This window comes from Micromonospora sp. SH-82 (genome assembly GCF_051132485.1).
In the GTDB taxonomy this organism is placed as follows: domain Bacteria; phylum Actinomycetota; class Actinomycetes; order Mycobacteriales; family Micromonosporaceae; genus Micromonospora.
Genome location: NZ_CP148049.1, coordinates 1,708,615 through 1,763,886, shown reverse-complemented (window position 1 = coordinate 1,763,886; position 55,272 = coordinate 1,708,615). Strand labels below are relative to the sequence as shown.

General features: G+C 72.4%; 59 protein-coding genes, 1 tRNA gene and 3 pseudogenes (1 of these 63 only partly in view). 25 read left to right on the top strand and 38 right to left on the bottom strand.

The features are described from left to right. Positions 1 to 418, bottom strand: partial view of a hypothetical protein gene (locus WHN02_RS08255; RefSeq protein WP_434742796.1) — the beginning only. The gene continues 689 nt to the left of window position 1, outside the view; 418 of the gene's 1,107 nt are visible here — the first part of the coding sequence; the start codon lies at positions 416 to 418; its stop codon lies beyond the left edge, outside the window. Positions 419 to 562: 144 nt separating this feature from the next. Here WHN02_RS08255 and WHN02_RS08250 point away from each other — a divergent pair, with 144 nt between their 5' ends. Continuing rightward, on the top strand, positions 563 to 1,414 hold the full coding sequence (locus WHN02_RS08250) for an alpha/beta fold hydrolase (protein ID WP_434742795.1): 852 nt from the start codon (positions 563 to 565) through the stop codon (positions 1,412 to 1,414). A gap of 102 nt (positions 1,415 to 1,516) precedes the next feature. Here WHN02_RS08250 and metG read toward each other — a convergent pair whose 3' ends face one another. After that, a complete protein-coding gene (gene metG / locus WHN02_RS08245) occupies positions 1,517 to 3,319 on the bottom strand; it encodes a methionine--tRNA ligase (RefSeq protein WP_434742794.1) in 1,803 nt (600 codons plus the stop codon). A gap of 151 nt (positions 3,320 to 3,470) precedes the next feature. Here metG and WHN02_RS08240 point away from each other — a divergent pair, with 151 nt between their 5' ends. Then, entirely contained in the window at positions 3,471 to 4,340 is an 870-nt protein-coding gene (locus WHN02_RS08240) for a hypothetical protein (RefSeq protein WP_434742793.1), read from the top strand. A gap of 79 nt (positions 4,341 to 4,419) precedes the next feature. Here WHN02_RS08240 and rsmI read toward each other — a convergent pair whose 3' ends face one another. Beyond that, positions 4,420 to 5,265: a 16S rRNA (cytidine(1402)-2'-O)-methyltransferase gene (gene rsmI, locus WHN02_RS08235; protein ID WP_434743868.1), complete on the bottom strand. Its 846-nt coding sequence runs from the start codon at positions 5,263 to 5,265 to the stop codon at positions 4,420 to 4,422. A 91-nt stretch (positions 5,266 to 5,356) separates the two neighbouring features. Here rsmI and WHN02_RS08230 point away from each other — a divergent pair, with 91 nt between their 5' ends. The 4 genes from WHN02_RS08230 (at position 5,357) to WHN02_RS08215 (ending at position 10,711) form a co-directional block, all read left to right on the top strand. Then, positions 5,357 to 7,150 carry a dolichyl-phosphate-mannose--protein mannosyltransferase gene (locus WHN02_RS08230; protein WP_434742792.1) on the top strand — a complete coding sequence of 598 codons (1,794 nt, stop codon included), beginning with the start codon at positions 5,357 to 5,359 and terminating at the stop codon, positions 7,148 to 7,150. A gap of 305 nt (positions 7,151 to 7,455) precedes the next feature. After that, entirely contained in the window at positions 7,456 to 8,112 is a 657-nt protein-coding gene (locus WHN02_RS08225) for a 4'-phosphopantetheinyl transferase family protein (protein WP_434742791.1), read from the top strand. A gap of 411 nt (positions 8,113 to 8,523) precedes the next feature. Further along, positions 8,524 to 9,588 carry a hypothetical protein gene (locus tag WHN02_RS08220; protein ID WP_434742790.1) on the top strand — a complete coding sequence of 355 codons (1,065 nt, stop codon included), beginning with the start codon at positions 8,524 to 8,526 and terminating at the stop codon, positions 9,586 to 9,588. 133 nt (positions 9,589 to 9,721) lie between these two features. Then, positions 9,722 to 10,711, top strand: coding sequence for a hypothetical protein (locus WHN02_RS08215; RefSeq protein ID WP_434742789.1), 990 nt, complete (start codon positions 9,722 to 9,724; stop codon positions 10,709 to 10,711). A gap of 85 nt (positions 10,712 to 10,796) precedes the next feature. Here WHN02_RS08215 and WHN02_RS08210 read toward each other — a convergent pair whose 3' ends face one another. The 7 genes from WHN02_RS08210 to WHN02_RS08180 all read right to left on the bottom strand — a co-directional run bounded on the left by WHN02_RS08210 (position 10,797) and on the right by WHN02_RS08180 (position 18,873). Next, on the bottom strand, positions 10,797 to 12,071 hold the full coding sequence (locus WHN02_RS08210; RefSeq protein ID WP_434742788.1) for a multidrug effflux MFS transporter: 1,275 nt from the start codon (positions 12,069 to 12,071) through the stop codon (positions 10,797 to 10,799). A gap of 275 nt (positions 12,072 to 12,346) precedes the next feature. Next, positions 12,347 to 12,420: transfer RNA gene (locus WHN02_RS08205), tRNA-Ala, on the bottom strand. Between the two features lie 182 nt (positions 12,421 to 12,602). Beyond that, a complete protein-coding gene (locus tag WHN02_RS08200) occupies positions 12,603 to 13,589 on the bottom strand; it encodes a hypothetical protein (protein ID WP_434742787.1) in 987 nt (328 codons plus the stop codon). Positions 13,590 to 13,786: 197 nt separating this feature from the next. Then, positions 13,787 to 14,395: a GNAT family N-acetyltransferase gene (locus WHN02_RS08195; RefSeq protein ID WP_434743867.1), complete on the bottom strand. Its 609-nt coding sequence runs from the start codon at positions 14,393 to 14,395 to the stop codon at positions 13,787 to 13,789. Positions 14,396 to 14,464: 69 nt separating this feature from the next. Next, the gene (locus tag WHN02_RS08190) at positions 14,465 to 15,778 is read right to left on the bottom strand and encodes a molybdopterin molybdotransferase MoeA (protein WP_350895882.1); all 1,314 of its coding nucleotides are present in this window, start codon (positions 15,776 to 15,778) and stop codon (positions 14,465 to 14,467) included. Next, the gene (locus WHN02_RS08185) at positions 15,775 to 16,737 is read right to left on the bottom strand and encodes a UTP--glucose-1-phosphate uridylyltransferase (RefSeq protein WP_434742786.1); all 963 of its coding nucleotides are present in this window, start codon (positions 16,735 to 16,737) and stop codon (positions 15,775 to 15,777) included. The genes WHN02_RS08190 and WHN02_RS08185 overlap by 4 nt, the downstream gene beginning before the upstream one ends. 9 nt (positions 16,738 to 16,746) lie before the next feature. Further along, positions 16,747 to 18,873 carry a diguanylate cyclase gene (locus WHN02_RS08180; RefSeq protein ID WP_434742785.1) on the bottom strand — a complete coding sequence of 709 codons (2,127 nt, stop codon included), beginning with the start codon at positions 18,871 to 18,873 and terminating at the stop codon, positions 16,747 to 16,749. Positions 18,874 to 18,956: 83 nt separating this feature from the next. On the opposite strand from WHN02_RS08180, the gene WHN02_RS08175 reads away from it, so the two are divergent. Then, complete coding sequence (locus tag WHN02_RS08175) at positions 18,957 to 19,613, top strand: 5-formyltetrahydrofolate cyclo-ligase (protein WP_434742784.1); 657 nt, start codon at positions 18,957 to 18,959, stop codon at positions 19,611 to 19,613. A 66-nt stretch (positions 19,614 to 19,679) separates the two neighbouring features. Next, positions 19,680 to 20,063, top strand: a complete 384-nt coding sequence (locus tag WHN02_RS08170) for an FmdB family zinc ribbon protein (protein WP_434742783.1) — start codon at positions 19,680 to 19,682, stop codon at positions 20,061 to 20,063. Positions 20,064 to 20,115: 52 nt separating this feature from the next. Here WHN02_RS08170 and WHN02_RS08165 read toward each other — a convergent pair whose 3' ends face one another. Continuing rightward, positions 20,116 to 20,295 (bottom strand): hypothetical protein, encoded by a 180-nt coding sequence (locus tag WHN02_RS08165; protein WP_434742782.1) that lies wholly within the window; start codon positions 20,293 to 20,295, stop codon positions 20,116 to 20,118. 90 nt (positions 20,296 to 20,385) lie between these two features. On the opposite strand from WHN02_RS08165, the gene WHN02_RS08160 reads away from it, so the two are divergent. Then, complete coding sequence (locus WHN02_RS08160; protein ID WP_434742781.1) at positions 20,386 to 20,718, top strand: hypothetical protein; 333 nt, start codon at positions 20,386 to 20,388, stop codon at positions 20,716 to 20,718. A gap of 65 nt (positions 20,719 to 20,783) precedes the next feature. Here the strand turns inward: WHN02_RS08160 and WHN02_RS08155 are convergent, their stop codons facing one another. Beyond that, positions 20,784 to 21,266, bottom strand: a complete 483-nt coding sequence (locus tag WHN02_RS08155) for a DUF2231 domain-containing protein (RefSeq protein ID WP_434742780.1) — start codon at positions 21,264 to 21,266, stop codon at positions 20,784 to 20,786. Positions 21,267 to 21,463: 197 nt separating this feature from the next. On the opposite strand from WHN02_RS08155, the gene WHN02_RS08150 reads away from it, so the two are divergent. Next, the gene (locus WHN02_RS08150) at positions 21,464 to 21,892 is read left to right on the top strand and encodes a Fur family transcriptional regulator (protein WP_434742779.1); all 429 of its coding nucleotides are present in this window, start codon (positions 21,464 to 21,466) and stop codon (positions 21,890 to 21,892) included. Between the two features lie 81 nt (positions 21,893 to 21,973). Further along, complete coding sequence (locus tag WHN02_RS08145; RefSeq protein ID WP_434742778.1) at positions 21,974 to 22,825, top strand: oxygenase MpaB family protein; 852 nt, start codon at positions 21,974 to 21,976, stop codon at positions 22,823 to 22,825. Between the two features lie 117 nt (positions 22,826 to 22,942). Here WHN02_RS08145 and WHN02_RS08140 read toward each other — a convergent pair. The 10 genes and pseudogenes from WHN02_RS08140 to WHN02_RS08095 form a co-directional block, all read right to left on the bottom strand. Next, a pseudogene (locus WHN02_RS08140) lies at positions 22,943 to 23,755 on the bottom strand (RecB family exonuclease); the annotation flags it as partial. 226 nt (positions 23,756 to 23,981) lie between these two features. Beyond that, positions 23,982 to 24,596: a MarC family protein gene (locus WHN02_RS08135; RefSeq protein ID WP_350895891.1), complete on the bottom strand. Its 615-nt coding sequence runs from the start codon at positions 24,594 to 24,596 to the stop codon at positions 23,982 to 23,984. A 40-nt stretch (positions 24,597 to 24,636) separates the two neighbouring features. Next, positions 24,637 to 25,500, bottom strand: coding sequence for a PHP domain-containing protein (locus WHN02_RS08130; protein WP_434743866.1), 864 nt, complete (start codon positions 25,498 to 25,500; stop codon positions 24,637 to 24,639). 86 nt (positions 25,501 to 25,586) lie between these two features. Further along, on the bottom strand, positions 25,587 to 26,849 hold the full coding sequence (locus WHN02_RS08125; RefSeq protein ID WP_434742777.1) for a hypothetical protein: 1,263 nt from the start codon (positions 26,847 to 26,849) through the stop codon (positions 25,587 to 25,589). Further along, on the bottom strand, positions 26,846 to 27,493 hold the full coding sequence (locus tag WHN02_RS08120; protein WP_434742776.1) for a SigE family RNA polymerase sigma factor: 648 nt from the start codon (positions 27,491 to 27,493) through the stop codon (positions 26,846 to 26,848). Before WHN02_RS08120 ends, WHN02_RS08125 begins: the two co-directional genes overlap by 4 nt. A 48-nt stretch (positions 27,494 to 27,541) precedes the next feature. Next, positions 27,542 to 28,408 carry a PH domain-containing protein gene (locus WHN02_RS08115; RefSeq protein ID WP_434742775.1) on the bottom strand — a complete coding sequence of 289 codons (867 nt, stop codon included), beginning with the start codon at positions 28,406 to 28,408 and terminating at the stop codon, positions 27,542 to 27,544. Positions 28,409 to 28,414: 6 nt separating this feature from the next. Then, a complete protein-coding gene (locus WHN02_RS08110; RefSeq protein WP_169807035.1) occupies positions 28,415 to 28,573 on the bottom strand; it encodes a hypothetical protein in 159 nt (52 codons plus the stop codon). Positions 28,574 to 28,741: 168 nt separating this feature from the next. Continuing rightward, the gene (locus WHN02_RS08105) at positions 28,742 to 29,383 is read right to left on the bottom strand and encodes a DUF6758 family protein (protein WP_434742774.1); all 642 of its coding nucleotides are present in this window, start codon (positions 29,381 to 29,383) and stop codon (positions 28,742 to 28,744) included. A 137-nt stretch (positions 29,384 to 29,520) separates the two neighbouring features. Further along, positions 29,521 to 30,144, bottom strand: coding sequence for a TrmH family RNA methyltransferase (locus WHN02_RS08100; RefSeq protein ID WP_434742773.1), 624 nt, complete (start codon positions 30,142 to 30,144; stop codon positions 29,521 to 29,523). 151 nt (positions 30,145 to 30,295) lie between these two features. Next, a complete protein-coding gene (locus tag WHN02_RS08095; RefSeq protein WP_434742772.1) occupies positions 30,296 to 30,826 on the bottom strand; it encodes a hypothetical protein in 531 nt (176 codons plus the stop codon). Between the two features lie 543 nt (positions 30,827 to 31,369). On the opposite strand from WHN02_RS08095, the gene trxA reads away from it, so the two are divergent. The 3 genes from trxA (at position 31,370) to WHN02_RS08080 (ending at position 33,266) form a co-directional block, all read left to right on the top strand. Further along, positions 31,370 to 31,732: a thioredoxin gene (gene trxA / locus WHN02_RS08090; RefSeq protein WP_434742771.1), complete on the top strand. Its 363-nt coding sequence runs from the start codon at positions 31,370 to 31,372 to the stop codon at positions 31,730 to 31,732. Between the two features lie 161 nt (positions 31,733 to 31,893). Beyond that, the gene (locus WHN02_RS08085) at positions 31,894 to 32,337 is read left to right on the top strand and encodes a hypothetical protein (RefSeq protein WP_434742770.1); all 444 of its coding nucleotides are present in this window, start codon (positions 31,894 to 31,896) and stop codon (positions 32,335 to 32,337) included. After that, complete coding sequence (locus tag WHN02_RS08080; RefSeq protein ID WP_434742769.1) at positions 32,316 to 33,266, top strand: MFS transporter permease; 951 nt, start codon at positions 32,316 to 32,318, stop codon at positions 33,264 to 33,266. Before WHN02_RS08085 ends, WHN02_RS08080 begins: the two co-directional genes overlap by 22 nt. Before the next feature lie 24 nt (positions 33,267 to 33,290). Here the strand turns inward: WHN02_RS08080 and WHN02_RS08075 are convergent, their stop codons facing one another. Next, the gene (locus WHN02_RS08075; RefSeq protein ID WP_434742768.1) at positions 33,291 to 33,671 is read right to left on the bottom strand and encodes a thiol-disulfide oxidoreductase DCC family protein; all 381 of its coding nucleotides are present in this window, start codon (positions 33,669 to 33,671) and stop codon (positions 33,291 to 33,293) included. A 68-nt stretch (positions 33,672 to 33,739) separates the two neighbouring features. On the opposite strand from WHN02_RS08075, the gene WHN02_RS08070 reads away from it, so the two are divergent. Both WHN02_RS08070 and WHN02_RS08065 read left to right on the top strand, forming a co-directional pair. Next, complete coding sequence (locus tag WHN02_RS08070; RefSeq protein ID WP_434742767.1) at positions 33,740 to 34,147, top strand: CoA-binding protein; 408 nt, start codon at positions 33,740 to 33,742, stop codon at positions 34,145 to 34,147. Between the two features lie 90 nt (positions 34,148 to 34,237). Then, positions 34,238 to 34,651 carry a DUF4190 domain-containing protein gene (locus tag WHN02_RS08065; protein WP_434742766.1) on the top strand — a complete coding sequence of 138 codons (414 nt, stop codon included), beginning with the start codon at positions 34,238 to 34,240 and terminating at the stop codon, positions 34,649 to 34,651. A 36-nt stretch (positions 34,652 to 34,687) separates the two neighbouring features. Here the strand turns inward: WHN02_RS08065 and WHN02_RS08060 are convergent, their stop codons facing one another. Then, on the bottom strand, positions 34,688 to 35,593 hold the full coding sequence (locus WHN02_RS08060) for an SDR family NAD(P)-dependent oxidoreductase (protein WP_434742765.1): 906 nt from the start codon (positions 35,591 to 35,593) through the stop codon (positions 34,688 to 34,690). A gap of 142 nt (positions 35,594 to 35,735) precedes the next feature. Here WHN02_RS08060 and WHN02_RS08055 point away from each other — a divergent pair, with 142 nt between their 5' ends. Beyond that, positions 35,736 to 36,410 carry a DUF4190 domain-containing protein gene (locus WHN02_RS08055; protein WP_434742764.1) on the top strand — a complete coding sequence of 225 codons (675 nt, stop codon included), beginning with the start codon at positions 35,736 to 35,738 and terminating at the stop codon, positions 36,408 to 36,410. Positions 36,411 to 36,553: 143 nt separating this feature from the next. On the opposite strand, the gene WHN02_RS08050 is transcribed toward WHN02_RS08055, so the two are convergent. Next, on the bottom strand, positions 36,554 to 36,976 hold the full coding sequence (locus tag WHN02_RS08050) for a VOC family protein (protein WP_434742763.1): 423 nt from the start codon (positions 36,974 to 36,976) through the stop codon (positions 36,554 to 36,556). Between the two features lie 154 nt (positions 36,977 to 37,130). After that, entirely contained in the window at positions 37,131 to 38,087 is a 957-nt protein-coding gene (locus tag WHN02_RS08045; RefSeq protein WP_434742762.1) for a DMT family transporter, read from the bottom strand. 1 nt (position 38,088) lies between these two features. Between WHN02_RS08045 and WHN02_RS08040 the strand changes: the two are divergent. Further along, positions 38,089 to 38,694, top strand: a pseudogene (locus WHN02_RS08040) (HAD family hydrolase); the annotation flags it as partial. Between the two features lie 207 nt (positions 38,695 to 38,901). On the opposite strand, the gene WHN02_RS08035 reads toward WHN02_RS08040, so the two are convergent. Both WHN02_RS08035 and WHN02_RS08030 read right to left on the bottom strand, forming a co-directional pair. Then, positions 38,902 to 39,423 carry a hypothetical protein gene (locus tag WHN02_RS08035; RefSeq protein WP_434742761.1) on the bottom strand — a complete coding sequence of 174 codons (522 nt, stop codon included), beginning with the start codon at positions 39,421 to 39,423 and terminating at the stop codon, positions 38,902 to 38,904. Between the two features lie 31 nt (positions 39,424 to 39,454). Continuing rightward, on the bottom strand, positions 39,455 to 40,324 hold the full coding sequence (locus WHN02_RS08030; RefSeq protein WP_434742760.1) for a PhzF family phenazine biosynthesis protein: 870 nt from the start codon (positions 40,322 to 40,324) through the stop codon (positions 39,455 to 39,457). 33 nt (positions 40,325 to 40,357) lie between these two features. Here WHN02_RS08030 and WHN02_RS08025 point away from each other — a divergent pair, with 33 nt between their 5' ends. The 3 genes from WHN02_RS08025 (at position 40,358) to WHN02_RS08015 (ending at position 43,621) form a co-directional block, all read left to right on the top strand. Continuing rightward, the gene (locus WHN02_RS08025; RefSeq protein ID WP_434742759.1) at positions 40,358 to 41,644 is read left to right on the top strand and encodes a magnesium transporter MgtE N-terminal domain-containing protein; all 1,287 of its coding nucleotides are present in this window, start codon (positions 40,358 to 40,360) and stop codon (positions 41,642 to 41,644) included. Beyond that, positions 41,637 to 42,209 (top strand): DUF1003 domain-containing protein, encoded by a 573-nt coding sequence (locus WHN02_RS08020; RefSeq protein ID WP_434742758.1) that lies wholly within the window; start codon positions 41,637 to 41,639, stop codon positions 42,207 to 42,209. Before WHN02_RS08025 ends, WHN02_RS08020 begins: the two co-directional genes overlap by 8 nt. Before the next feature lie 263 nt (positions 42,210 to 42,472). After that, on the top strand, positions 42,473 to 43,621 hold the full coding sequence (locus WHN02_RS08015; RefSeq protein ID WP_434742757.1) for an Mrp/NBP35 family ATP-binding protein: 1,149 nt from the start codon (positions 42,473 to 42,475) through the stop codon (positions 43,619 to 43,621). 39 nt (positions 43,622 to 43,660) lie between these two features. Here WHN02_RS08015 and WHN02_RS08010 read toward each other — a convergent pair whose 3' ends face one another. Together WHN02_RS08010 and WHN02_RS08005 are read right to left on the bottom strand one after the other, a co-directional pair. Beyond that, positions 43,661 to 44,098: a preprotein translocase subunit TatB gene (locus tag WHN02_RS08010; RefSeq protein WP_434742756.1), complete on the bottom strand. Its 438-nt coding sequence runs from the start codon at positions 44,096 to 44,098 to the stop codon at positions 43,661 to 43,663. 75 nt (positions 44,099 to 44,173) lie between these two features. Next, positions 44,174 to 45,571, bottom strand: coding sequence for a S1C family serine protease (locus WHN02_RS08005; RefSeq protein ID WP_434742755.1), 1,398 nt, complete (start codon positions 45,569 to 45,571; stop codon positions 44,174 to 44,176). Positions 45,572 to 46,005: 434 nt separating this feature from the next. On the opposite strand from WHN02_RS08005, the gene WHN02_RS08000 reads away from it, so the two are divergent. Then, entirely contained in the window at positions 46,006 to 46,659 is a 654-nt protein-coding gene (locus WHN02_RS08000; RefSeq protein ID WP_434742754.1) for an O-methyltransferase, read from the top strand. 16 nt (positions 46,660 to 46,675) lie between these two features. Here the strand turns inward: WHN02_RS08000 and WHN02_RS07995 are convergent, their stop codons facing one another. Together WHN02_RS07995 and WHN02_RS07990 are read right to left on the bottom strand one after the other, a co-directional pair. After that, the gene (locus WHN02_RS07995; RefSeq protein WP_434742753.1) at positions 46,676 to 48,160 is read right to left on the bottom strand and encodes a leucyl aminopeptidase family protein; all 1,485 of its coding nucleotides are present in this window, start codon (positions 48,158 to 48,160) and stop codon (positions 46,676 to 46,678) included. Between the two features lie 152 nt (positions 48,161 to 48,312). Continuing rightward, complete coding sequence (locus WHN02_RS07990; protein WP_007455245.1) at positions 48,313 to 48,480, bottom strand: DUF3117 domain-containing protein; 168 nt, start codon at positions 48,478 to 48,480, stop codon at positions 48,313 to 48,315. Between the two features lie 189 nt (positions 48,481 to 48,669). On the opposite strand from WHN02_RS07990, the gene WHN02_RS07985 reads away from it, so the two are divergent. Both WHN02_RS07985 and WHN02_RS07980 read left to right on the top strand, forming a co-directional pair. Then, positions 48,670 to 49,488, top strand: coding sequence for a PaaX family transcriptional regulator (locus tag WHN02_RS07985; RefSeq protein ID WP_434742752.1), 819 nt, complete (start codon positions 48,670 to 48,672; stop codon positions 49,486 to 49,488). 3 nt (positions 49,489 to 49,491) lie between these two features. Next, entirely contained in the window at positions 49,492 to 50,277 is a 786-nt protein-coding gene (locus WHN02_RS07980) for an enoyl-CoA hydratase/isomerase family protein (protein WP_434742751.1), read from the top strand. A 12-nt stretch (positions 50,278 to 50,289) separates the two neighbouring features. Here WHN02_RS07980 and WHN02_RS07975 read toward each other — a convergent pair whose 3' ends face one another. From WHN02_RS07975 to WHN02_RS07955, 5 genes and pseudogenes are all read right to left on the bottom strand, one after another. Further along, positions 50,290 to 51,042: an SDR family NAD(P)-dependent oxidoreductase gene (locus WHN02_RS07975; protein WP_434742750.1), complete on the bottom strand. Its 753-nt coding sequence runs from the start codon at positions 51,040 to 51,042 to the stop codon at positions 50,290 to 50,292. Positions 51,043 to 51,112: 70 nt separating this feature from the next. After that, on the bottom strand, positions 51,113 to 51,745 hold the full coding sequence (locus tag WHN02_RS07970) for a hypothetical protein (RefSeq protein ID WP_434742749.1): 633 nt from the start codon (positions 51,743 to 51,745) through the stop codon (positions 51,113 to 51,115). Then, entirely contained in the window at positions 51,742 to 52,341 is a 600-nt protein-coding gene (locus WHN02_RS07965; protein WP_434742748.1) for a DNA-3-methyladenine glycosylase I, read from the bottom strand. Before WHN02_RS07965 ends, WHN02_RS07970 begins: the two co-directional genes overlap by 4 nt. A 25-nt stretch (positions 52,342 to 52,366) precedes the next feature. After that, complete coding sequence (locus tag WHN02_RS07960) at positions 52,367 to 52,864, bottom strand: SRPBCC family protein (protein WP_434742747.1); 498 nt, start codon at positions 52,862 to 52,864, stop codon at positions 52,367 to 52,369. A 287-nt stretch (positions 52,865 to 53,151) separates the two neighbouring features. Next, positions 53,152 to 53,685, bottom strand: a pseudogene (locus tag WHN02_RS07955) (DivIVA domain-containing protein); the annotation flags it as partial. 275 nt (positions 53,686 to 53,960) lie between these two features. On the opposite strand from WHN02_RS07955, the gene folP reads away from it, so the two are divergent. Then, entirely contained in the window at positions 53,961 to 54,830 is an 870-nt protein-coding gene (gene folP, locus WHN02_RS07950) for a dihydropteroate synthase (RefSeq protein ID WP_434742746.1), read from the top strand. Positions 54,831 to 54,887: 57 nt separating this feature from the next. Here the strand turns inward: folP and WHN02_RS07945 are convergent, their stop codons facing one another. Then, positions 54,888 to 55,265, bottom strand: coding sequence for an NADH-quinone oxidoreductase subunit A (locus WHN02_RS07945; RefSeq protein WP_434742745.1), 378 nt, complete (start codon positions 55,263 to 55,265; stop codon positions 54,888 to 54,890). Between the last annotated feature and the right edge of the window lie 7 nt (positions 55,266 to 55,272).

The following is a 55,272-nucleotide window of genomic DNA, read 5'->3' as shown; positions in this document are numbered from 1 at the left end:
GGAGATCTGCCCAGTCCGCATCCGTTCGAGACCAACCCGGCTTCTCGACCGGCACTTCGGAGATCTCTTCCACGGGAACGTACGCCTCCAGGCTGGCTCGATTTTTCGATCCGCTCGGAAGATGTTTCTCCGCATACTCCGGATGGATGGCAAAGAACAGCAGTTGACCTCGCTTCAACGGAACCCTGTCCCGCTGGATGTCGTACAGGTGATTCTTGACCGACTGGATGTCTCTCTCCTGGTCCAGTTCATCCCGGGCAAACTTCCACAGGAGTTCCCCCCACTGCTGGTCCGTCCGGCGTTGAAGGCGCTTGGGCGCACTGTCCCCGCTCCCGTCCAAGGGCGCGGTCAACCTGGAATCATCAAGAAAGTCCGCATCCGACACTGCGACCTCCGGTGGTCTCGACTCGTCGGTCACCTGACGGACGCCGAGCGGGTCCGGTTCGAACCGAGGCGACCAACGGTGCCAGACCTGCGGCACGGGGACCGGGACGGGCGGCATAACGGCGGGTGGGTCGGGTAGGCGTGGGGGTCCGAGACGTCAGTTGATCAGGAGATCCGCATGCCTTTCGTCACCGTTGGCGCGGAGAACCTCGCGCCCATCGACCTGTACTACGAGGACCACGGCACCGGGCAGCCGGTGGTGCTGATCCACGGGTTCCCCTTCAACGGGGCGACCTGGGAGAAGCAGGTCGGTCCGCTGTTGCAGGCCGGATACCGGACGATCACCTACGACCGGCGCGGCTTCGGCAACTCCGCCCAGCCCAGCACGGGGTATGACTACGACACCTTCGCCGCCGACCTGGACGTCCTGCTCACCGAGCTGAACCTGACCGACGTGATCCTGGTCGGGCACTCCATGGGCACCGGCGAGGTGACCCGCTACCTCGGCACGTACGGCTCCGAGCGGATCAGCAAGGCGGTGCTGGCCGCGCCGCTGGCGCCGTACCTGTTGAAGACGGCGGACAACCCCGAGGGGGTCGAGCAGAGCCTCTTCGACGGGTTCAAGCAGGCCATCGTCGCCGACCGGTTCGCCTACCTGACGAAGTTCTGCGACAGCTTCTTCAACTACCCGGAGAACCGGGGGAAGCTGGTCAGCGAGGAGGCGTACCGGGCGCACTGGGACATCGGCTCGCGGGCCTCGGCGATCGGCACCCTGGAGTGCGTGGACGCCTGGCTCACCGACTTCCGGGGTGACCTGCCCCGGATCGACGTACCGGTGCAGATCATCCAGGGCGACCAGGACCAGGTGCTGCCCTACCCGAAGACCGGGCAGCGGTTGCAGCCGATGATCGCGGACAGCCGACTGGTCACCCTGCGCGGTGCCCCGCACGGCATCCCGTGGACCAACGCCGACGAGATGAACCGGGCGATGCTCGACTTCATCGGCCAGCCGGCGATGGCCCGCGCCTGAGACGACCGGGGACGGGGCCGGTGCGGGTCCGGCCCCGGTCGACCGACGCGGCCTCGGGTGATCCCCGGGGCCGCGTCACCGCGCCCGCCCGGCGGTGGGACGTCAGCCGCCGAGGCGGTCCAACTCCTCCTCCACGATGGACGGGTCGAGCTTGCGGAAGACCGGCTTCGGTGCGGTGAGCTGCCGACCCGCATCGAGGGGAACCGACTCCCACCGGGCCCCGACCGTGTAGTCCCCGGTCAACACCGGGTAACCGGGTCCGCCGTCGAGGTCGTCGACCTCGACGATCGACGGCATCGGAGCGTGTACGCCGGTGCCGCCGAGCAGCTCGTGGATCTTCTGGGCGGAGTGCGGGAGGAACGGCGTGAGCAGCGTGTTCGCGTCGCTGATCACCTGGAGGGCGACGTGCAGGACGGTCCCCATCCGGGGCTTGTCCTCCTCGCCCTTGAGCTTCCACGGGGCCTGCTCGGACAGGTAGCGGTTGGCCTCGGCGACGACCTTCATCGCCTCCCCGATGGCCTGCTTCTGCCGGTGCCGACCGATCAGGTCGCCGACGGTGGCGAACCCGGCCCGGGAGACCGTCAGCAACGCCTCGTCCGCCTCGGTCAGCCCGGCCGGGTCGACCGGGGGGATCGCGCCGAAGTTCTTCGCCGCCATCGACACCGACCGGTTGACCAGGTTCCCCCAACCGGCCACCAGCTCGTCGTTGTTGCGGCGGAGGAACTCGGCCCAGGTGAAGTCGGTGTCGTTGCTCTCCGGTCCGGCCACCGCGATGAAGTAGCGCAGCGCGTCGGCGTCGTACCGTTCGAGGAAGTCCCGGACGTAGATGACCACCTTGCGGGACGAGGAGAACTTGCGCCCCTCCATGGTGAGGAACTCGCTGGAGACCACCTCGGTCGGCAGGTTGAGCCGTCCGAGCCGACCGGGCTCACCGTCCCTGGCCCCCTCCCCGGAGTAGCCGGAGAGCAGCGCGGGCCAGATCACCGAGTGGAAGACGATGTTGTCCTTGCCCATGAAGTAGTAACCCTGGGCGTCCTTGCCGGCGTCGTCGGTCGACCACCACCTGCGCCACGCCTCCGGGTCGCCGGAGCGGCGGGCCCACTCGATGGAGGCGGAGAGGTAGCCGATGACGGCGTCGAACCACACGTAGATCCGCTTGTCGGACCGGTCGACCCAGCCCTCCAGCGGGATCGGCACCCCCCACTCCAGGTCCCGGGTGATGGCCCGGGGCTGGAGGTCGTCCAGGAGGTTCTTCGAGAAGCGCAGCACGTTGGGCCGCCACCCCTCCCGGGTGTCCAGCCACTGCCGGAGTACGTCGGCGAGGGCGGGCAGGTCGAGGAAGAAGTGCTCGGTCTCGACGAACTGCGGGGTCTCCCCGTTGATCTTCGATCGGGGGTCGACGAGGTCCACCGGGTCGAGCTGGTTGCCGCAGTTGTCGCACTGGTCGCCCCGGGCGCTGTCGTACCCGCAGATCGGGCAGGTGCCCTCGATGTACCGGTCGGGCAGGGTCCGGCCGGTCGACGGGGAGATCGCTCCCATCGTCACCTTCGGCACGATGTACCCGTTGCGGTGCATCCCCTCGAACAGCTCCTGCACCACCGCGTAGTGGTTGCCGGTGGTGGTCCGGGTGAACAGGTCGTACGACAGGCCGAGGCCGTGCAGGTCCTCGACGATCACCCGGTTGTACCTGTCGGCCAGCTCGCGGGGGGTGACCCCCTCGCTGTCGGCCTGCACCTGGATCGGGGTGCCGTGCTCGTCGGTGCCGGAGACCATGAGCACGTCGTGACCGGCCATCCGCATGTACCGGGCGAAGACGTCGGAGGGAACGCCGAAGCCGGAGACGTGACCGATGTGGCGGGGGCCGTTGGCGTACGGCCAGGCCACTGCCGCGAGAACGTGACTCATGACCAGCAAGCCTAGTGACCGGCCCACGCCTGTCGCGAACCTATGGGCAGACCACGCCGACGTCACACCCCGATGACTCTGAGCAATCGATCCGATTTGTCGTCGACACGCGGTCTGAGCTGCCATCCCAGCCCTCCCCTGCCGGTGTCCAATGAACATCGTGACTGGTAGAGGCACCGCCCGTGAGCACAACGACAGTCGATCGGGAGCGACCGAGGGCGACCGACCGTCCCCGCCGGGGGGTACGCCGGGCGAGGACCCCGCCGCCGTCACCCAGCCCATCGGGACGGCCGTCGAGACCGAACCCACCACCGGCGCCCCGGTGGACGCGGTCCCGAACCGGGTGCCGATCCGCCAGAACCGTCGGGGACGGCCCAAGGACCCGGCCGACGACGACGCGTTCTGGCTGCCGATCGAGGAGGTGCACTGGGACGGCACCCCGATCCGCCCCGACCCCCCGAGCCGCGCCCCCGACCCGGGCACCGGCAACCGCCGGGGTACGCAGAGCCGGGCACGTCGTGCCCCCCGCCCGCCCGACCCCCTGCCCGGCCTCTCCGCCGTGCTGGTGTTGAGCCTGCTGGCGGCCTTCTTCGCCTGGGTCACCGCCGGGCCGGTGTGGATCGCCGTCGGCCACGCGACGACGGGGACGGTGGTGATCGGCGACTGCACCGGGGGTGGGCTGACCCAACGGTGCCGGGGCACCTTCGTCGCCGACCGTTCACGGTTCGTCGCCCACGGGGTACGCGTCACCGGCGTGTCGGCCGAGCACACCGCCACCGGCACCGAGCTGACCGCCCGGATGACCGGACCGGACGGGGAGACCGCGTACGTCGGCACCGGTGCTGTCACCCACCTGAGGTGGCTGCTCGGGCTGGCCGCGGTGGGGGCGTGCGCTGTCGGGATCGCCAGGTACGGCGGGGCGACCCGGCTTCCCGACGGGCGGATGCGACGCTGGGCGATCGCCGCCTCCCTCGGCGGCCCCCTGCTGATCACGCTCGGTTTCCTGGTCACCGCCATCTGACCGGGGACACCGGCGGCCACCCCTCGGCGGGGACCGCCGCCGCCCGAGCACACCGCCGCCGCCTCGGCGGGGAGGGCGGTCAGTCGGTGGCGTGGACGATGCCGTAGACCTCGCGGCGGCGCAGCCCGTACGCGATGGCCACCTCGCTGATCGCGTCCCGGCGGGACATCCCGGCGGCCTCCTCGTCGGCCACCTCGGCGCGGAGCGTCGCGTCGTCGGGCCGCTGCGCGGCTGCCGGCGGCGCCCCGGCCACCACCAGGGTGATCTCTCCCCGGGGCGGGTTCTCGGCGGCCCAGGCGGCCAGTTCGCCGAGCGGGCGACGGACGACCTCCTCGTAGGTCTTCGTCAGTTCCCGGCAGAGGGCGGCCGGACGGTCCGGGCCGAAGACGGCGGCCAGGTCGGCCAGGGCCCCGGCGATCCGGTGCGGCGCCTCGAACAGCACCAGGGTCCGCTCCTCGGCGGCCAGCCCCCGCAGCCTGGACCGGCGACCGGCGGGGGTCCGGGGCAGGAAACCCTCGAAGCAGAACCTGTCGCAGGGCAGCCCGGACAGGGCCAGGGCGGTGGTGACGGCGCTGGGGCCGGGGGCGGCGGTGACCGGGACGCCCGCATCCAGCGCCGCCCGCACCAGCCGGTACCCGGGGTCGGAGACGCTGGGCATCCCCCCGTCGGTGACCAGCGCGACGAGATGTCCGGCGCGGAGGACGTCGACCAGTTCCGGGGTACGCCGCTCCTCGTTGCCCTCGAAGTAGGAGACGATCCGCCCGCCGACCGTGACGTCGAGGTCCCGGGCGAGCCGGGACAGTCGACGGGTGTCCTCGGCGGCGACCACGTCGGCGGTGGCCAGGACCTCGCGCAGGCGGGTGGAGGCGTCAGCGGGGTTTCCGAGCGGCGCGCCGAGCAGCACCAGCCGACCGCACTCCGACATGTCACCCAAAAGAGGCACTCCTTCATCGACGTTCGTACCGGTATCGGGACGACAGGCGCCACCGGGCACCTTCGCAGCCTACGATCGCCGGGTGACGAGTGCGTCGACAGCGCAGAGCGCGAACGCCGACCGGGCCGATGCGGCGACCGGCGACACCGGACCGGCGACACCGGATCCGGCCGCGAAGGCTTTCCCGTCCGGCGGGGGCGGCGGAGGCGTCGGCATCGTCCGACGCCGACTGGCCACGATCGACGCCCGGCTGGACGTCAACTCCTGGCTCGCCACCGCAGTGGTGGTGGCGATAGCCGCGATCCTGCGGCTGGTCGGGCTCAGCCACCCCAAGGGCAAGATCTTCGACGAGGTCTACTACGCCCGCGAGGGGTGGCAGCTCGTCGACAAGGGCGTCGAGTGGAACTACAAGGACGACGTCGCGGCGTACGTGGTCCACCCGCCGCTGGGCAAGTGGCTCATCGGGCTCGGCGAGTGGGCGTTCGGGTACTCCGACACCGAGCAGGGCATCGACGTGCCCGGGGCGCTGATGACCACGGCCCCCGAGTTCGGCTGGCGGATCTCGGCGGCCGTCGCCGGGATCGTGTCGGTCCTGCTGCTGGTCCGGATCGGACGACGGATGTTCCGGTCCACCCTGCTGGGTTGCACGGCGGGCCTCCTGCTCGCCCTGGACGGCTTCCACCTGGTGCTCTCGCGCACCGCCCTGCTCGACATCTTCCTGCTGCTGTTCGTCCTGGCCGCGTTCGGCGCCCTGGTCCTCGACCGGGACGCCCGGCGACGCCGGTGGGCGCGTGCCATCGACGCCGGGCTCGACCCGTCCCGGCCCGGCCGGTCCGGGCGCCCGGCCGGCGGGTGGCGGAACTGGCCCTGGTGGCGGCTGGCCGCCGGGGCGCTGCTCGGCCTGGCCGTCGCTGTCAAGTGGAGCGCCCTGTACTTCCTGCCGGCCTTCGGCCTCCTGGCACTGTTCTGGGAGGTCAACCTGCGCCGCTCGGCCGGCGTCCGGAAACCGTGGCGGGACGCCCTCCTCGACGAATTGCCCTGGATGGTCCTGGCCGGGGTGGTCATGGTCCTGGCCTACCTCGCCACCTGGTCGGGCTGGTTCCTCACCGACCACGGCTACTACCGCGACCCCGCGCAGTACGCGCACGTCACCGCCCTCAGTGACATCCCGGTCATCGGGCCCCTGAAGAACCTGTGGGAATACCATCTCGCCGCGTACGGCTTCCACAGCGGCCTCACCGAACCGCACAAGTACCAGTCGTGGCCGTGGCAGTGGCTGCTGTTGGGCCGTCCGGTCGCCTTCTACTGGAACGGTGACGGCCCCTGCGGGGCGGCGGCCTGCGCGGCCGAGGTGCTGCTGCTGGGCACCCCGCTGCTGTGGTGGTCGTTCCTTCCGGCGCTGGCCGGGATCGCCTGGTTGGGGCTGGCCCGGCGGGACTGGCGGGCCGGGGCGATCCTGCTCTGCACCGCGTTCGGTCTGCTGCCCTGGTTCTGGTTCGCCCTCGACGGGCGGACGATGTTCTCCTTCTACACCGCGCCCGTCCTGCCGTTCCTGGTACTGGCGGTGACGTACGTGTTGGGAGCGATCGCCACCCCGGGCTCGGCGTCGCCGACCCTGGCGACGACGGGATCCGGCGGCACGTCGGCCCGGTCGGACTCGGCGTCGGGGGGTCCGACCGTGGTGGCGACAGCTGCGGCGCAGACCGAGGCCGAACAGGAACGGGCCGATCGACGGCTGGTCGGTGGCCTGATCGTGGGCGCATACGTGCTGCTGGTGGCGCTCTGCTTCGCGTACTTCTATCCGGTCTTCGTCGGAAAGGTGATCACGTCCGCCGAGTGGTCGGCCCGGATGTGGTTGGACGGCCGCTGGATCTGAGACCCCGCGCGGGCCGGAAACGAAGATGCGCGCCCCAATCGCCTGCCACGGGGGAAGCGGGCGATTGGGGCGCGCATGAGCAGCTTAGCCACCAGGGGCGAACCGCACAATGGGGCAGCTGATGCAGATTTCCGACGGATGTGATGCCAACCGAATGGTTTACATCCTGCATCTAACGTACCGTCATCCGTCGATTGCGCCTCGCGCAATTCCCACCCCGTTCTCCCGGCGTCGGTCGCCCACCCGCGGGACCACGCGAGCCGCCGGGTTGGAGTACGGTCGTCGCATGCTGCTCGGGGGGCGTGATGCGTGACCTGCTGCCACCGCAGGTGGCGGTGGCGGTGGCGGAGCCGCCGGACTTCACCGCACCACTGTTCCCCGCCGAACAGGCCGCGTTGACCGAGTCCGCAGTGACGAGTCGCCGACACGACTTCACCGCCGGTCGGGTCTGCGCCCGGCGGGCGATGACGACCCTCGGCCTGCCACCGACACCGGTGCCCTCGGCCCCGGACCGGTCCCCGGTCTGGCCGACCGAAGTGGTCGGTGCCATCACCCACACCCGCGGCTACTGCGCCGCCGCTGCGGCCAGGGCCACCGACCTCCGGTCCGTCGGGATGGACGCCGAGCACCACCGCACCCTCGAAGCAGGGGTACGCCGACTGATCTGCCTCCCCGAGGAGGAGGACCGGATGTCCCGGCTCCCGACCGGGGTCTCCTGGCCGGTGGTGCTCTTCAGTGCCAAGGAGACCGTCTACAAGGTCTGGCACCCGGTGGTCCGCCAGTGGCTCGACTTCCACGACGCCCTGGTCGACCTCGACCCGGACTCCGGCACCTTCACCGCACGGATCGCCCCGGCCCGGGTCGACGCGGCAGAGGTGCCCGCACCGCCCACGACGATCAGTGGCCGGTTCGTCGTCGAGGGGGATCTGGTGCGTACCGCAGCGGTGCTGCACCTGCCCTGAGCCTCGTGATCGGCGCCCCGCCACCGGGCAACATGTTCTCGGCCGGATGTTCCCGGCCGAACAGAGGACGACCGGAGAGCAGCCCGCCCACCAGGATCGGAGGGTTGCCGGGGCACGGTAGCGTCCAGGCTGTTCGAGTTTCTCCAGGTCCCTAGGAGTACGGTGAGCCACCCCCAGCCCCCATACGGGCCGCAGGACCCCAGCCAACCGGCTCAGGAGCCGTCGAACCAGCCGCTCCCTCCCGTCGACCCGACGGCTCCGCCGCCGCCCAACGATCCATGGGCGCGCCCGGCCGACGGGCCACCCCAGGACGACCCGTGGGGCGCGGCTGACGCGTGGAGTTCACCGAGTCCCGCGTACCCACCGACCCCGGCGTACCCGCCGACCGCCCCGTACCCGTCGTCTGCGGGGATGGGACAGCCCCCCGCCGAGCAGCAGCACCCCGTCTCCGGCCAGCCCCACGGTCAACAGCCCCCCGTCTCCGGGCAGCCGTACGGCCAACAGCCCCCGGTCTCCGGGCAGCCCTACGGTCAGCAGCCCCCCGTCTCCGGGCAGCCGTACGCGCAACACCAGCAACCCCCGGTCTCCGGGCAGCCCTACGGTCAGCAACCCCCGGTCTCCGGGCAGCCGTACGGTCAGCAGCCTCCCGTGTCCGGGCAGCCGTACCCACCGCCGGTCTCCGGGCAGCCGTATGGGGCGCCCACCTCCGGTCAGCCGTACCCGCCGCCGTCCGGAGCGCCGTACTCCCCTCAGGGCGGGGCGGCCTACCCGCCGGCCAAGATGGCCTCCGGCGGGCACTACCTGGGCGCTCCCCACGCGCCACCGTCCGGTTCGGGCAGCAGGACGGCACTGATCATCATCGCCGTCGTGACGGCGTTCCTCCTGCTCTGCTGCGCCGGTGGCGCCATCGCGATCATCCTCGGTGGCGGGGACGGATCCGAGGAGAACTCCGCCGGTCCCAGGCCGTCGGCGACAGGTCCGGCCCCGTCGCCGTCGCCCACCACCGCCGAGCCGACCACCCCGGCCCCCACCACCGCCGCGCCGACCACTCCCCCGGCCTCCCCGGCCCCGCAGGGCGAGACGTACAACATGAAGATCGGTTCGACCCTCGTCCTCAGCGACAACGACGGTGACCTGGAGATCACCGTCAAGAAGGTCACCACCAGCACCAAGGGTTGCCGCTCCTTCTCCCCCGACCCGAGCAAGGGCATGTACCTGATCGCCGAGGTCGACGCGGAGATCACCAAGGGGACCTCGTCGCTCAACCCGATCTACTTCGAGTGGGTCGCCGCGGACGGCACCACCACCAACGGCCTGGCCGGCATCCTGGCCGGTTGCGGGGACTCCCTCGCCTCCGGCAACAACCTGCCGGTGGGCACGAAGCGCAGCGGGAACGTGGTGTTCAACGTGGCCGACACCAACGGTGTCCTCCAGTACAACCACAAGTTCCAGTCCGCCGGTTCCTGGAAGCCGTAACACCTCCCCGACCCGTACGCAGCGGGGCCGGTCCCATCCCAGGGACCGGCCCCGCCGTCGTCTTCTGCCGGGGTGAACCGGACGCGGCCTCCGTCCGTCAAGAACAGCGAACCCAAGACTGCAGGAGGAACCAGTGCAGACCGACTACACAGAAGACGAACTGAGATCCCTCAACGAGATGTTGGCCCGGTTCGGCAACCCGAACGGACATCCCCAGACGACCTATCCTGATGCTGGCACCCCTGGCTACCAGGTCAGCACGGCCGACTACACCATCCCCGCTGCCCCCTACAACACCGGCATGGCCGACCATCCCACCCCCACAAACCTCGATATCAGTGGCGCGGCCGCCATGGACCCCTTCGAGTTGGACCTCGACGATCCGAGCAGACTCCACGTCGGATACGGACCCGCCGAGAGGGACCTCGCGTCATCGCCAAGCCATGGCACGGAACTCCCGAGCTACGACCCAGAACCCCTGAAGTCCCCCAACAAAGAATCCAAAACCGACGCAGGTTGGGCAAGACGGATACGCGATCATTTCGAGGGAAAGAACGATAAAGACGAGAGACTTAGAGTCGAAGGCCGCCTGGCATACATCAAGAACAAGGATGTCGATCTCGGCGAGGAGCAGTTGAGATTTTTCGCCCAGAACCCGTCTCTCGCCCAGCGCTGCATCCCACCCGGATCTCCGAATTACGACAAGCTCACGACGTACCAGAAAACGAAAACGGTAATCCGGAAGAGGGACGGACGAGCAAGGCAGCCAAGAAAAACAGAGGCCCGGCGCAGCAAGGATGATTGGCTGAGGCTCCTGAAGGAATGGGGGGAAAACACGCTGGACCCCACCCTCCACACCAAGGTCAGACGCCACCTGTACGCCATCTCCGCTAGAGAAATAAAGGCAGATCAGAAAGTATTGGCAGTAATGGAGGGTTTCGACAACCTTCGGAAATTCCTGCCACGTGAGTCGACGCCGAGCGGTTCTGCAAGTGTGCAGCAGGCCGCCTGGCAGACAGCTCCTGGGGCGCGGCCCGCAGGGCCGTCCAGCTCTGCACCGCCCGCCGGAGATTTCCAGCACCCCGGCGCCCCGTCGACCTCCCACGGCCGAGGGCGACACTGACGGTTCCGGTGCCCCGGGACCGTTCGGCACCAGGGCGGTTCCGTCGGGTCGGAACCCGCCGGGCGGTCCCCTCGGGCGGGGCTCTTCAGTGGGCGACGACCACCACCGCGTCCGGGTCGACGTCGGCGAGCCGGCCCGGCCGGACCACGACGTACAGGACCACTGTCGCGGCCACCATCCCGCCGGCCACCACCACCGCCATCGCCGTCGCCCCGGTCCCGAAGACCCCGACCAGGGGGGCCGCCACCGCGCCCACGCCGAACTGCACCGCCCCGAGCAGGGCCGACGCCGTACCGGCCGCCTCACCGTGGCGGGACAACGCCAACGCCGGAGCGTTCGGCATCGCCAGCCCGGCCGCCGCGAGGACCACCCAGAGGGAGGCCAGCAGCAGGGGCAGCCCGCCCAGTCCGGTCGCCGCCACAGCGAGCAGGACCAACCCGGCCACCGTCCCGCCGAGCAGGGACACGGTGAGGATCCGCTGCGGCTGGAAACGACGCAACAGCCGGACGTTGAGCTGGGTCGCCCCGATCAGTCCTACCGCACCCGCGCCGAAGGCGATGCCGAACTCCTGCTCGTTGAGGCCGTACTGCCCCTGGAGCACGAACGACGACCCGGCGACGTACGCGAACAGCGCCGCCATCGCCAGCCCCGCGACCAGGACCAACCCCACGAACGGACGGTCACGCAGCAGCGAGCCGTACAGCTTCACCGTGGCGGCCACCCCGCCACGCCGCCGCCGCTGCACGGGAAGCGTCTCGGGCAGGCCGAGCGCCGCCACCACGACGAGGATCACCCCGAAGACGGCGAGCGCCACGAACACCCCCCGCCAGTCGGTCCACCGCAGCAACCCGCTGCCCAGCGTCGGGGCGAGCACCGGGGCCGCCCCCATGACCAGCAACAACCGGGACAGGAGGGTGGCGAACGCCTTCCCGTCGAACAGGTCCCGGACCACCGCCATCGCGACCACCGACGACGCCGCCACCCCGAGGCCCTGGACCACCCGGAGGGTGCCGAGCACCGCGATGTTCGGGGCGAGGACGCAGAGCAGCGACGCCACGATGTGCAGGGCGATCCCGGCGATCAGTGGCTTCCGTCGACCGACGGCGTCGGAGAGCGGACCGACGAGCAGTTGGCCGAGGGCGAGGCCGACCAGGGTCCCGGTGAGGGTCAACTGGACCTGGGACGTGGTGGTCCCGTAGTAGTCGACGATGGCCGGGAACGCCGGTAGGTACATGTCGATGGTCAGCGGGCCGATCGCGATCAGCGACCCGAGGACCAGCACCAACCGCACCCGCTGCCGGGTGCTCATCAGGTCGCCGGGGGTCGACGTGGTGACCTTCAGTTCGGCGGTCGCGGTCATCGGGCCACCACCGAGAGGTCGGTACGCGTACGGCGGGCGGGGTTCGGCACAGCAGTCACACCTGGCTCCAAATCCTGATCCGGCACGGTGATTCCCGCTCACCAGTTAGGTAACCGAGGTCACAGCGCTCCGGCGGGCGAATCGCACACAGGCGTGACAGATCCTGCCCTCATGTTGTCTGTCGACCGGTTCCGCCACGCCACCCGACGGTCGGGACGCGCGACATGATCGAAAAAGGCCGTCTCCGGCTCCCGGAAACGGCCTGTGAAGATGGGTGGAGCTGAGGGGATTTGAACCCCTGACCCCCTCGATGCGAACGAGGTGCGCTACCAGTCTGCGCCACAGCCCCTCCGTCGGCGTACCGACGTAGGTCCCACCCAGCTGCACCGGGTGGGCCGTCGACAAGGCTATCAGTCGGCTCACCTCCGCAGCCAATCCACCCCGCCCCACCGCCTCCGACCAGCGAAATCTCGGAAGGAACCGGCCCCCGGGAGGGGCCAGATCCCACCAAGATCCGGGACGAAACTCGGGTCAGGCGGAGTGGGGGTTGTTGCGGCCGGAGGAGTAGGGGCGGCCCCGCAGCCCTCCGGCCCGCCGGTACGACACCGAGCCGCCCCCGTTGGCCACGGCGGGCAGGTCGGCGGGGCGGTCCAGGCCCATCGCCGCACGGCGTACCCCTTCGCGTTGGGCGGCGAGACGGCGCTGCGCCTCCCGACGGGCGGCGGCCCGGCGGGCCTGTTCCCGGCGGACCTCGGCCTGCCGGGCGGCCAGCCAGGCGTTCTCCCGGGCCTGCTGCCGTCGTCGTCGCCGCTCGGCGACTGCCCGTCCGCGCAGGTGCACCACGTATGCGAGCAGGAGGGTGCCGGTGACCGAGAAGCTGATCCAGAAGCCGGGGCCGACCACCACCACGCCGATCAGTTCGACGAAGTTGAGCAGCAGCAGGGCGGCGAGGACCCGGCGTCGCCGGTAGACAGCCGGGGTGTGTCGACCAGGTGGCGGGCGGCGGGGGGCGCGCCTGCCCGACGGCGGTACGGACCGGAGCCGCTTGGCCCGGCGGGCCGACCCGCGTCGCCGGGTGGAGCCCGAGGCGGGGGAGACCGGTGCGGCGGCACCGACGCCGCCACCCGAGACCGGCTCTGCGGCGGGGCCGGGGCGGCCGGTCGGACCCGGGTCACCCCGCCCGTCGGCGGCCGGGTCGCCGTCACCCGCGCTGTCCGGATCGCCGTCACCGGTGTCGGCCGGGCCACCGTGGGCGGTGGTGGTCGGGCGGGCCCCGGAGACGGCGAGCCCGCCGGTGACCGGATCCTCGGTGAGGGTGACGACGAGGGCGCGGGAGGCGTTGACGGGTCGGCGGCCCGGGACAGTACGACGCCGTCGGCGGCGCTGGAGTACCCGCGCCGTCGACTGCGCCCGCTCCGCCACCAGCCGCTCGGTGGCGTCGTACCGGCGGACCAGCGCCGGGGCGAGGGCGAGCAGGCCGGCGGCGGCGAGGACGGCGAGGAGCACCGAGGTCGGCACCCTCACCCCTCCCGTCACCAGATTCGGGGCAACCGCCTACCCACCGCACGATCTTCCGCCGACCACGGATGGACGCTGAAGATCCTGCGGGCGGTCAGCGCTTGCCACAGCTTTCAGTCACCTGAGGTTACGGGGTGTCCGACCTGGAAGTTTGTCCGCCGCGCCGGGCGGACAGGCCCGGCGACGGGACCCACAGGTCAGTCTCCGCCGGCGCGGAGCCGATGCCAGCGGGCCAGGAGTCCGCCTTCGAGGGCGACCTCCTCACTGGTCATGGCGTATCCGATGTGGTCGCGCCACGCACCGGCGATGTGCATGTACCGCACGTGGTACGACTCCTCGCGGAACCCCAGCTTTTCCACCACCCGGCGGGAAGGCTTGTTCTCGGGGCGGATGTTGACCTCCACCCGGTGCAGGCCACCCGGGCCGAAAGCATGATCGACAGCGAGCGCCAGTGCGGTAGGGATCACTCCCCGACCGGCCACTCGGGAGTCCACCCAGTAGCCGACGTACCCGGAGCAGAACGCCCGCCGGACGATGCTGCCCACGTTGAGGTGACCGACCAACCGTTCCTCGCCGCCGTCGCGGAGACAGACGGCGAAGGGCATGCCCTCACCGGAGTTCGCCGACCGGCGCTGGTCGCGGTACACCCAGCGGAATGCGGCCGGGGAGTTCAGGTCGTGCCACGTGCCGGGCATCGCCGACTCCCAGGGGGCCAACCATGCCTGGTTCTCCCGGCGCACCTGCGACCAGACCACCGCGTCGGAGCGTCGGTACGGCCGCAACACCACCGGTCCGTCCGCCAGCACCACCGGCCACCCCGGGGCCTGCCTGAACCAGCTCACTCGGCTGACCCTTCCGTCGAGACTACGACCCGCTCACCGACGACGGTCCAACAGGAGAACGTCCACCGTGGAACCGGCGGCCGCGCTGGTCACCCGTTCGCCGAGCACCAGCAGACCGTTCGCCTCGGCCAGTCCGGACAGTGTGTACGGGCCGCCGCTGAGCGGTTGCACAGTGTACCCACCGCCCCGACGCTCGGCGACGTGGGCCGGTCGGAACTCGCGTAGTCCGCCGGGGGAGGTGACGGTCTCCAACAGGTGCGCCCGGACCCCGGGTCGGAACACCGGTTCCGCCCCGGCCAGCAGGTTGATCGCCGGACGGGCCAGCACCTCGAAGCCGATCATCGCGGCGCCGGGCTCGCCGGGCAGGCAGACGACGGGCACCTCCTCGGCACCGACGGTGCCGAAGCCGAGGGCCGCGCCCGGGTAGAGCGCCACGTCGGTGAAGGTGACCGGCCCGGCCCGGCCCCCCTCCCGGCGGGACAGGATCCGCCGCACCATGTCACCGGGGCCGGTCCCGGTCCCCCCGGTGGTGATGATCAGGTCGGCCCGCAGGGTCTGGTCCTCCAGCAGACCACGCAGCCCCTCCGGGTCGTCGTCGCAGATCCCCACCCGGTACGCCAACGCACCCGCCTCGGCCGCGGCTGCGGTCAACGCGTGCGAGTTGGCGTCCACCACCTGACCGGGTTGGCTGGCCCGACCCACGTCGACCAGTTCGTCGCCGGTGGCCACCACCACCACGCGGGGACTGGGTCGGACGACGACGTGCCCGATGCCGGTGGCGGCCAGCACCGCGACCAGGGCCGGTGAGACGTACGCCCCGGCCCGGGCCAGCAGGGTGCCGACAGGCAGCTCCTCCCCCGCCCGCCGCAGCCCGTAGCCACGCTTGGGCACCCGGTAGATCTCCACGGCGGCCATGCCCTGGTCGGTCCACTCCACAGGCACCACCACGTCGGCGGCGATCGGCAGCGGGGCACCGGCCGCCACCGAGAAACAGGCCCCCGGCGTCAACCGGACCGGCCGCCAGCTGGCCGCGCCGAGGTCACCGACCACGTTCAGCCGGACCGTGCGGCCCCCCGGATTGCGGGAACCGGCCGGGGCGTACGCACCGCCCCGGCCGGTTCCGGCGAGATCCTCCCAGCGCGCCGCGTACCCGTCCACCGCCGCCTGGTCGAAGGCGGGGAAGGCGTGGGGGGCGACGACGTCCTCGGCGAGGACGTTGCCGTACGCCTGGGTGAGGTCGAGGTCGAGTGGAGGCAGCGCACGTAACCTGCGCAGCACACTGCCCAGGTAGTCGGCGAGCGGCGTCAACTCGTTCGCGGCCGCCTCGGCGTCGGCCGTCGCGGTCATGTACTAGGCCCGCCCGACGCGTCGGCGTTGACGAACCCGGCCAGCCACGTACGGAACTCGGCCCCGAGGTCGTCGCGCTCGGCGGCGATCTGCACCACCGTCTGGAGGTAACCCAGCGGCATCCCGGTGTCGTAGCGGGTGCCCCGGTAGACGATCGCGTGGACCGGTGTCCCCTCGCTGCGCAGCAGCTCCATCGCGTCGGTGAGCTGGATCTCCCCGCCGCTGCCGGGCTCGGTCCGCCGGATCGCGTCGAAGATCCGGGCCGGCAGGACGTACCGGCCGAGGACGGCGAGGTTGCTCGGGGCCTCCTCCGGGGTCGGCTTCTCCACCATGCCGGTGACCCTGACGACCTCCCCGATGTCGGTCAGCTCCGCCTCGGCCGGCTCCACCGAGGCGATGCCGTACCGCTTCGTCTCGGCCGGGTCGACCTCGAAGAAGGCCAACACCACCCCGCCCGTACGGGCCTGGAGCTCCAACATGGCCGGCAGCAGCGGCTCGGAGGGCTTGACGAACTCGTCACCGAGCAGGACCGCGAAGGGGGCGTCCCCGACGTGCGACTCGGCGTACCCGACGGCGTGACCGAGGCCCAGTTGTTCGGGCTGCCGGCAGGTGTAGATCTCCGCGAGTTCGCTCGGGCGTCTCACAGCGGCCAGGCGCTCGGCGTCTCCTTTGGCCTCCAGCCGGGCCTCCAGGTCGGGGCGGCGGTCGAAGTGGTCCACCATCGATGTCTTGCCGCGTCCGGTGATCAACAGCACGTCGGTGATGTCGGCCTGGGCGGCCTCCTCGACGATGTACTGCAACACCGGCCGGTCGATCACCGGCAACAGTTCCTTCGGCACGGCCTTGGTGGCGGGCAGGAACCGGGTGGCCAGGCCAGCGGCCGGAATGACGGCCTTGACCGCGCGTCGAGGGCCGGTTGGAGGGGTGGCCGATGAGGGGTTCGCTGAGTGCTCCGACATGTCGCGAGACTATCGGCCACAGGGCTGTCGCGGCGGTTGTGGCCCGGAAGACGCGCCGCCCGGGGCCCCGGCACGGGGTAGTCCGTCGACGGGGGTGACCGCGCGTACCCGGACCACCATCTCCTCGGGATTCGGCCCGGCCGGCGGCTCCGCCACCCGGAAGGTGTCCCGACCTGCAGCCTTGGCGGCGTAGAGGGCTCCATCGGCGGCGTCAAGGACCTGCTGCCCGACGGTGGCGTGGTCCGGGTAGACGGCGATCCCGGCCGAGACGGTGACGTGCACCTCGACGGCGTTCCCGGTGTTCGTCGCGACCACCGTCGGGTGGTCCCGGACCGCCGCGCCGAGCCGTTCGGCGACGATCGCGGCCCCCCGCGCGTCGGTCTCCGGCAGCAGCACCACGAACTCCTCCCCACCCTGGCGGAAGGCCAGGTCCACCTCCCGGATCTCGCCGCGCAGCCGGTGGGCGAACTCGGCCAGCACCGCGTCCCCGGCCGGGTGCCCGTACGTGTCGTTGACCGCCTTGAACCGGTCCAGGTCGAGGGCGAGGACGCTGAGCATCCGTCCGAACCGGTGGGCGCGCTCCACCTCCCGTCGCAGGGACTCCCGCAGGTAGCGGTAGTTCCACAACCCGGTCAGCGGATCGGTGAGGGAGAGCCGTTGGACCTCCTCGTGGACCCGGACGTTGTGCACCGCCACCGCTGCCTGACCGGCGAAGGTGCGCAGGGTCACCAGGTCCTCGTCGTCGAACTCGTCCCCGCCGTGCCTGTCGTAGAGCACCAGGACACCGAGGGCACCGACGGCGGCCCCGTACGCCGGGTCACCCGCGTCGGCCGGGCCGGGGACGGCGAGGGGCACCGCCACGTACGTCGTGCAGCCCGGCTCACCCACCGGCGGCGCGCTCGGGTCGGACCGGCCCCGACACGGTTCCCCGGTGGCCGCGACCGCGCCGAGGATCCCCCGGCCGACCGGCACCCGCAGCACTGGCGGGTTCGACCCGGTCCCGTCGGGCCATCTGTCGGCGAGTCCTTCGTCGCACTGCCCGACCAGGGCACCGGCCCCGTCGAGCAGCAGGACCGCGCCCGCCCGGGCTCCGGTGGTCACGATCGCGCTGTGCAGGATCACCGGCAGGATGCGGTGCAGGTCGTGGGTGCTCGACAGGGTGTCGCCGAGCACCGACAGGTGACTGCGCAGCTGGTCCCGGCTGGTGGTGAGGGCCTGCACGTAGCAGTCGGTCTCCCGGGTCATCCGGTTGAAGGCGGCGGCCAGCCGGCCGATCTCGTCGGTGCTGCGGATCGGCACCCGGGTGGTCAGGTCCCCCTGGGCGACCCGGTCGACCGCCCCGGCCAGCTCGGCCAGGGGCCGGGTGGTGACCCGGGCCAGTCGCCACGCGGCCAGCACCGCCAGCGCGGCGGCGAACAGCACCACGGCGGAGAGGATCGCGTACCTGCCTGTCGACTGTTCGCTGCGGACCGACAGGACCAGCGACAGCGGTTGGCCCGGCGTCGGAGTGACCCGCCGCAGGTAGCGTCCGTCGCCACTGGTGGTGACCCGGTCGGCGGCGGTGGCGGCCCAGGCCGCCCCGGGTGGCCCGGCCCCGTCGGTGCTGTGCGCCACCCCGGCGGAGTCGAGGAGGGTGACAGCGACCCCGGTCACCGCGGCCAGCCCGGTGACGAACGCCGGGTCGACCCGCCACGCGGCGGCGACCGAGCCGAGCGCCTCCCCGGCGGGGTCGCGCAGGTCGACCCGGGCGGCCAGGGCCCGGACCGGTCCGCCGGTCGCCGTCGCGGTGGTGCAGTCCTCCCAGGGCAGGGTGGGTGCCCCGGGGGTGGTGTAGGTGATCCGGCCGGTGGCGTCGGTGACCTGGACGGCGGCGGCCAGGCCCCGGCTGACCACCTGACCGGCGGTGGCAGACCGGGCGGAGGTGGCGGCCAGGGCCACCGAGTCGGCCGCCGCCCGCAGTTGCCGACAGAGGGCGTCCACCGAGGTACGCACCGAGGCGGTCGCCACCCGCAGCCGCTCGGTGGAGCGGCTGCGGTCGACGGCTGCCATGGTGGTACCGGCGAACACCGCGCCCAGCAGGACCGGGCCGAGCACCACAGCGAGGAAGGCGGCGCTCAGTCGCCCGCGTAGCGTCACGCTTCCCCCCGGAAGTTCCGCCCCCGATCCTGCGATGCTGACACAGAGCCACCGATAGACCAACGTTGCGTCAGGAGTGTTGCGTGGCCGATTTTTCCGAGGACGTACCGACTCCCGTCGAGGCGAAGCGACGGACCCGCCACGACCTGCTGCTGCGCCGCCGGACCCAGACCGCGCAGCAGCGGGCCGTCGCCGCCGAGCGGGTCGGGGCCGAGCTGACCGACCTGGTACGCCGGATCCGCCCCGCCCGGGTGGCCGCGTACGTGCCAGTGGGTTCCGAGCCGGGCGGACCCGACCTGCCCGACCGGCTGCGCGCCGCCCTCCCGCCCGGCGGTGAGCTGCTGCTGCCGGTATTGCGTACCGACCTGGACCTGGACTGGGCCGGGTACGACGGTTCGCTGGTGGCGGCGGGACGGGGGATGCGGGAGCCGACGGGGCCCCGGCTCGGGGTGAAGGCGATCGCCGGGGCGGATCTGGTGTTCGTGCCGGCGTTGGCGGTGGACCGTCGGGGGGCACGGCTGGGTCGCGGCGGCGGCTCGTACGACCGGGCCCTGGCCCGGGTGTCGGCGCAGACCCTGACCGTGGCGCTGCTGCACGACGGTGAGCTGGTCGACACGTTGCCCGCCGAGCCGCACGACCGGCCGGTCCGCGCGGTGGTCACCCCCGGCGGTGGACTCGTCACCCTGGTCGACGGCGCGGGTGTCGCTCCCCACACTTCCGCTGGACGAACCCGGGGGTGATGACGCAACATTGGCACTCGAATACGTCGAGTGCCAATCGGCCGTTCCAGAACCCCGGAGGAGACCGTGCCCACGTACCAGTACGCCTGCACCGCGTGCGGTGACCAGCTCGAGGCGGTGCAGTCCTTCTCCGACGCCCCGCTGACCGAGTGCCCCGCGTGCCAGGGCCGGCTGCGCAAGGTGTTCAACTCCGTCGGGGTGGTGTTCAAGGGGTCGGGGTTCTACCGCACCGACTCCCGCTCATCCGGCTCCGAGGGCAGGAGCGGCGGGGGCAACGGAGGCGGTGGGGGCGACAAGCCCGCCTCCACCTCGTCGAGCAGCTCCTCGTCCGACTCCGGCAGCTCGTCCGGGACCTCCGGCAGCGGATCGTCGAACAGCTCGTCGGGCGGGTCCTCCGGCGGGTCCGCGAAGGCCCCGGCCGCCAGCGGTTCCGGAACCTCCTCGTCCTGACGTCGACCACCCGGGACCGGTCCGCCTACGGGCAGCCCGGTCCCGGCGGGGGTCAGTCCCAGTGCGGGGGCCGTTCGGCGAGCAGCCGGTCGTCGTTGCCGACACCCCGCTCGCCCCAGCCCCGGTCGGTGTCGTCGGACGTCTGCTCGGGCAGCACGACGAAGTCCTCGCTCAGGTCGACCACCCGGTCGTCGTCGCCGCGTACCCCCGGATCCACGCTCACGAGGGGCAAGGATAGCGCCCGGCCGCCCCGGAACCCTGCTCCCCGACCCGCCGTCGAGGGCGTACCACGGCACCCGGCGGGTTGGTAGCGTCGGTCGACGTGACCACGCCCAGCGGTGCCAGCTCCGCCGACGACTACTGGCGACGCCCCGCGGACCACCCGGCGGACCCCTCCGGGCCGGACGCGTCCCCGCCGCCCGGACCCACCACCGGCGGGTACGCCGGGCCTCCGCCCACCGTCGCCCCACCGGCCGGTTGGCGGCCGCCGCTGCACCTGCAACCGGCGGCTCCCCGCCGACTTCCCGCCCAGGACATGGTCGAGCTGGACACCGACGAGCAGCGCGCCCAACGGATCACCTACATGGTCGGCTCGGTCGCCGGGGCGGTGCTGCTGATCCTGCTCTGCCTCTTCTGCACCCGGCTGCTGTTCTGAGCCACCCGAGGGTCGGATGTCCCTGAGCGGCCCGAGGGTCGGATGTCCCGGACCCCGCCCGAGGGTCAGAAGGTGTTCTGCCAGAGCGTCTCGGCCCCGCTGTGCCCGGCCCGGAAGGTGTAGATCAGCACCGGGACGGCCAGCACCACGACCAGCACCGACAACACCCGCCCGACCCACGACGGCGAGTTCGGGGCCTTCGGGTGGTCGCTGGTGACCACCAGCAGCGCCAGGGTCACCACCGACAGGGCGATGGTGAACCGGAACAGCCAGTCACCCTGCTGGGAGTGGTAGTAGATCTCGTCGAGGGCCTCCTGCGGGTAGCCCTTGGCCACCAGGGCGTCCGTCAACGCCTCACCGGACTGGGTCGCGGCGAACGCCGCCACCGGTGCGCCCACCGCCAGCAGCCCCACCGCCCAGTCCATCTTCGGACGCCACCGCGCCCGCAGGGCGTAGACCGGCCCCAGCAGCGCCAGCAGCGGAATGAGCGTCACCGCCGCGTGCACCACGAGGGGATGCAGCGGCAGACCGAGAAACTCCTTGAACACCGGATCCTCCGACGTCGGGTAACGGTCGCGGGTCGCCAGCGTACGGCCTCCGGCCGACGGTCCGCCCTCTCACAGCCGTACACGCAGCCCGTTCCGGTCCGGTTCACCCACGTTTCACCCGACGATCGGTTGTGGTCGGGGCCACCCGGCGGACCCGTTCGCGTGTCCGCCGAACTCCTGCGTGTTGTCATTGCCGCATGTCCACCGGTGAGGAACTGCTCCGGTCGAGGGGACTTCGGGTCACCCGGCCGCGCCTCGCCGTACTCGACGTGCTCGGCGGCGGCGGCCACCTGGAGGTCGACGAGATCACCCGCCGGGTACGGATGCGGCTCGACTCGGTCTCCACCCAGGCCGTCTACGACATCCTCGGGGCGCTGTCCCGGGCCGGACTGTCCCGGCGGATCGAACCGGCCGGCAGCCCCGCCCGGTACGAGGCCCGTGCCGGGGACAACCACCACCACGTGGTCTGCCGGGGCTGCGGCGAGATCGCCGACGTCGACTGCGCCACCGGCAGCGCCCCCTGCCTCGACCCGAACCTCGCCCACGGGTACGAGGTCGACGAGGCCGAGGTGACCTTCTGGGGGCTCTGCCCCGCCTGCCGGATCCGGCGCGACACCGACCACTGACCCGGCTCCCGAGTCACGGGTCAGCGGTCCCGGCTCGGCGACGGTTGCCGACCGGCGGGCTCGACGTGGCACTCTTGGTCGGTGAACTCCGATGATCTCGGCCTCTTCGGTCCGGATTCGATCACCTGGAAGGTGCACGCGGAGCCGGTCCTGATGGTGGCTGGCCTGCGTGCGCTCTACCTCCAGTCGCTGCACCCGAGGGCGATGGCCGGGGTGGCGCAGAACAGCAACTACCGTACGGACGCGTGGGGCCGCCTGGTCCGCACCTCCGAGTACGTCGCCACCACGATCTTCGGGACCACTGCCGAAGCCGAACGGGCCGGACGCCGGATCCGGGCCGTGCACGCCCGGATGAGTGCGAAGGACCCCCTCACCGGTACGCCGTTCCGCGTCGACGAACCCGACCTGCTCCGATGGGTGCACGTGACCGAGGTGGAGTCCTTCGTCGGCACCGCCCGCCGGGCCGGAGTGGCCCTGACCGGCGACGAGGTCGACAGGTACTACACCGAGCAGCGTCGGGCCGCCGCCCTGGTCGGGCTGGACCCCGACAGCGTCCCCGGGAGCGCCGCCGAGGTCGAGGCGTACTACCGGGAGGTCCGTCCGCAGCTACGGATGACCCGGGAGGCCGCCGAGACGGCGCTCTTCCTCACCGTGCCGCCGATCCCGTGGAAGGTCAGCCTCCCGGTCCGGCTCGGCCTGACCCTCGGACCGCCCCGCTGGGCGTACCTGGGTCTCGCCACCACCGCGCTCGGTCTGCTACCCGCCTGGGCCCGTCGGCTCTACGGCGGTCTCGGACTGCCCACCACCGCCCTCTCGGCGGATCTGGGCGTCCGCACCCTCAGACTGGCGTTGACCGCCGTCCCGAGGCACCTACTGATCGGCCCGATCCAGGTCGCCGCCCGGGAGCGGGCCGCCCGACACGCCGCCGGGTGAGCCCGACGGTCCGCCGGTCGCCGCCGACACACCGCCGGTCGGAACCGGCCCGCCGCCGGTCGCCGTCGACAGGCCGCCGGTGGAGACGGGCCCGCCGCCGGTCGGGTCGGTAAGGGTCCGCTCGACCGACGCCCACGGCTCCTTCCCGTCGACCTGCGACCCGTCCGGGCAGGTGCGCCGGTAGTCGCACCAGCCGCAGAGGGTGCCCGGGGTGGTGGGGAACGCCTCGTCGGGGTCGCCTCCGTCGGCGACCGCCCGTTCGGCGGCCATGATGTCCCGGGCCGCCGCCTCTGCCCGGGACACCTGCCGGGCCAGCGACTCTGCGGTGTGGTCGTGTGCGGCGACGGTCCCGGTGGGCAGGTGGTGCAGCTCCACCCGGCGACACGGGCGGCGGAACACCCGCTCGGCGGCGTACGCGTAGAGGGCCAGGGCCTGTGATCCCCGGGCGTCGTCGGCGTCCAGCCCCGACCGGCCCGTCTTGTAGTCGACGATCGCCAGCTCCGGCCCGTCCGGGCCGGTCCGGGAGTCGATCCGGTCGGCCCGCCCGTTGAAGGCCAGGACCGAGGTCTTCACCGCCACCACCCGCTCCACCCCGAGCGGCTCCACGCCCGGCTCCAGGGCGCCGACGTAGGACTCCAGCCAGTCCGAGGCCCGCCGGAAGGCGGCCCGTTCCTGCTCGTCGTCGCGGTACCCGTCACGGACCCAGACGCCTTTGAGCAGCGCCGCCATCGCCTCCGGTCGACGCCGGTCGGTCGGGAGGGCATACCAGTTCTTCAGGGCGGTGTGCACGCTCGCGCCGAGGGAGTTGTGCGCCCACGGCGGCCCCTTCTGCGGGGCGGGCCGGTCGACGTAGGAGTAGCGGTACCGGCGGGGACAGTCGGCATACGTCCCGAGTCGACTCGGTGTGCAGACGAACAACCGCTCCGGCATCCCCTCGAAGCCGAGCTGCTCGGACTGGTCGGCCCGGGGACGGGGGGTCCGTCGACCCGTCGAGGAGGGACGGCTGTTCGAGGTGGGTCGTCGCACCCCTACGATCCTGCCATCCCGGTACGACACGGGCATCCGGTGACCCGCCGGGGTCGGACCCACCCGCCGGGCGTACCGGGGTCGGACCGGACCCGCCGGTACCGGGGTCCGGTGACCCGCTCGGACCGGATCAGACCTGCTGGGCGTACTGGGTGACGAAGGCGAAGACCGCGTCGGCGATGAGCTGTACGGCGATCGCCGCCAGGAGCAGACCGGCGATCCGGGTCAGCACCTCGATCCCGCCCGGCCGCAGCACCTTGACGATCCCACCGGAGAAGCGCAGCACCACCCAGACGGTCACCATCACCGCGACGATCGCCGCGCCGATCGAGGCGTAGTCACCGGGGCCGTCGCCCTGCTGTACGAAGAGCATCGTCGCCACGATCGCCCCCGGCCCGGCCAGGAGCGGGGTGCCCAGCGGCACCAGGGCGATGTTGGAGGTGGCCTGTTTCGTCGGGTCGTCGGTCTTGCCGGTGAGCAGTTCCAGGGCGACCAGGATCAGCAGGAGCCCACCGGCGGCCTGTAACGCGGGCAGGTCCACGTGCAGGTAGGCCAGGATGGTCTGCCCGGCGACCGCGAAGATCACGATGACGCCGAGCGCCAACGCCACCGCCTGCCAGGCGGCCCGGTTCCGGTCCCGGGCCGACAGCGGACCGGTCAGGGCGAGAAAGATCGGCATCATGCCCGGTGGGTCGACGATCACCAACAGGGTCACGAACACCGCGCCGAACAGCTGCACATCCACCCGGACACGGTATCGGCGCCCTGGGCAGGGAAAATTCAGGTCAACCGGTTGCGACCGGGGTCACCCCACCGGCCTCGTCGAGGATCCGCTCGTACGCCTGCGGCGCGGTGGTGAACGCGCCGAGCCGGACCGTCTTGTGGGTGCCGTGGAAGTCCGACGACCCGGTCACCAGCAGGCCCAACTCGGCGGCGAGGCCCCGCGCGTGGGCCTGCTCGGCCGGTGACTGGTCCTCGTGGTCGGCCTCCAACCCGGCCAACCCGGCGGCGGCGAGGTCGGCGATCAACTCGTCGGGCACGATCGGCCCCCGACGGCTGGCCCGGGGGTGGGCGAAGACCGGCACCCCACCGGCCGCCCGGACCGACTCCACCGCCCGGAACACGTCGATGTCGTCCTTGGGCAGCCGGTACCGCTCGCCCAGCCACTGCGGGGCGAAGGCCTCGGCGGTGTCGGCGACCAGACCGGCCCGGATCAGCGCCGCCGCGATGTGCGGTCGACCGACGGTCCCCCCGGCGGCCCCGGCCAGCACCTGCGGCCAGCTCACCTCGACGCCGTCGGCGCGCAGCAGCGCCACCATCCGCTCGGCCCGGGTCTCCCGGGCGATCCGTACCCGCGCGAGCTCCGCCACCAGCTCCGGGGACTCCGGATCGAACAGGTACGCCAACAGGTGCAGCGACAGCGCCGGTTCGACGCCGTGCCAACAGCAGGACAGCTCCGCCCCCCGGACCAGGCTCAGCCCGGTCGGCAGGGCGGCCACGGCCGGCGCCCACCCGGCGGTGGTGTCGTGATCGGTGATCGCCACCACGTCGAGGCCGGCGTCGGCAGCGGCCCGGACCAGCTCCGCCGGGGTCAGCGTGCCGTCACTCGCCGTCGAGTGGGTGTGCAGGTCGATGCGGGGACTGGTGATCACGATCCGACCGTACCGGGCTCGCCCGACGGCTTCCTCGACCACCGCCGGTCACGGGTGGCTCGGAGTGACCACCAGCCGCCCGGTCACGGGTGGCTCGGGGTGACCACCACCGGCGGGTGTTCCGGCCCCGCCCCGGCCAGGCTGGTCGAGGTGCCCCGGTCACCGGCGAGCACCCGGTCGACCCGCAGCCGGACCAGGTTGCCCGCCCGGTCGGCGTAGAGGGCGGTCCCCGGCGGGGCCCAGGCCACCGCTCCGGTCAACGGCGGACCGGCCGGGTGCACTCCCGGTGCCTTACCGAGGGTGTCGAGATCCACCAGGACCGCCCCCGCCTCCCCGTCCGGACCGTTGACGAGCAGCCAGCGCCCGTCGGCGGAGACCGCCCCGTGCCCGTCCGGACCGAGCGGCACACAGCCGGGTCGACCCTCGACCCCTCCGGTGGGACCGAGCAACGCCAGGCAGGACCGGCCGTCACCGCCGACGACCTGACCGACCAGCCGCCCGTCCGGACGACCGCCGTAGACGTACCGGACGGACCCGTCGAGGTCGCGCGGCGGCCCCTCGGCCGGTCGCCAGCCGGCCACGCCCGGCCGTTGCGGGTCCCGACGGACCAGGACCGTGTCGCCGACGACGCCGACCGGTTCGACACCGTCGGCCACCGGGGTCCCCGCGGTCGCCACCAGCTGCCCGGCGACCACCCCGGCGGTGTGGAGCTGCCCGCCGTCGCGCCACGCCACCCGTCGACCGTCCGGGGCCGCCACGATCGTCGCGGCTCCGGCCAGGAGCACACCGACGGTCCCGTCCGAGCCGACCGACCAGAGGGTACGACCGGCAGCGGTCGCCCCGCCCAGGAGCAGCCACCCGGTGTCGTCGGCCATCCGCTGGGCCCGCTCGACCGGGCCGACCCCGTCCAGTTCGATCTGGCGGCCCTCGGTGGTGCCCAGCGAGGTGCCGACGATCAGGTCCGCCTCGGCGCGTACCGCCCCGACCGCCGGGGGTTGCGGACCGACGGAGACGGCAGTCGAGGGGCCGAGGGGATCACCGATGAGCACCGGCGAGTCCGGCCCGGTCGACCCGCCCCCGATCTGCGCCACCCCGGTACTGACCACGACGGTGGCGACGGCCGCCAGGGCCACCCCGGTCAGGGTGCGCCGCCGCAGGGTCCGGTTGGCCCGGCGGATCGCCCGGTCCGCCGGGTCGACGGGCAGCGGTCGGGGCAGCTCGGCCTGTCGCCGCAACGACTCCCGTACCGCCCGTTCCAGCTCGTCGGGCTGGTCGGGTTGGTCGGGGACCAGTTGGTCGTCGGGGGGTACCGGCCGGTCGGGGGTCCGGCCCGTCACCCCGCTCACCGGGTCTCCACCCCGGTCGGTACGACGGGACCGGCGAGCGCCGGGGCCACCTGTTGTACGGGGGTCCGCAGCCGTTGACCCACAGTCGGGACCGGTTCACTCCGGCGGACGGGCGTGGCGGATGCCGGGTGGGCCGGGAAGTCGGGGACCAGTTGGTCGCCCAGGCGGCGGCGCAGGGTCGCCAGTGCCCGGGCCGTCTGACTCTTCACGGTGCCGGTGGAGATCCCGAGCAGGGTCGCCGTCTGCGACTCCGACAGGTCCTCGTAGTAGCGCAGGACCAACACCGCCCGTTGACGGTTGGGCAGCATCCGCAGGTGCTGCCAGAGCAGGTCACGGTCGAGTCGGCGCTCCATCTCGTCGACGGCTGCCGACTCGGGCAGCACGTCGGTGGGGCGCTCCCCGTGCCACCGACGTCGCCACCAGCTCGTCGAGGTGTTCACCATGACCCGTCGGGCGTACGGCTCGACGGCGTCGATCCCGCCGAGCCGCCGCCACGCCAGGTACGTCTTGGTCAACGCGGTCTGCAACAGGTCCTCTGCGGTGGCCCAGTCCCCGGCGAGCAGGTACGCCGTCCGCAACAGCGCGGCGGATCGGGCCGCGACGAACTCCCGGAACTCCTCCTCCAAGGGGTCCCTGGTCGTCACCGCACACCTCCGTGCCCCGCCGCCGCGCCGAAGCCGTCTCCCGGACCGTCAGGCGCCGTCGTCGGCCTTCGCCTCGTCGGCTTCCTTGCCCAGCCGCGCCTCGACCGCCTGCGGCTCGTACATCTCCTCGACGACGCGCAGGTAGAGCTCGTTGGGGTTGGGCAGGTTCTTGATCTCGCGGAGGGCCTGGTCCTGACCGGCGGACTCCAGGACGAAGGTGCCGTAGTTGAGGGCCCGGCCGGTGGGGGACTGTTCGTACTTCATGTCGGTGACCCGGGCCAGCGGCATCATCGCGACCTTGCGGGTGATGATGCCGTTGACCACCATCACCCGTTTGTTGGTCAGGATGAACCTGTCGTACCACCAGTCGGCGACCCGCCAGGCCACCCACCCCATCACGGCGAACCAGACCAGTACGGCGACCGTGGTGAGGGCGCCGACGTCCTGCCCGGCGAGGAAACCGGAGAGGTAACCGAGGACGAAGGTGGCGGCGACGCCGACCAGGACCGGGGTGGTGAGGTGGATCCAGTGCCGCTTCCACTCCCCCCGGTACCGCTCGGTGGGGAACAGGTAGCGGGCGACGAGCGAGCTGGGCTCGTCCTCCAGGGGCAGCACCCGGCGGGGGCCGAGCGGCATCCCGGAGGCGTCGACCCGAAGGCCCGCCAACTCCTCTTCGGAGATGCTGGGGGGCTGGTAGTCGGGCTCGGGATCACGGACCCACGTCTGGCCGGGCCGCTCCTCGCCGGAGTAGCCCGCGCGGTCGCCGTACCCGATGTCGTCGGAGAAGACGGGGCGGTCGCCGAAGCCCGACTCCGGACCGTCCTCACGGTAGCGAGGGATCGGCTCGGTGTCGTGTTCCCGGCGGGCCCGATCCGGGTCGTCAGGGTCGAAGGGTGGACCCGAGGGGCTACCCATCGGTGGCTAGGCGACGATGCTGGTGAAGAAGTCGCCGAAGCCCTCAGCGATGTCCACGATGCCGCCACCGAGCGACTTGAAGACGTCCGCTGCCGAGTTCGGTCGGTAGGCGACGAAGAAAACCAGGAATGCGATACCGGCCCAGGTGAGAACCTTCTTGACCATGGCGGTCCCATCCTCTCGCGCGGCGCCGGGTTCGATTACCGCAGCGGCACCCACAGTATCAGCAAGGTGTCGTACAGTGAATATCTGCGTCCTTTCTCCGACACCTGAGGCAGGTTGTCAAGCCCTGTCCTAGATCGAGGCCACTCTGCCTCGATCGACACGACTCGGTCAGGCCCTGCCCTGCAGGTACGGAGACGGTGCGCCGTACACGAGTTCGGGGGGTGTCCACTCGGTAAGGTCGTGCAACACGACGTCCTCCGCGAGCAGATGTCCCGCACTCGCCGGCCAGGCTATCGCATGAAGCCACATTCCCCGAGCTTCTCCGGCGTACGCGCTTCGATCGTCACGGGACTCCACGACCCACAGTGGAGTGGGGTGACCGGCCACTTTGATCTTTGCGGTGCTGCGGTGTCCCGGATGGCGGGGACCCGGATCACGGAGTGCTTCGACCAGCTCAGGGCCGGGGTCGGGGCCGGTCGTCCCGGCGAACCTGGTGCCCAGTCCGACGCCCGGTTCCTCGGCGACGAAGAGCAGATCGGCGGGGCCACCGCCGAGGGGGGCGGGGCCGGCACAGGCCACCGCTGTGGCCCGGATCCCACCCCTGTCGTCACCGGCGTACGCGACACCGGTGAGCGTCCAGCCCGCCGGCAGCGGCCAGGGACACCACAGCGGCACCCCGGGACGCGACGGCGGGTCGACGTCGGCGGCGAGGCGGTCGACGACACTCGCCACGATCTCCGCACCGATGTTCCGGGGCACGTGAAACGGCGGGACCGGCCCGCAGGCCAGACAGCGCGACTCGGAGTGCATCAGGTCCGCCGGCCGTACCGGCCCGCCACATCTTGGACAACTCACCGCGACGCTCACATCTCCACCGTTCTCCTGTCCAGCCGCCCCGTCAAGCCTGGCGGCGGATCCGGTTCACCGACGGGTGACGTCGGAGCAGGTCAGGACGGTGGAGGACCGGCGTGTGCGCGTACCCAGGCATGCATGGCGATCCCACTGGCCACCCCGGCGTTGATCGATCGGGTCGAGCCGTACTGGGCGATGGAGAAGAGGTGGTCGCAGGCGGCCCGGGCCGGCTCGGACAGGCCCGGCCCCTCCTGACCGAAGACGAGCACGCAGCGGCGCGGCAGGACGGCGGTCTCCAGCGGGCGGCAACCGGGCAGGTTGTCGATCCCCACCACCGGGAGCCCCTGCCCCGCCGCCCAGTCGACGAACTCCTCGATCGTGTCGTGGTGTCGGACGTGCTGGTAGCGATCGGTCACCATCGCGCCACGCCGGTTCCACCTGCGCCGTCCGACGATGTGCACCTCGGCGGCGAGGAAGGCGTTGGCGTTGCGGACCACGGTGCCGATGTTGAAGTCGTGCTGCCAGTTCTCGATGGCGACGTGGAACCCGTGGCGGTGCCGGTCCAGGTCGGCGACGATCGACTCCCGGCTCCAGTAGCGGTACCTGTCGACCACGTTGCGCCGGTCGCCCTCGGCGAGCAGCTCGGGGTCGTAGCGGGGGTCCTCCGGCGGGTCGCCCGTCCACGGGCCGACACCGACTTCAAGCTGCTCATCGGTCACGGGGACAACAGGTTACGGCACGGCGGTCACCCGGGTGCCGTCCGTGCTCGCTGGCGACGGGCACCGTCCGTGCCCGCAGGCATTCGGGCGGCCGTCCGTGCTCGCGGGCAGCCGGAGCCGGTGGACGACGACGCCGGGGCCGGTGCGGTGTTCAGCGCAGCCGCAGTGCCCGGCCCAGCCGGTCCAGGAAGAGTCGGTCGTCCGCGCCGGGCGGCTCCTGCGCGGCGACGACGGGGGGCACCACCCGGCGGACCCGGGCCGCCACCGACTGCACCCACTGCCGGTAGGCGGCCGAGTCGGCCGGATCGGCGCGGCGGTGCAGCACCCGGGTGGCGACCCGGGCGGCGGCCAGCAGGTCGCCCGGAGCGGCCGAGGGCACCCGCTGCGGGGTTCCGGCGTCGTGCCGGGCGTAGATGGCGGCGGCCACGGCACGGACCAGCTCGCTGTCGAAGGACCGACCCGCGGCCACCGCCTCCAGACCGGCGAGACCGGCCGCGACGCCGGGGTCGGCCCGACCGGGACCGGGTACGGCGGCGACCACCACGGCCCGCCCCGGCAGTTCGGTGAGCAGATCCCACTCGGCGGGGGTGTACGCGGCGACGGCGAGCGGTGCGACGGGCCGGTCGGCCGAGGGCGGCTCGGCGGGGACGGAGTGGCTCATGCGGACCTCCGGCGTCAGCATATGTGCCGATTCCGACGGAGGCGGGATGCGGAGGCAAACACGTCGGGGGGCTGATCCGAGTCGCCGGGTTCGTCACCCGGCGGGGGTCGTGGTCACCGCACGAACCGGGTGCAGACGCAATGAGCGGCGGGGCCCTCCCCGGCACCCGCCGCCCACGCTCTGATGGGGAAGATTCTGCCCCAGCCCGACGCCGCACCAACAGAGACCGGGGTCACATTTATCTTTTCGTAACAATACGAAGAGTCACGGAGATCGATTCTCACCGCGATCTCCGCAGGTCACATCCACCCTCGTCAGCAGCGAAGTTACCGGTCCGCACCCCCTTGACAGGCCAGGGGACCTGGAAACGCTCCCATCACCCGTGGTCACGCAATTGCGTACTGCACTTGCCAACCGCCAACCACCGGCCACACCGACGTACGTCGATGATTTCGGTGGCTTCCGGAGCGCTCCGGGCGTTTCACCACCGCCGGTCCGGGAATTCTCGGACACCCCCCTGTCGTTTGAGGGGGCGTAAACGAATCTGCGGTGATCGGAGAGGCAATGGCAACCGTTGAGCTGACCACGGCGAACTTCGACGAGGTGACCGGCAAGGACGGCATCGTGCTCGTCGACTTCTGGGCCGAGTGGTGTGGCCCGTGCAAGCGGTTCGCTCCGCTCTACGAGCGCTCCTCGGAGAAGCACCCGAACATCGTCTTCGGCAAGGTGGACACCGAGACCCAGCAGGAACTCGGGGCCAAGTTCGACATCCGCTCCATCCCGACCGTGATGGCGATCCGGGACGGAGTGATCGTCTTCTCCCAGCCGGGTGCGCTGCCGGAGTCGGCGTTGGAGAACCTGATCGAGCAGGTCGAGGCGCTGGACATGGACGACGTCCGCAAGAAGCTGTCCGAGCACCAGCACTGATCGTCGACCGGTGACGGCCGGGTCGGTCCCGCCCCGCGCGGGAACCGGCCCGGCCGTTCGTCGTTCCGGTGGCGATCGGCGTGAATTCCCGGACCGGAGCGGACAAACCGACCGAACGGACGTACCCGTCACCACCGGGTTACGCGTAGCGTCAGCGCCCCATGGAGACACTGACCACTCGGGGCCGGGCCCTGCGGCTGGGTGCCACCGCGCTCGGCCTCGCCCTCCTGCTCGCCGGCACCGTCTGGGGCAGTGACGACCACTTCCCCTTCGGGCCGTTCCGGATGTACGCCACCTCCAACCCCCCGAACGAGCCCGCCCCGGACACCAGGGTCGAGGGCGTCGACAGCGACGGGGCCCTCGTCGACCTCGGCCAGGACGCCACCGGCATCCGTCGGGCCGAGATCGAGGGACAGCAGAGCTGGTACGTCGCCGAGCCCGAACGGCTCCGCGAGGTGGCCGACGCGTACGCCGACCGGCACCCCGACGCGCCGGCCCTGGCAGAGGTGCGGATCGTCGTCAGGTGGCACGGCATCGCCGACGGCCGCCCGACCGGGACGTACCACGACGAGACCGTCGTCCGGTGGCAGGCGGGCACCCCGTGACCCGGTGGTTGACCGAGCCGGTCCCCCGAGGCCGGGTGGCGGCCTTCCGTACCCTGGTCTATCTCTTCGTCGCCGCGGACCTGGTCTTCTTCACCCCGTGGATCCGGACCCGGGTCAGCGTGCCCGGGAGTCTCTACGAGCCGCTCTTCGTCGGCCGGATCCTCCCGCTGCCCACCCCCACCCCCGCCCTGGTCTCGGTGGTCTTCTGGCTGCTGCTCGGGGTGGCCCTGCTCGCCGCCTCCGGGCGACTTCCCCGGCTCCTCGGCTGGTCGGTCTTCCTGCTCTACTTCGAGTGGATGATCATCGCGATGAGCTACGGCAAGGTCGACCACGACCGGTTCGCCCTGCTCGTCGCCCTGGCCGTGCTGCCCACCGCCGGCCGTGCCCGGCACGGTGACGCCACCCGCACCGAAGCGGGGGGGTGGGCCCTGCGGGTCACCCAGATCGCGGTGATCTGCACGTACTTCCTGGCCGCCTGGGCCAAGCTGCGCTTCGGCGGGCTGGACTGGCTGACCGGGTCGGTGCTGGCCCGCGCGATCATCAGGCGCGGCACCGAACTGGCCGACCTGATCGCCGCCGTGCCGTACCTGCTGATCGTCGCCCAGATCGGGATCGTCGCCTTCGAGCTGCTCAGTCCGGTGGTCCTGGTGCTCCGGGAACGCTGGCGCCTGGCGATGGTCGGGTTCTTCTACTCGTTCCACGCGGTGACCATGGCGACGATCACCATCTCGTTCGCCCCGCACCTGGTGGCCATGGCCGCCTTCCTGCCGCTGGAACGGGTCCGACCGGTGCACCTGCTCCGGCGACTGATCGGCGCGGACCGCCGAGGACCGGGGGCGGACGACAGGTCGCCCGCCCCGGTGGACGAACCGTCCCTCGCGGGGGCGGGCGACGACAGGGGCACCGCGCCGTCGGTCCGCCCCGGCTAGCCGGGCCGTCGGCTCGGCGGCGGGTCAGTCCCGGTGGGCGGAGGGGACCGCGCAGGCAGCCGTACCGCCGGGCATCCGGTGCCGGTTGCGGGCCACCCACCGGTACACCGGCCAGGCCAGCGCGCGTACCGGTGGGAGACGCAGCACCGCCCCGGCCGCCCGCCAGTGCGCGGAACTGGCCCCGAGGAGCCGGGCGATGGCGTCCGGCCCTGCGGCCCGGGTGCCGTCCACCCCGACCCACCACACCGACTCCCCGCACTCGGCCGCACTCAACCCCAGCTCGGTGAGGTCGGCGAACTGCCACGCGACGACGGTGAACGGACCGGGGATGTGCCGCCCGACGAACTCCGCGCAACGCGTACAGAACGCGCAGTCGCCGTCGTAGACGAACGTGGACGTCTCCATGCCCCCATTGTCGCACCGTGGCGGTACGAGGTCCGGCGGCGAGCGCCCGGGCGGGCTACAGTCGCCAGGTGCGTACCGCCCAGCAACTCCTCGCCGACTCCGCGGTGATCGCCGTCGTGGGCGCGTCCCGGAACCCCGGCAAGGCCGCACACCGGGTGCCCGCCGAGATGCAGCGGTACGGCTGGCGGATCATCCCGGTGAACCCGACCGTCGACGCGCTCCTCGGGGAACCGGCGTACCCGACCCTGGCTGACATCCCGCACCCGGTCGACCTGGTGAACGTGTTCCGACCGGCGGCCGACGCCGTCGAGGTGGTCCGGGAGGCGGTGGCGATCGGCGCACCGGCGGTCTGGTTGCAGCTCGGGATCGTCTCGGCGCAGGCCCGACAGATCGCCGAGGAGGCCGGAATCGACTACGTCGAGGATCGCTGCCTGATCGTCGAACGGGCCGCCGCCGGCCTGACCCGACTGTCCTGACGACCTCTCCCGGGGCGGGCGAATCCGCCCTCGGCGGCCCGCCGCGGCGGTAGCGTCGACCGGGGAGCCGTAGGCGTCGAGGGGGCAGGCGTGAGCCAACCACCAGGATCCGACCGGCCCGACCGGCGTCCGACGGACGGGGAGCAGCCGCCGTCACCGTACGAGCCGTCGGCGGGGCACGGGTCACACCAGCACTGGGGAGAGCAGCCCCCCTACGCCCCACAGGTCCCCTACGGACAGTACGGTCCCCCGTCGGTGGGCGGCACCAACGTCATGGCCGTCCTGTCACTGATCTTCGCCTTCGTGTTCGCCCCGGCCGGGATCGTTCTCGGTCACCTGGCCAGACGACAGATCCGGCGCAGCGGCGAACAGGGCGACGGACTGGCCACCTGGGGGCTGATCCTCGGCTACGTCTTCACCGCGCTGTACGTCCTCGGCTGCATCGGGTGGGTCGCAGTGGTGTTCTGGGCCGGATCCGACGGGGGCACCGGGTCGTACCGGTGAGGGGCGGCACCGCCACGGACGCCGCCCGTCGGACGGTCAGCGGAACTCCGCCTCCCGGACGCTGTTCCCACCGTCCACCACGAGCATCTGACCGGTGATGTACGAGGCCGCCGGAGAGCACAGGAAGGTGATCGCCGCAGCCACCTCGTCGGGGGTGCCGGAGCGGCCGACCGGGGTGCCGAGCCCCTGCTTGATCTCGGCCATCGTGGACGCGGCGGTGTGGATGGTCCCCGGAGCCACGGCGTTCACCGTCACCCCGTCGGCGATCATCTCCATCGCCAGGGCCCGGGTCAGCCCGACCACCCCCGCCTTCGCCGCCGCGTAGGCCGCCTCGGTGGGCAGGGCGTTGACCGCCCCCGCCGTCGCCGCCAGGTTGACGATCCGACCCCACCCCCGCTCGGCCATCCCCCCGATGAAGGCCCGGCTGCACAGGAAGGCGGTGGTCAGGTTCCGGTCGATCTCGCCCCGCCACTCGTCGTAGCTCAGCTGAGCCACCGGGCGGAGGATCTCCGGGCTGGCCCGGCTCGCCAACCCGGCGTTGTTGACCAGCACCTCGACGTCGCCGAGCTGCTCGGTCACCGCGTCGGCGAGGGCACCGACCTCCGACTCGTCGGTCAGGTCGGCGACGAAACCGGTGACCCCCAGCTCACCTGCGCGCTCGTGGATCCGCCGGGTGGTGGAGACGATCGCCACCCGCGCCCCGAGGTCGGCCAGTCGACGCGCGGTGGCGTACCCGATGCCGTCCGGACTGCCCGCGCCGGTCACCAACGCGACCTTGCCGTCCAGGCGCAGGGTCACCGGCTCCGGCAACGCCAGCGGCTCGTCCGGTCCCGCCCCGGCCGAGGTGTTGAGGCCCCGGGTCCGTCGGGCGAACCCGGGACGGCTGGCGTCCCGTCTGGGTCGGCTGCCGGAACGGTCCGCAGCTCGCGCGTCAATCGCCATGACCGCGATCCTGCCCGGTCACGGCGGCCCGGGCAACGCGGCACCCGGTGGCGCGCTGACCGAGCTTCGAGGAGCGTCGCAGACGGATTGAGCGGTGCTGGCTACCCTGACGGCGCTACCCCGCATCCGACGGAGACCCCATATGACGAACCCCTCGCCCGACAACTGGTCCGACCCGACGGCGGTCACCCCACAGTCGTCGGCACCGCAGCCGCAGTCCGCCCCGCCGCTCGACCCGACCCTCATCGCGCCCCAGCACTCCTACACCCCCGGGCAGGCGTCCATCCCCGCGCCGCCCGCCGACCCGGAGCCCTCCTCGCCGGCCCCCGCCGACCAGGCCGCGTATTCGCCGGCCGGACCGGAGGCGTACGCCCCGGTGAGCAAGGAGGCCCACGCACCGGCCGACCCGTACAGCGGCGCGCCCGCCCCGGCCAACCCGTACAGCGCGGCACCCGCCCCGGGCTTCGACCCGTACCAGGCCGCCGGGTACCCGCCCGGTGCACCCGGATACCCGCCCGGCGGCTACGGGTACGGCTACCCCCCGGCGCCCCGGACCAACAGCCTGGCCATCGCCTCGCTGATCCTCTCGCTGGTCGGCATCGCGTCCTGCATCACCGCGCCGATCGGCGCGATCCTCGGGCACATCGCCCAGAAGCAGATCCGGGAGACCGGTGAGGGCGGCGAGGGGTTCGCCAAGGCCGGCATCATCGTCGGCTGGATCATCACCGCCTTCATGGTCCTCGTGATCCTCCTCTACGTGGTGCTCATCATCTTCGCGATCGTCGGCAGCACCACCGCCGTCGGCACCGCCCCCTGACAGCCGACCACCCCTCGCGTACCGTCGGAGGGTCGCCCGTCGACAGGTGGGTGACCCTCCACCTCGACGCCGGCGGCCCACCCCCGCGGCGGGCCCGGTCCGGGCCTGCCGGGTCCGGGAACGTGCGCTGTCGGACCGTCGGCTCAGGCCAGGCAGAACTCGTTGCCCTCGGGGTCGGCGAGGGTCACCCACGAGTACGGCCCCTGCTCGCCCCGGTGCAGGAAGGTCGCACCCCGCTCGGTGAGCCGGGTCAGCTCCTCCTCGATCCGGTCGGCACCCACCCGGACGTCGAGGTGGACCCGGTTCTTCACGGTCTTGCCCTCGGGCACCACCTGGAAGAGGACCCGTCGACCGTCGTCGGGGTGGACGATCGCGGCACCGGACCGCCAGACCAGTTGCCCACGGTGGACGGTCGTCTCCTCCTCGGTGACCGCCCCCTGGTCGACCAGGCCCCTGATGAACGCCTCGTCGGTGGGCTCGACCCGCCAGCCGAGCGTCTCCGCCCACCATTCGGCCAGCTCGTGGGGGCCTGACGAGTCCACCGTCACCTGGAAGTCGTATGCCATGACGTACGGTAACCGACGCCACCGACATCGGTCCCCGTGTCGAGCCCTGCCGGTCGACGCTCCAGCGGGTCGGGGTACGTCCGACGGTCAGCGGTCGATCCGGGTCGGTCCGCCCGGCGGTCGACGTTCCAGCGGGTCGGGGTACGCCCGGCGGTCAGCGGTCCAACGGGGTGGGGTCCGTGGGAACCGGGGCCGGGGTGACCCGACGGCCGGCGCGCGCCCCGCCGAGCACCACCACCGCCACCCCCACCGTCAGCAAGGCCAGGCCGGGCAGGGCGGTGATCCGGGGCAGCTGCCCCAGCCAGGCCCACGCGATCAACGCCGCACCCGGCACCTCCAGCAGGATCAGCACGCTGACCGTGGTCGCCGAGACCCGCCGCAGGGCGAAACTGAACATCGAGTGCCCGAGCAGTTGGGCACCGGCCACCAGGGCGAGTACGGCGGCCCAGGTGCCCACGTCGTACCCGCTCAGGGGCACCCCACCGACCAGGCAGACCAGCAGCAGGACCAGGGCGCACACGCCGTAGCAGATGGTGGTGTAGGTGGTGGTGCTGATGCTGACCCGGGCCCGTTCGCCGAGTGCCGTGTAGACCGCCGCGAACAACCCGCCGACCACGGCGAGCAGGTCACCGGCGAAGGCGCTGGCCGAGACGACGAAGTCGGCTCCGGAGGCGACCACCGCCCCGCAGACCGCCACCCCGATACCCACCCAGACCAGCCCCGGGAGCCGACGTCCCTGGGCGCGGGCGATGAGCCCCTGCCAGACCGGCTGGGTGGCGACCATGGCGGTGGCGGTGGCCACCGAGGTGAGCTGCACCGCCGGCATCCAGGTGGCGAAGTGGGCGGCCAGGGCCACCCCGGACAGGACGCAGAGCAGGCCCTCGCGACGCCCGGCCCCCCGGACCAGGTCCCGGAACTCGACCCGCCGACGGGCCAGGGAGTAGGGGCCGAGCACGGCCAGCGCGAGCGTGTTCCGCCAGAAGGCGACAGCGAGCGCCGGAGCGGCGGCGTACGCGACGAGGGGCCCCGAGGACGAGACCGCGACGACGGCGAGGGCGAGGGCCCCGGCGGTCACCGGATCCAGCGAGGGGCGGGAGACGACAGACAGCACGATGGGAAATCCTCACACGAGACGGAGAGCTACCGCTCGGTTACGATCTTTCCGACCCGCCGGCGGCCCTCCCCCTCGACGCCCGGAGCGATCTCCCGTGCCCAGATTCAAGGCTGTTCTCTTCGACTTCTTCGGCACCCTCACCCACGCCGTCCAACGCGGCCGAGCCCACCGGGGCACCGCGGCCCTGCTCGGATGCACCACCGACCGGCTGGCCGAGGTGCTGGACCGGACCTTCTACGAACGGGCCACCGGACAGCTGGGCAACGCGGAGGCGACACTGCGCTGGGTCTGCACCCAGGCCGGCGTCGACCCCTCGGCGGGCGCACTGCGGGCGGCGCTCGCCTCCCGGCACCTGGCGATCCGGGCGGACACCCGACTACGCGCCGAGGCGGTGCCCACCCTGGCCGCGCTGCGTCACCGGGGCATCCGAACCGGGGTGGTCAGCGACTGCACCCACGAGCTACCGGCGTTCCTTCCGCAGCTGGCGGTCGGGCCGCTGCTGGACGTACGGATCTTCTCCGTCCAGGTGGGGCGCTGCAAGCCCGACGCGGCGCTGTACCTGGCCGCCTGTCGGCACCTCGGCCTGGCCCCGGAGCAGTGCCTGTACGTCGGTGACGGCGGCAGTCAGGAGCTGTCCGGGGCGCAGCGGGCCGGACTGACCGCCCTCCGGTTGGCCGCCCCCGACCTGGCCGGGCACCTGGTGTTCAATCCGGAGATCGCCTGGCCCGGCCCGGTGCTGCAGTCGCTCAGCGAGGTCGTCGACGTCGTCGACGGGATCGACGGCTCCCCGCCCGGGCGCAGGCGGCGCCGGTCAGCGGCGGCGGACCCGGTGCAGCCGGAACGGCTTGCGGGTCGCCCGGAGCACCGGGGCGTCCCGCGGCGGCTCGGCCAGGGAGCCGTCCGGGAGGTCCTTCCCCGCCGACGGTTCCCCGGCCGGTGACAGCCGGCTCAACGCACACCCCTCGGCGGCCCACCGGGCCACCAGGTCGGCGCTGCTGCCGGAGGCGTTCAGCCGCTTCGCCGCCACCACCGGGGCGGTCTGGTCCCAGTCCTCGGTGCCCGGCAGGATCCGGGTCACCCGGGCGGGCCAGGTCACGATCCGGCCGCCGTGGTCGCCACGCAGGCTGACCTCGGCCCGTTCGGCGTCGGCGAGCCCGGGGGCCTGCTGCTCCCCCGGCCCGCTCACCACGACCAGCGCCCCCTCCGACGCCACGCACCACAGCGCGTACGCCGGGCAGCCGGGGACCTTCACCCAGGCCACCGCCGCCTTCTTCATCGCCTCGTCGACGAGGGGGTCAGCCCCGGTGGGGGACCCGGCCGTCCGGTCAGTCATCGCCTGCCTCCTGTCGTACCCGACTCGGCGCTCAACCCACGAAAGGTGGGACGACGATCTCGCCCCGGGCGATCGGGACCACGTTCCCGGTCACTGTGGCACCCAGGGCCACCCCGCCACCGGCGGTCACCGTACAGGCCAGCACGGAGGGGCGGTTCAGTTCGGCGCCCTGGAACACCGTGTAGTTCGAACGGCCGTCACCGGGCAGCAGACCACTGGCGACCAGCCACACCCCCAGCCCGAGGGCCGCCGAACCGGTGGCCGGGTCCTCCGGCACACCCAGCCCGGGAACGAAGACCCGGGCGTGGGCGGTTTGCGATTCGGCGTTCCAGGAGAAGACGCTCACGTGCTCCACTCCGTACCGTCGTGCCGCCGCCGAGTTGACCCGCGCCCGCGCCACCGCGTCCGGGCGGACCGGAAGGTAGGGGAACTCCAGACCGCAACCGGCCACCCGGGCCGCCGGACCCACGTGGTCGTCGCTGGTGAGCCCGGCCATCTCCAGCAACGGTTCCGGCCCCAGTTCGGGGCCGAGGGTGGGGATCCCGCCGGTGAGGGTGGCGCCGTCCTGGCCCACCTCGATCTGCATGACCCCGGCCCCGCACTCCTGCGCGACCTGACCGGCGGCGAAGAGCCCCCGGCGGGTGGCGGTGACCGCCGCACCGATGCTCGGGTGCCCGGCGAAGGGCAGCTCGGCGGCGGGGGTGAAGATCCGGGCCCGGTAGGTGACCCCGACCTGGGTCGGTGGGAGCACGAACACCGTCTCGGAGAGGTTGAACTCCATCGCGAGCGCCTGCATCTGTTCGGTGGCGAGCCCGTCTGCGCCGAAGACCACCGCCAGGGGGTTTCCGGCGAAGGGGCGGTCGGTGAAGACGTCCACGATCTCGTAGGCCAGGGTCGACATGCTGACAGACACTAGGCCCTTAGGCTGGTGCCCGTGAGCGCGCCGAACCGGGTCTACCTCGCCCGCCTCGCCGGCGTCACCGTCTTCGACCCGAACGGTGACCAGGTGGGCCGGGTCCGTGACGCGGTGGCCCGGATCCGCCCCGCCCAGCAGCAGCCCGAGGTGGTCGGCCTGGTGGCCGAGATGCCGATGCGGCGACGCATCTTCCTGTCCATCAACCGGATCACCACGATCGAGGCCGACGCGGTCGTGTTGGGCAGCGGAACCCTCAACCTGCGCCGGTTCGAGAAGCGCCCCAGCGAACTGCTGGTGTTGGAGGAGATGTTGGACCGGCGGGTGCAGCTCGAACCGAACGGCCAGGCCGCGACCGTGGTCGACGTGGCGATGGAGCGCGCCCGGGACGGGGAGTGGTCGCTGACCCGGGTCGCGGTCCGGGAACAGACCGGCCGGTTGTCCCGCCGGGGCAACCTGCACCAGGTCGAGTGGGACCGGGTCCCGGGGCTGACCGGGGTCGCCGACGCCCGGGGTACGGCCAACCTGCTGGCCGTACTGGAGGAGATGCGTCCGGCGGACCTGGCCAACGCCCTCCAGGACCTCCCCGACACCCGCCGTAACGAGATGGCGGCGGCACTGGACGACGAACGCCTCGCCAACGTGCTCAGCGAGTTGCCCGAGCGGGACCAGGTGGAGATCCTCGCCGCGCTGGACCGGGAACGCGCCGCCGACGTCCTGGAGGAGATGGACCCGGACGACGCGGCGGACCTGCTCAACGAGCTGCCCCAGCCCGAGCAGGACATGCTGCTGGACCTGATGCGTCCGGGCGAGGCGGACCCGGTACGCCAACTGTTGAAGTACAACCCCGGCACGGCCGGGAGCGTGATGACCTCCGAACCGGTGATCATGCCCCCGGACGCGACAGTCGCCGAGGCCCTCGCCCGGATCCGGGAACCGCAGCTCTCGCCAGCCGTGGCCGCCCAGGTCTTCGTCGCCCGGCCGCCACTGACCACCCCGACCGGGCGGTACCTGGGCATGGTGCACTTCCAGGCGCTGCTGCGGGAACCCCCGGCCGACCTGCTCGGCGGGGTGGTGGTCAACGACATCGACCCGCTGCGCCCGGACACCCCGCTGCCGGAGGTCACCCGCCGGATGGCCACGTACGACCTGGTCGGCATGCCGGTGATCGACCAGAACAACCGCCTGGTGGGCGCGGTCACCGTCGACGACGTCCTGGACCAGTCCCTGCCGCCGGACTGGCGGGACCGGGACAACCCGACCGAACCGACCCTGACCGGACCGGCCCTGGACGGCGGACATGGCTGAGCAGCACCGGCCGCAGCGACTGGACCAGCCGCGCGAGCCACGCGGGTTCCGCCTGCCCCGGATCGACCCCGAGGCGTTCGGCCACTGGTCGGAGGGGATCGCCCGGGGCATGGGTACGGCGATGTTCATCGTCTACATGACGGTGGTCATCGGCATCTGGCTGGGCTGGAACACCCTGGCCCCACCGGACTGGCGCTTCGACCCGTACACCTTCACGTTCCTGACCCTGGTCCTGTCGTTGCAGGCGTCGTACGCGGCACCGCTGATCCTGTTGGCCCAGAACCGTCAGACGGACCGGGACCGGGTGGCGTTGGAGGAGGACCGACGGCGGGCCACCATGCAGAAGGCGGACACGGAGTACCTGGCCCGGGAGGTCGCCGCCCTGCGGATCGCGATGGGCGAGGTGGCCACCCGGGACTTCCTCCGCTCGGAGTTGACACGACTGGCCGAGGAGCTGGACGAGGCGAACGAGCGACGGCAGCGCCTGGAGCGCCGCCAGCAGGACCGGGTGCCGCAGCGGGGCCGTTCGGGCGACCCGCTCGACGAGCCCCGCGACGACGGGTGACCGACCCGGGGCAGCCGCACGGTGCCGCCGGCGGTGGACGGGCACGAAGACGCCGCCTGCCTCAAGGGGCGTAGGCGGGCGGCGTCTGTGGGGATCGTCCCACCGGTGGGGCCACCCCGTCCACCCCCGGACGGCTGTCGGTTCGCGGGGTGCGGGCGTCGATCGACCGGGTGGGCACCGATTCACGGGGCGGGGACGTCGATTGGCGCACACCGCCCCCGCTGGTCGTGGCCCCTGACGACGGCCGACGTAGCATTGCGGGCATGTCAGCACCTGTCAGCACCCTCGCGGATGCCATCCAGGCCGCCCTGGCCACCGTCGACGACCCGGAGATCCGGCGGCCGATCACCGACCTGGGCATGGTCCGTTCCGCCGAGGTGGGCGACGACGGGGTGGTCCGGGTCGAGCTGCTCCTCACCGTGGCGGGTTGCCCGCTCAAGGACAAGCTGCGCGGCGACATCACCGCCGCCGTCGGTGCGGTCCCCGGGGTGACCGGTGTCGAGATCGAGTTCGGGGTGATGAGTCAGGAGCAGCGCCAGCAGCTCCAGGCGAAGCTGCGCGGTGGCAGTGCCACCGAGGAGCCGGTGATCCCGTTCGCCCAGCCCGGCTCCCGCACCCGGGTGTACGCGGTCGCCAGCGGCAAGGGTGGGGTCGGCAAGTCCAGCGTGACAGTGAACCTGGCCGCCTCGCTGGCCGCCCGGGGGCTCTCCGTCGGGGTGGTCGACGCGGACATCTACGGACACTCGGTACCTCGGATGCTCGGCGCGGACGGCCGACCCACCCGGGTCGAGGACATGATCATGCCGCCCGAGGCGAACGGCGTGAAGGTGATCTCCATCGGGATGTTCACCGCCGGCAACGCCGCGGTGGTGTGGCGGGGTCCGATGCTGCACCGGGCCCTTCAGCAGTTCCTCGCCGACGTCTTCTGGGGCGACCTCGACGTCCTCCTGCTCGACCTCCCCCCGGGCACCGGCGACGTCGCGATCTCCCTGGCCCAGCTGCTGCCGACCTCGGAGATCCTGGTGGTGACCACCCCGCAGGCCGCCGCCGCCGAGGTGGCCGAGCGGGCCGGGGCCATCGCCCTGCAGACGCACCAGCGGGTGGTCGGGGTCATCGAGAACATGTCCTGGCTGGAACTGCCGGACGGTTCCCGGATGGAGATCTTCGGCGCGGGTGGCGGACAGACCGTCGCCGACTCGCTGAGCCAGACCATCGGGTCGCAGGTTCCGCTGCTCGGGCAGATCCCGCTGGACACCCGGGTCCGGGAGGCCGGCGACGCGGGCGCCCCGATCGTGCTGGCCGAGCCGGAGTCCCCGGCCGCGAAGGCCCTGTCCCAGATCGCCGACCGGCTCGCCGTCCGCCGGGAGTCGCTGGCCGGGCGGCCGCTCGGACTCACCCCCTCCAGCCGCTGACCCACACCCCCGCACCGGTGACGGTGCGGGGGTCCCTCGTCAGGTGACGTCGTCGAAGTTCTCCCGACGCGGAGCGGGAACCGGCGTCACCGGCGGGGCGGGGGTGGTCTCCCGTGCCTGCGTGGCGACCGGCGACCGGGGGTCGACGTTCGCCGCCACCTGCTTCAGCTCGTCCTGCACGCCGGTGACGTCCTTGCGCAGGTCCTCGTAGAGACTCTGCACCGGCTTGCGGATCGCCTGCTCCTCCTCCTCGGAGAGCAGGTGCTTGCGGATGAAGGCCTTCGGGTGCAGGTCCTCCAGCTTGATGTCGGTGCCCAGTTCCCGGCTCAGGTCCGTGGTCGCGTTGGTGGCCATGTTGCGCAGGTTGCGCACCATCCGCAGGCCGTCGCTGATCACGTTGGGCAGCCGGTCCCCGAAGATCAGCAGCGCCAGTAGCAGTAGCGCCCCGATCTCCCACCAGTTCAGGTTCTCGAACACTGCCTGAGCCTCCTCGTCGGCGTCCTGGCAAGGGTACGCACGTCACAGGGGGGTCGGGGAGGGGGTGAAAGGTCGCTACTTGACATCCGCGGCCAGCGTCACCGAGGCGTCCTGCCGATCCGATCCGCGCCGGTACTCCACCGTCACCACCGAACCCGGCGCGAACTTGCGGACCAACGCGATCAGGTCACTCGGCTCGTTGGTCGGCCGTCCGGCGACCTTCAGGACCACGTCACCCGTGCGCAGGCCCGCCCCGGCCGCCGGTCCAGAGGGCTCCACGGCGGTCAGGCGTACGCCGTTGCCGTTGGTCCCGCCGGGTCCACCGACCTGCGCGCCGATCACCGTACGCCGGGCCTTGCCGGTGCCGATGATGTCCTGGGTGATCCGTTTGGCCTGGTTGATCGGGATGGCGAAGGCGAGGCCGATGTTGCCCGCCTCCTGCCCCTCGGAGACCAGCGACTTGATCGTCGAGTTCACCCCGATGACCCGACCGGCCCCGTCGACGAGCGGTCCACCGGAGTTGCCGTGGTTGACCGCCGCGTCGGTCTGGATCGCCGCGTAGTAGCGGACCGGCCCGCCCGGCTCCCCGGCCTGCATGGTCCGGTCCAACGCGCTGACGATCCCGGCGGTCACCGTGTTGGCGAGCGACAACGGCGAACCCATGGCGAGCACCGGATCACCGACGGCGAGCGAGTCGGAGTCGCCGAACTCCACCGGCCGCAACCCGGTCCGGGCCACCTTGATCACCGCGATGTCCGACTCCGGGTCCTGGCCGACCACCGTCGCCGAGGCGGTGCTGCCGTCGTGGAAGATCACCGACGCCCGGCCCGACCCGCCGGTCACCACGTGGTCGTTGGTGATCACGTGTCCGTCCCCGCTGACCACGAAGCCTGATCCCTCGCTGGTCCCGCCGACCCCGGTCACCCGTACGGTCACCACGCTGGGCAGGACCCGTTCGGCGACCCCGGCCAGCGACTCCGGGCGACGCTGGGCCAGCGAGGGCGGCTCACTGGACCCGGCGCCCAGGACCGTGGGGGCACCGGCCCCGCCGCGTACCGCGAAGGCGTAGCCCAGGGCACCGCCCAGGCTCCCGGCGAGCAGTGCGGTGATCAGGGGGATCACCAGGAGGTGCCGCAGCGTGGTGCGGCCCGGAGCGTCCGGGTCGGTGACCGGCTCCGGCTCGCTGCCCCGCGTCGACGGGGCGCTGAGCACCACCGCCGTCGGCGCTGACGGATCCCGCCACGGGTCGGCCAGGGCGTCGGACCACCAGGGCGACGCCCCACCGGGGGCACCCGCGCCACCGTAGGGGGCCGTCGGGGCGCCCGGAGCCGACGGCCCACCGGAGAATCCGGAGACCCGGTAGGGAGCCCCTGGGGCCGCTCCCGACCCGTACGGATGGACCGGCGCGCCCGGATAGGCAGTCTGCTGCCCCACCGGCATGCCCGGGTGGGCGGCGGGCTGCCCCACCGGCATGCCCGGGTGGGCAGTCTGCTGCGTCGTCGGTACGCCCGGCGTCGGGCCGGGCGGCGGAGCGGTCGGATGATCGGAACGCCCCGTCGGAGGCGCTCCGGCCTCGGACGGTGGTCCCGTCGGCGGCCCTGCCGGTGGAGAACCGGGTGCCGGCTGTCCCGCCGGTGCCCCAGTTGTCCCGGGCTGGCGCCAGTCCCAGCCGTCGGTCACGTCGGTGCCTCCCACTTGTGTCCCCTGGTGCCCCACGCCGCGGGTCTCGGCGTCGAACCGGGCCGTCGCGACCGATGGGGTACCGCCTCCAGGATTGCACGGATGCGCCGGGTGGGGTCAGTGGTTGTCCCGGTGACCGCCCCGGCTGCACCCGTTTGCGTACGCCTCTAGGCTCATAGCGCCAACCCGCCCCGCACCAATTCGCCGCCCGGAGGTGCCCCGTCGCCATGGTCGCCAGTCCCGGCAGTTCCGGTGGTCCGTCGACGCAGGCCGGACAGTTCGCCGAGTCGTACGTCACCGAGGATCTCGTCCTGCGTACCGCCCGTGGTCTCGCCCAGGAGGTGGGGGTCGAGGCGGTGACGCCGGGGGCCGGGGCCGCCCTGCGTCTGCTGGCCGCTGCGGGCAGTGCCCGTGCGGTGGTGGAGATCGGCACCGGCACCGGAGTCAGCGGGGTCTGGTTGCTGCGCGGCATGCGCGCCGACGGCGTACTGACCACGATCGACGTGGAGGTGGAGCACCAGCGGATCGCCCGCCGGATCTTCACCGGGGCCGGGTTCCCACCCGGGCGTACCCGGATCATCGCCGGTCGGGCGCTCGACGTGCTGCCCCGGCTCGCCGACGGGGCGTACGACCTGGTGTTCGTGGACGCCGAGGCGATGGGGTTCAGTGCCTGCGTGGACGCCGCGCTGCGGCTCCTGCGGCCGGGCGGCGTCCTCGTCCTCAACGGAGCATTCGCCGACGGCCGGATCGGCGACCCGTCGGCCCGGGACGTCGAGACGGTGACCGTACGCGAGACGATCAAGGCGATCCGGGAGTCGGAGCACTGGATCCCGGCGCTCCTTCCGATCGGTCACGGGCTGCTCGCCGCCGTCCACTGCTGACCGGGTCGCCTCCGGCTCAGTCGAGGGTGGCCAGCCAGCGCAGCAGACCGCGTACGCCCCAACCGGTGGCGCCCTTGGTCAGCTCGGCGTCGGCGGCAGCCGCCCAGGAGGGCGCGGACATGTCGACGTGCACCCAGCGGTCCCGCAGGTCCCCGGTGAACTCGCGGAGGAACAGGGCGGCGGTCACCGACCCGCCCCCCTGCGCCGGGGCGCTGTACAGGTCGGCCAGGTCGCTGCCGAGGTACTCGACGTAGTCGGCGGGCAGCGGCATCCGCCAGGCCGATTCACCGGCCTCCGAGACGGCCGTCAGCAGCGCCCCGGCCAGGTCGTCGTTCTCGCTGTAGAGGGCGGCCGTCCGGTTGCCCAGTGCGACGGAGTTGGCACCCGTCAGGGTGGCCAGGTCGACGAGCAGGTCGGGGGCGAGTTCGGCGACCGCGTACGCGAGGGCGTCGGCGAGCACCAGCCGCCCCTCGGCGTCGGAGTTGGTGGTCTCACTGGTCAGGCCCCCGTAGTGGCGGACGACGTCGCCGGGGCGGAAGGCCCCTCCGCTGAGCATGTTCTCGGCCAGCGGGATCAACGTGGTGATCCGGACCGGCAGGTCCAGCGCCGCGGCACCGAGGGTGGCGGCGGCCACCGCCGCCCCGCCGGCCATGTCCTTGCGCATCAGCTTCATCGCCGGCACCGGCTTGATCGAGATGCCGCCGGTGTCGAAGGTGATGCCCTTGCCGACCAGGACCACGTGGGTGGTCGCCTGGGCCGGCTGCCAGCTCAGTTCGACCAGGCGGGGGCCGCTCGCCGAGCCACCGCCCACAGCGAGCAGCCCGCCGAACCCTTCGGCGGCCAGTTCCTCGGGCTCCCGGACCCGCACCGTCAACCCGGGTCGGTCGGCCACCTCGGCGGCGACCTGCTCGGCGAACCACTGCGGGTTCTTCGTCGAGGACGGGGTGTTCGTCAGGTCCCGGGCGAACCGGGTCGACTCTGCTGTGATCCGTGCCACGTCGAGGCTGCGGGAGTGGGCCGCCGGGTCGGCGACCACGACGTCCACCCCGGAGAGCGCGGGCGAGTCGCCCGCCTCGGTGAGCCGGAACCGGTACGACGCCAGCAGCAGCCCCTCGACCAGGCCACGGACCGCCAGGTCGGTGGCGTCGGCAGGCATCACCACTGTGACGTGCTCCTCGGCGGAGGCCGCGCGGGCCAGTGCGGCCCCGGCGGTCCGCCAGGCCGCCTCGTCGCCGTCCCCGGTGCCGATCAGCAGCAGACGCCCCGGGGAACCCAGCGGACGGAGGTGCATCCGCGCCTCGCCGGCCCGCCCGTGGAGTCGGGCCACTGGCAGCAGTGCCCGCGCCTCGGCGCCGACCTCCTCGGCCGGTTCCCAGCCGAGGGTCGCCAGCAGGGCGGCGGGGGCGTCGGCGTCCCCGTCGTCGGTGCGGTCGTCGGGTCGGGTGGGCAGGACGAGGGTGTCGAGCCGCTCCGGCTCGGCCACCAGGCGGAAGGCAAGCACGCTGGTCCGTACCTCCAGGAGTCGGTGCGGGTACGCACGGAACGCGCCCCACGTCGGGGTTGATGAAGAACCCTGAGTCACCGGCGACGCCGGTGACTCAGGGTCGACGAACCGTCCGCACGACGAATGCCGCCGGACCGGGCACGCCTCGGTCAGCCGGCGGCTGCCTTCAGCGCGTCACCGAGCGCGTTGGCCTCGTCGGGAGTCATCTCGACGACGAGCCTGCCACCACCCTCCAGCGGGACCCGCATGACGATGCCCCGGCCCTCCTTGGTGACCTCCAGCGGACCGTCGCCCGTCCGCGGCTTCATCGCCGCCATGTTGTCTCCCCTCAGACCTACACCAGGGTCGGTGGGTTGCCCCACAGCCTCCATCGCAATGACCACCGCAGCCTTCGCGGGGTGTCGACCAACGATTTTCCCTGATGAACACCGCCGGACCCAAACTGAAGCAGCAGGGATGTAACAGCACCTAGCATATCTTGGGAACGCCTGTCACAATGTGCGGTCATGCAGGCACGGTCGGCGCTCTTCGACCTCTACGGCGACCACCTCCGCAACAGAGGTGGTCGCGCTCCGGTCGCTTCCCTGGTCAAATTGCTGTCACCGCTGGGAATCGCACCGCCGGCGGTTCGCACCGCAGTCTCCCGTATGGTCCGTCAAGGGTGGTTGAACCCCCTGCGACTCGCCACCGGACCGGGGTATTCGATCACGTCGAAAGCGGCACGCCGACTGGACGAATCGGCGGCCCGGATCTACCGCACCGGTCGAATCAACTGGGACGGACGGTTCGATCTGCTCGTCCTGGAGCCACCGACCGGCCGCCGCGACCGGCAACGCCTCGCCGCGAACCTGGTCTTCCTCGGCTACGGCACCCTCGACGAGCAGTTCTGGGTGGCGACCCGCACCTCCACCGAGGTCGACCTGCTCCTCGACGAGGCAGGGGTCCGCTACGAGCGGTTCACCGCCGTCCACGCCGCCGGCACCCCGGGCGCGATGGGACTGGTCAGCCGCGCCTGGGACCTCGCCGAGATCGGCCGCGCCTACGACCGGTTCATCACCGAACAGCGGCCCCTGCTGGCCGCCGTGACGGTCCGCAGCTCCGACGAGGAGGCGTACGCGGCCCGGTTCCGGCTGGTGCACGCGTGGCGTACGTTCCTGTTCCGGGACCCCCAGCTGCCCCCGGCGCTGCTGCCCGAGAGCTGGCCCGGCTCGAAGGCCGCCGGCTTCTTCGACCGGCACGCCACCCGGCTGCGCCCCGCCGCCGACCGTTACGTCGAGCAGTGCCTCGACTCCGGCGTCCGCCTGCCCCGACAGAAGGGTCGTTGACAAGTGACCGAGCCCCTCCTCGTTGACCGTACCGACGCCGTGGTGACCCTCACCCTGAACCGTCCGGACGCCCTGAACTCGCTCGACGTGGCACTCAAGGAGGCGCTCCGGGACACCCTCACCGAACTCCAGCAGGACCGGGCCTGTCGGGCGGTGGTCCTGACCGGGGCGGGCGGCTCGTTCAGCGCCGGGCAGGACCTGCGCGAACACGTACACGCGCTGGACGGCCCCGACCCGCTGGCCACCGTACGGTCGCACTACAACCCGATCGCCGCGCGCCTGGCCGACCTGCCCAAGCCGGTGGTGGCGGCGGTCCGGGGCATGGCCGCCGGGGCGGGCGCCTCCCTGGCCCTGCTGGCCGACTTCCGGGTCGGCGGACCGAAGACCCGCTTCCTGATGGCCTTCGCCGGGGTGGGGCTGGCCGCCGACACCGGTGCCTCCTGGACGCTGCCCCGCCTCGTCGGCCACGCCAAAGCCGTCGAACTGCTGATGCTGGCCGAACCGGTCGGTGCGGCCGAGGCGCACCGGCTGGGGCTGCTCACCCGGCTGGTCGACGAGGACGAACAGGTCCTCCCCGCCGCGCAGGAACTGGCCGCCCGGCTCGCCGCCGGCCCGACGGTGGCCTACGGGGCGATCAAACGGCAGCTCTCCATCGCCGACGCCGGGACCCTCACCGAGGCGTTGGCCGCCGAGGCGCAGGCCCAGGCGATCTGCGGGGCCACCGAGGACCACCGGGCCGCCACGCAGGCCTTCGTCGAGAAGCGCAGGCCCGTCTTCGACGGCCGCTGACCCCAGGCCCCGTCACCGGGCCACGTACCCGCCGTCGATCGGGACGGTGTGCCCGGTGATCCAGGCGGCGTCGTCGGAGGCGAGGAAGAGCACCACCCCGGCGACGTCGTCAGGGGTCGGGATGCCCGGCTTCGGGTTGAACGACTCCATCCGGGTCCGCATCGCCTCCGGGTCCGGGGCGCTGGCGATGAAGTTCTCCACCAGCGGGGTCATCACCACCGTCGGGGCGACGGCGTTCACCCTGATGTCGTGCGCCGCGTACTCCACCGCCGCCGACCGGGTCAGCCCCACCACCCCGGCCTTGGTGAAGGTGTACGGGGAGATGTTGTCCTGGGCGGTCAGACCCGCAGTCGACGAGGTGTTGACGATCGCGCCCCCGCCCCCGCGCAGCATCGCCTCGATGCCGTACTTCAGGACGTGGAAGACACCGTCGCCGTTGATCCTGCGTACCTTCTCCCAGTTCGCCAGGTCCATCTCGTGCAGCGGCTGCTGTCTCCCGTCGATCCCGGCGTTGTTGAACACGACGTCGAGGCGGCCGTACCGCTGCACGGTGTCGGCGATGCCCTGCTCCACCGAGGCGGCGTCGCCGGTGTCCACGGTGACGGCGAGGGCGTCGGGCAGCGAGTCGACCACCCGACCGGCCCGCTCGGTGGCCACGTCGGCGATGACCACCTTCGCGCCCTCGGCGGCGAACCGTCGTGCGGTGGCCTCACCCAGACCCGAGGCACCACCGGTGACGAAGACGACCCTGTCCTGGAACCGCATCGCATCCCCCTGCCGCAGGTCGGTCGGCCCCGGGACTACCCCACCACGGTCTGTGGAAACCCCGCGACAGTCAGTCGTCGTCCTCCTCCGGGTCCTGGTTGGCCTCGACGCCGAGGACGAAGGCCTGCATCGCCAGTTCGTCCCCGGAGGGCGAGACGAACGCGGGCAGTTCCCGGGGACCCAGCTCCTGCACGTAGGACCAGAAGATGCGGACCGCCTCGGCGGGCGTCTCCGCCTCGATCGGCAGGTCCAGGCTGACCAGCCAGGACCGCCGGTCCCGGGGCGGACCGAGCCGGTCGGCCAGCGACCGCCAGGCCGCGACGTCGAGGGCGGTGACCGGCCCGTCGAGGGTCAGCGCGTCGGCCGGGACCGGCTCGTCGAAGGCCCGCCGGGTGTACGTCACCACCAGCGCCGCCGCCTCGGTCTCCGACTGCGGATCGTCCGGATCCTCACGCCGTCGACCGGTCGGCGCACCCACCCGCCCGAGCGCCACCAGCCGGAGCGGCTCGTCGGTCAGGACCGCCACCGGGTCACCGAAGCGAGGCGGGGCCGGGTCGTCCAGCCCGGTCAACTCCAACGTCTCGTGGTGCACCAGACGTTCGGCGTCGTACCTGTCGCTCGGGAGGAGCACCGCCCAGGCCCGTCCGTCGACCTCGTCGGTCGCCCGGTGCCCGCCGCCACGGTGCTCGGTGTCGGTCGTCATGACGTCAATCCCACCACGGGCCCGGCCGCAGCGGCGACGTGGCAGCCCGCGAGGTGATCGTCGACCATTCCGGTGGCCTGCATCAGGGCGTACCCCGTGGTCGGACCGACGAACCGGAAGCCCTGCCTCTTCAGTGCCTTCGCCATCGCCGTGGACGCCTCGGTCAGCGCCGGGACCTCGGCGAACGACCCCGGCCGGGTCGGTCGGGGCGGCGGCGCGAAGGACCAGAGCAGGGCGGAGAGCCCACCCGGCACCGCCTGCGCGGCCCTGGCGTTGCCGATCGCCGCCTCGATCTTGGCCCGGTTCCGGACGATCCCGGCGTCGGTGAGCAACCGGTCCACGTCGGCCTCGCCGTACCCGGCGACCGCCTCGATCCGGAACTCGTCGAAGGCCAACCGGAACGCCGGACGCTTCCGCAGGATGGTCAGCCAGGACAACCCGGACTGGAATGCCTCCAGGGTCATCCGCTCGAACAGGGCGTCGTCGCCGTGCAGGACCCGGCCCCACTCCTCGTCGTGGTAGCGCGCGTAGTCCGGGGTGCCGGCCCCCCACCCACAGCGGGCCAGCCCGTCGGCCCCGATCACCAGGTCGTCCACCCGGTCCACGGTAGTGGCTCGACGGTCAGGGCAGTCGCCCCTGCTCCACCAGGCGACCGAACTTGCGCAGAGCCTGCGTCAGGCTGACCTTCGAGCCGGGCCAGAGGACCGGCCAGGCGACCCGGCCCGCGGCCCCACCCGGCAGGTGGAACCACTCGTGCCAGACCACCTGGGTACGGTCCCGGGCGAGCGGGGTGCAGCGCAGCACCCCGGGCCCCTGCAACAGCTTGCCGCAGTGCACCACACCCACCTCGTACGGCGCGTCGACCCGGACCACCCGCATCTCGTCGCGCAGCACGGCCGGGCCGAGCGCGGTGACCGCCTCGATCAGACTGCCCTCGCCCCCGTCGCCCTCCACCACCCGTACCTTGGTGAAGGGGATCCAGTCCGACTGCCGCTCCCAGGCGGTGAAGGCCGCGAAGACGCGTTCCGCCGGGGCGTCGACGATCACCGTCGCGGTGACCTCACCCGCACCCGGACGGGCTGCCGCACGGAACTCCTCGCCCTCCGCACTCGACGTCACAGCGACTCCGAACGGCCGGCCGGGTCGGGGCGACCGGTTCCGGCCTGTACCGGCCCGTCGTCGGCAGACCCGGGACCGGACCGCTCGCCGGGATCCGCCGTCGCCGGGGCGGGCTCCACGTCGTCCGCCGCCGTCGGCCGCCCGTCGTTCGTCCCGACCGCCGCCGGGGCGACGGTCCCCGCGTCGTCCACGGTCGACGCCGGGCCGTCCACACCCGGGGCCTTCACGTCGTCCGCCGCCGCTGCCGTCGCCGGGACCGGCTGTGCCGCATCCGCATCCGCGTCCGCCGCCGCTGCCGTCGCCGTCGTCGTCGGGACCGGCTGTGCGGCATCCGGCGCTACCGGCGAGGCGGGCTGTGCCGCATCCGCCGCCGTCGTGGGGACCGGCTGCGGGGCATCCGGCGCTGCCGTCTGGCCGGGCTGCGCGGCGTCCGTCGTCGTGACGGGCTGCACTGCGGGCTGCTCGATCGCCCGGTCCCGGGTACGACGCAGCGCGTCGGCCTCCTCGGTCCGCCCGTCCCGCAGGGCCGCGACCTCGGCCTCCAACACCTCGATCAGCTCCGTCTTGTAGCCGATGTCGTACGCCGCCCGGCTGAGCGCCTGGTCGACCTGGTCCATCCGGTATCCACGCAGGGCGGTGTCGAAGCGGACCTCCCCCACGTCGGCCTCACGCAACGGGCGACCACCGGGCAGCGGAGCGGAGCTTCCGTCCGGCTCGACCGGCACCAGGCCGGGATCCCGGCCGGTGACCAGGACCGTCACCCCGAACACCACGGCGCCGACGGTCAATGCCACGACCAACAGCAGGAGAACCTGACCCATGGACAGATCGTGGCATGCCGGCCCGTTCGGAGCGAGCCCTGCCACCCGATGGATCCGGATCAGTGCGTCGTACCGTCCGTCCGGCGTGGTCCGGTGGGGGCCGGACCGGTGCCGGTGCACCGCCGACCGACCGGCTAGCGTCGGACCGGCCGGACGAGGTGACCGGCCGACGCCGGGAGCCGGGCACCCCTCGCGACCAGCGTCGGCGACCCCGACACCGGCCCGACACGCACCCCTTCGCACCCCGGTGCGGTGACAGGAACCGAGGAGGCACCATGGCCGAGGCGCTCCGGCTGGGCGGACGGAGCTTCGCCCCCGGCGAGCTGGTGGTGATGGCGATCGTGAACCGTACCCCCGACTCGTTCTTCGACCGGGGCGCGACCTACGCCGCCGACAGCGCGCTGCGGGCCGTGGAGAAGGCGGTGACCGAGGGCGCGGAGATCATCGACATCGGCGGGGTGAAGGGTGACCCGGGGGCGGAGGTCGACGTCGCGGAGGAGATCCGGCGCACCGTCGACACCATCGCCGCCGTCCGGGCCGCCTTCCCGGAGGTGGTGATCTCGATCGACACCTGGCGGGCGGAGGTGGCCACGGAGGCCGTCGCGGCCGGGGCGGACCTGCTCAACGACACCTGGTCCGGGGCCGACCCGGCGCTCGCCCGGGTCGCCGCCGCCACCGGCGCCGGGCTGGTCTGCTCGCACGCCGGCGGGCTCGCCCCCCGGACCCGTCCGCACCGGGCCGCCTTCGACGACGTGGTGGCCGACGTCGTGACCACTGTCACCGGGCTCGCCGAACGCGCCGTCGACCTGGGGGTACGCCGGGACGGCATCCTGATCGACCCGGCCCACGACTTCGGCAAGAACACCCGCCACTCCCTGGAGGTCACCCGCCGACTGGGTGAGCTGACGGACACCGGCTGGCCCCTGCTGGTGGCCCTGTCGAACAAGGCCTTCATCGGCGAGACCCTCGACCTGCCGATCCCGGACCGGCTGGAGGGCACCCTCGCCGCCACCGCCGTCTCGGCCTGGTTGGGGGCCAGGGTCTTCCGGGCGCACCAGGTCCGGCCCACCCGACGGGTCCTGGACATGGTCGCCTCGATCCGGGGCGACCGCCCACCCGCGCTCACCCGTCGCGGCCTGGCCTGAGCGGCGCGGCGGACCCGCCCCGGCCCGGCCCGGTGGGTGCGGCGGGCTGGGCGGGGGTCAGTTCCAGCGCAGCACGTTCTTGCGCCAGGCGTAGAGGACGCCGAGCGCCAGGACCCCGACGAAGACGGCCATCTCGACCACTGTGACCAGGCCGAACCCGGGCCGGGCGAAGACCACCGCCCAGGGGAAGAGGAACACCGCCTCGACCGCGAACAGCACGTACAGGTACGCGTACACGTAGTAGCGGATCTGCATCTGCGCCCAGTCGGACCCCACCGGATCGAGCCCGCACTCGTAGTTGGTCCGCTTGCCGCGCGGCTCGGCCGGCCGGGCCGGTCGTAGCACCCGGTTCGCCCCGAAGGCCACCAGGAGGAAGAGCACGCTCGCGATCAGGAGCAGCCCCAGAGTGGCGTACGAGCCGAGGTAGCCGGTCACGATGGGT

Bases quoted from the DNA above. Each gene is read 5' to 3' on its own strand.
- WHN02_RS08050 (WP_434742763.1), bottom strand. From the start codon at position 36,976: ATGGCATACGACTTCCAGGTGACGGTGGACTCGTCAGGCCCCCACGAG.
- WHN02_RS08060 (WP_434742765.1), bottom strand. From the start codon at position 35,593: ATGGCGATTGACGCGCGAGCTGCGGACCGTTCCGGCAGCCGACCCAGA.
- WHN02_RS07975 (WP_434742750.1), bottom strand. From the start codon at position 51,042: ATGCGGTTCCAGGACAGGGTCGTCTTCGTCACCGGTGGTGCCTCGGGT.
- WHN02_RS08240 (WP_434742793.1), top strand. From the start codon at position 3,471: ATGAACATCGTGACTGGTAGAGGCACCGCCCGTGAGCACAACGACAGT.
- WHN02_RS07990 (WP_007455245.1), bottom strand. From the start codon at position 48,480: ATGGCGGCGATGAAGCCGCGGACGGGCGACGGTCCGCTGGAGGTCACC.
- WHN02_RS08150 (WP_434742779.1), top strand. From the start codon at position 21,464: ATGTCCACCGGTGAGGAACTGCTCCGGTCGAGGGGACTTCGGGTCACC.
- WHN02_RS08250 (WP_434742795.1), top strand. From the start codon at position 563: ATGCCTTTCGTCACCGTTGGCGCGGAGAACCTCGCGCCCATCGACCTG.
- WHN02_RS08075 (WP_434742768.1), bottom strand. From the start codon at position 33,671: ATGGAGACGTCCACGTTCGTCTACGACGGCGACTGCGCGTTCTGTACG.
- WHN02_RS08000 (WP_434742754.1), top strand. From the start codon at position 46,006: ATGGTCGCCAGTCCCGGCAGTTCCGGTGGTCCGTCGACGCAGGCCGGA.
- rsmI (WP_434743868.1), bottom strand. From the start codon at position 5,265: ATGTCGGAGTGCGGTCGGCTGGTGCTGCTCGGCGCGCCGCTCGGAAAC.
- WHN02_RS08115 (WP_434742775.1), bottom strand. From the start codon at position 28,408: ATGGGTAGCCCCTCGGGTCCACCCTTCGACCCTGACGACCCGGATCGG.
- WHN02_RS08225 (WP_434742791.1), top strand. From the start codon at position 7,456: ATGCGTGACCTGCTGCCACCGCAGGTGGCGGTGGCGGTGGCGGAGCCG.
- WHN02_RS08210 (WP_434742788.1), bottom strand. From the start codon at position 12,071: ATGACCGCGACCGCCGAACTGAAGGTCACCACGTCGACCCCCGGCGAC.
- WHN02_RS08185 (WP_434742786.1), bottom strand. From the start codon at position 16,737: ATGTCGGAGCACTCAGCGAACCCCTCATCGGCCACCCCTCCAACCGGC.
- trxA (WP_434742771.1), top strand. From the start codon at position 31,370: ATGGCAACCGTTGAGCTGACCACGGCGAACTTCGACGAGGTGACCGGC.
- WHN02_RS08035 (WP_434742761.1), bottom strand. From the start codon at position 39,423: ATGACTGACCGGACGGCCGGGTCCCCCACCGGGGCTGACCCCCTCGTC.
- WHN02_RS08005 (WP_434742755.1), bottom strand. From the start codon at position 45,571: ATGCCGGTGGGGCAGCCCGCCGCCCACCCGGGCATGCCGGTGGGGCAG.
- WHN02_RS07985 (WP_434742752.1), top strand. From the start codon at position 48,670: ATGCAGGCACGGTCGGCGCTCTTCGACCTCTACGGCGACCACCTCCGC.
- WHN02_RS08095 (WP_434742772.1), bottom strand. From the start codon at position 30,826: ATGCTGACGCCGGAGGTCCGCATGAGCCACTCCGTCCCCGCCGAGCCG.
- folP (WP_434742746.1), top strand. From the start codon at position 53,961: ATGGCCGAGGCGCTCCGGCTGGGCGGACGGAGCTTCGCCCCCGGCGAG.
- WHN02_RS08020 (WP_434742758.1), top strand. From the start codon at position 41,637: ATGGCTGAGCAGCACCGGCCGCAGCGACTGGACCAGCCGCGCGAGCCA.
- WHN02_RS08030 (WP_434742760.1), bottom strand. From the start codon at position 40,324: ATGTCGACCCTGGCCTACGAGATCGTGGACGTCTTCACCGACCGCCCC.
- WHN02_RS08085 (WP_434742770.1), top strand. From the start codon at position 31,894: ATGGAGACACTGACCACTCGGGGCCGGGCCCTGCGGCTGGGTGCCACC.
- WHN02_RS08110 (WP_169807035.1), bottom strand. From the start codon at position 28,573: ATGGTCAAGAAGGTTCTCACCTGGGCCGGTATCGCATTCCTGGTTTTC.
- WHN02_RS08190 (WP_350895882.1), bottom strand. From the start codon at position 15,778: ATGACCGCGACGGCCGACGCCGAGGCGGCCGCGAACGAGTTGACGCCG.
- WHN02_RS07970 (WP_434742749.1), bottom strand. From the start codon at position 51,745: ATGACGACCGACACCGAGCACCGTGGCGGCGGGCACCGGGCGACCGAC.
- WHN02_RS08015 (WP_434742757.1), top strand. From the start codon at position 42,473: ATGTCAGCACCTGTCAGCACCCTCGCGGATGCCATCCAGGCCGCCCTG.
- WHN02_RS08055 (WP_434742764.1), top strand. From the start codon at position 35,736: ATGACGAACCCCTCGCCCGACAACTGGTCCGACCCGACGGCGGTCACC.
- WHN02_RS08220 (WP_434742790.1), top strand. From the start codon at position 8,524: ATGGGACAGCCCCCCGCCGAGCAGCAGCACCCCGTCTCCGGCCAGCCC.
- WHN02_RS08105 (WP_434742774.1), bottom strand. From the start codon at position 29,383: ATGCACTCCGAGTCGCGCTGTCTGGCCTGCGGGCCGGTCCCGCCGTTT.
- metG (WP_434742794.1), bottom strand. From the start codon at position 3,319: ATGAGTCACGTTCTCGCGGCAGTGGCCTGGCCGTACGCCAACGGCCCC.